The organism is Sulfurospirillum sp. SCADC (genome assembly GCF_000743525.1).
Taxonomy (GTDB): Bacteria; Campylobacterota; Campylobacteria; order Campylobacterales; family Sulfurospirillaceae; genus Sulfurospirillum.
Map to the genome: position 1 here is coordinate 57672 of NZ_JQGK01000008.1, position 53955 is coordinate 111626.

60 protein-coding genes (1 of these 60 cut by a window edge) are annotated in these 53955 nt (G+C 43.3%); 20 read left to right on the plus strand and 40 right to left on the minus strand.

The features are described from left to right. Positions 1–474 carry the 5' portion of a flagellin B gene (locus JU57_RS06615; protein ID WP_037958622.1) on the minus strand. It extends 996 nt beyond the left edge of the window, so the window shows 474 of its 1470 coding nt (coding positions 1–474); the start codon lies at positions 472–474; its stop codon lies beyond the left edge, outside the window. Positions 475–634: 160 nt separating this feature from the next. Here JU57_RS06615 and topA point away from each other — a divergent pair, with 160 nt between their 5' ends. From topA to JU57_RS06630, 3 genes are all read left to right on the plus strand, one after another. Next, the gene (gene topA / locus JU57_RS06620) at positions 635–2707 is read left to right on the plus strand and encodes a type I DNA topoisomerase (RefSeq protein WP_294876366.1); all 2073 of its coding nucleotides are present in this window, start codon (positions 635–637) and stop codon (positions 2705–2707) included. A gap of 99 nt (positions 2708–2806) precedes the next feature. Beyond that, complete coding sequence (locus JU57_RS06625) at positions 2807–3652, plus strand: biotin synthase (RefSeq protein ID WP_037958629.1); 846 nt, start codon at positions 2807–2809, stop codon at positions 3650–3652. A 140-nt stretch (positions 3653–3792) separates the two neighbouring features. Next, on the plus strand, positions 3793–5079 hold the full coding sequence (locus JU57_RS06630; RefSeq protein ID WP_037958631.1) for a citrate synthase: 1287 nt from the start codon (positions 3793–3795) through the stop codon (positions 5077–5079). 47 nt (positions 5080–5126) lie between these two features. Here the strand turns inward: JU57_RS06630 and JU57_RS13720 are convergent, their stop codons facing one another. The 4 genes from JU57_RS13720 to recA are packed head-to-tail and all read right to left on the minus strand — an operon-like array spanning position 5127 to position 8422. After that, positions 5127–5834 carry an AMIN domain-containing protein gene (locus JU57_RS13720; protein ID WP_051906678.1) on the minus strand — a complete coding sequence of 236 codons (708 nt, stop codon included), beginning with the start codon at positions 5832–5834 and terminating at the stop codon, positions 5127–5129. Between the two features lie 13 nt (positions 5835–5847). Next, the gene (locus JU57_RS06640) at positions 5848–6120 is read right to left on the minus strand and encodes a septum formation initiator (RefSeq protein WP_025346251.1); all 273 of its coding nucleotides are present in this window, start codon (positions 6118–6120) and stop codon (positions 5848–5850) included. Then, a complete protein-coding gene (gene eno / locus JU57_RS06645) occupies positions 6117–7388 on the minus strand; it encodes a phosphopyruvate hydratase (RefSeq protein WP_037958634.1) in 1272 nt (423 codons plus the stop codon). The genes JU57_RS06640 and eno overlap by 4 nt, the downstream gene beginning before the upstream one ends. Next, positions 7385–8422 carry a recombinase RecA gene (gene recA / locus JU57_RS06650; RefSeq protein ID WP_294876440.1) on the minus strand — a complete coding sequence of 346 codons (1038 nt, stop codon included), beginning with the start codon at positions 8420–8422 and terminating at the stop codon, positions 7385–7387. Before recA ends, eno begins: the two co-directional genes overlap by 4 nt. A 150-nt stretch (positions 8423–8572) precedes the next feature. Here recA and JU57_RS06655 point away from each other — a divergent pair, with 150 nt between their 5' ends. From JU57_RS06655 to JU57_RS06665, 3 genes are read left to right on the plus strand one after another with little or no spacing between them, the layout of a single operon-like run. Further along, complete coding sequence (locus JU57_RS06655; protein WP_037958639.1) at positions 8573–9442, plus strand: menaquinone biosynthesis family protein; 870 nt, start codon at positions 8573–8575, stop codon at positions 9440–9442. 1 nt (position 9443) lies between these two features. Then, positions 9444–9710, plus strand: a complete 267-nt coding sequence (gene fliQ / locus JU57_RS06660; RefSeq protein ID WP_037958642.1) for a flagellar biosynthesis protein FliQ — start codon at positions 9444–9446, stop codon at positions 9708–9710. Beyond that, positions 9711–10484, plus strand: coding sequence for a UDP-N-acetylmuramate dehydrogenase (locus tag JU57_RS06665; protein ID WP_037958644.1), 774 nt, complete (start codon positions 9711–9713; stop codon positions 10482–10484). A gap of 19 nt (positions 10485–10503) precedes the next feature. Here the strand turns inward: JU57_RS06665 and tsaD are convergent, their stop codons facing one another. Genes tsaD through JU57_RS06685 form a run of 4 tightly spaced genes read right to left on the minus strand, consistent with a single transcriptional unit; the run spans position 10504 to position 15786 of the window. Continuing rightward, positions 10504–11505: a tRNA (adenosine(37)-N6)-threonylcarbamoyltransferase complex transferase subunit TsaD gene (tsaD, locus tag JU57_RS06670; protein ID WP_037958646.1), complete on the minus strand. Its 1002-nt coding sequence runs from the start codon at positions 11503–11505 to the stop codon at positions 10504–10506. Next, the gene (locus tag JU57_RS06675; protein WP_037958649.1) at positions 11506–12252 is read right to left on the minus strand and encodes a M15 family metallopeptidase; all 747 of its coding nucleotides are present in this window, start codon (positions 12250–12252) and stop codon (positions 11506–11508) included. Between the two features lie 31 nt (positions 12253–12283). Beyond that, entirely contained in the window at positions 12284–15169 is a 2886-nt protein-coding gene (locus JU57_RS06680) for a cache domain-containing protein (protein ID WP_037958651.1), read from the minus strand. A 23-nt stretch (positions 15170–15192) separates the two neighbouring features. Beyond that, positions 15193–15786 (minus strand): hypothetical protein, encoded by a 594-nt coding sequence (locus tag JU57_RS06685; protein WP_037958654.1) that lies wholly within the window; start codon positions 15784–15786, stop codon positions 15193–15195. Between the two features lie 224 nt (positions 15787–16010). On the opposite strand from JU57_RS06685, the gene JU57_RS06690 reads away from it, so the two are divergent. Then, the gene (locus JU57_RS06690; RefSeq protein ID WP_037958658.1) at positions 16011–16634 is read left to right on the plus strand and encodes a class I SAM-dependent methyltransferase; all 624 of its coding nucleotides are present in this window, start codon (positions 16011–16013) and stop codon (positions 16632–16634) included. Here JU57_RS06690 and JU57_RS06695 read toward each other — a convergent pair. From JU57_RS06695 to JU57_RS06760, 14 genes are read right to left on the minus strand one after another with little or no spacing between them, the layout of a single operon-like run. Beyond that, on the minus strand, positions 16613–17155 hold the full coding sequence (locus JU57_RS06695; protein WP_037958662.1) for a hypothetical protein: 543 nt from the start codon (positions 17153–17155) through the stop codon (positions 16613–16615). The genes JU57_RS06690 and JU57_RS06695 overlap by 22 nt on opposite strands. Beyond that, the gene (locus tag JU57_RS06700; RefSeq protein ID WP_037958665.1) at positions 17152–18276 is read right to left on the minus strand and encodes a metallophosphoesterase; all 1125 of its coding nucleotides are present in this window, start codon (positions 18274–18276) and stop codon (positions 17152–17154) included. Before JU57_RS06700 ends, JU57_RS06695 begins: the two co-directional genes overlap by 4 nt. Before the next feature lie 15 nt (positions 18277–18291). Continuing rightward, positions 18292–19623 carry a sodium:alanine symporter family protein gene (locus tag JU57_RS06705; RefSeq protein WP_037958668.1) on the minus strand — a complete coding sequence of 444 codons (1332 nt, stop codon included), beginning with the start codon at positions 19621–19623 and terminating at the stop codon, positions 18292–18294. A 12-nt stretch (positions 19624–19635) separates the two neighbouring features. Next, positions 19636–20886 carry a uracil-xanthine permease family protein gene (locus tag JU57_RS06710; RefSeq protein WP_037958671.1) on the minus strand — a complete coding sequence of 417 codons (1251 nt, stop codon included), beginning with the start codon at positions 20884–20886 and terminating at the stop codon, positions 19636–19638. 52 nt (positions 20887–20938) lie between these two features. Further along, positions 20939–22009 carry a 1-deoxy-D-xylulose-5-phosphate reductoisomerase gene (dxr, locus tag JU57_RS06715; RefSeq protein ID WP_037958674.1) on the minus strand — a complete coding sequence of 357 codons (1071 nt, stop codon included), beginning with the start codon at positions 22007–22009 and terminating at the stop codon, positions 20939–20941. Then, entirely contained in the window at positions 22010–22774 is a 765-nt protein-coding gene (locus tag JU57_RS06720; RefSeq protein WP_037958677.1) for a phosphatidate cytidylyltransferase, read from the minus strand. A 57-nt stretch (positions 22775–22831) separates the two neighbouring features. Then, positions 22832–23167 (minus strand): hypothetical protein, encoded by a 336-nt coding sequence (locus tag JU57_RS06725; RefSeq protein WP_037958679.1) that lies wholly within the window; start codon positions 23165–23167, stop codon positions 22832–22834. A gap of 51 nt (positions 23168–23218) precedes the next feature. Then, the gene (locus JU57_RS06730) at positions 23219–24553 is read right to left on the minus strand and encodes an NFACT RNA binding domain-containing protein (RefSeq protein ID WP_037958682.1); all 1335 of its coding nucleotides are present in this window, start codon (positions 24551–24553) and stop codon (positions 23219–23221) included. A 43-nt stretch (positions 24554–24596) separates the two neighbouring features. Continuing rightward, positions 24597–25205 (minus strand): HNH endonuclease, encoded by a 609-nt coding sequence (locus JU57_RS14075; RefSeq protein ID WP_294876391.1) that lies wholly within the window; start codon positions 25203–25205, stop codon positions 24597–24599. 37 nt (positions 25206–25242) lie between these two features. After that, the gene (locus JU57_RS06740; RefSeq protein WP_051906681.1) at positions 25243–25554 is read right to left on the minus strand and encodes a DUF2442 domain-containing protein; all 312 of its coding nucleotides are present in this window, start codon (positions 25552–25554) and stop codon (positions 25243–25245) included. Between the two features lie 7 nt (positions 25555–25561). Further along, on the minus strand, positions 25562–25819 hold the full coding sequence (locus JU57_RS06745) for a DUF4160 domain-containing protein (RefSeq protein WP_037958684.1): 258 nt from the start codon (positions 25817–25819) through the stop codon (positions 25562–25564). A gap of 12 nt (positions 25820–25831) precedes the next feature. Further along, positions 25832–27016: a glycerate kinase gene (locus tag JU57_RS06750; protein WP_294876397.1), complete on the minus strand. Its 1185-nt coding sequence runs from the start codon at positions 27014–27016 to the stop codon at positions 25832–25834. After that, entirely contained in the window at positions 26971–27426 is a 456-nt protein-coding gene (locus tag JU57_RS06755; RefSeq protein WP_037958691.1) for a methylated-DNA--[protein]-cysteine S-methyltransferase, read from the minus strand. Before JU57_RS06755 ends, JU57_RS06750 begins: the two co-directional genes overlap by 46 nt. A 1-nt stretch (position 27427) precedes the next feature. Then, entirely contained in the window at positions 27428–27970 is a 543-nt protein-coding gene (locus tag JU57_RS06760; RefSeq protein ID WP_294876401.1) for a GNAT family N-acetyltransferase, read from the minus strand. Between the two features lie 14 nt (positions 27971–27984). On the opposite strand from JU57_RS06760, the gene JU57_RS06765 reads away from it, so the two are divergent. After that, positions 27985–28386: a gamma-glutamylcyclotransferase family protein gene (locus JU57_RS06765; protein ID WP_037958694.1), complete on the plus strand. Its 402-nt coding sequence runs from the start codon at positions 27985–27987 to the stop codon at positions 28384–28386. 16 nt (positions 28387–28402) lie between these two features. Here the strand turns inward: JU57_RS06765 and JU57_RS06770 are convergent, their stop codons facing one another. The 3 genes from JU57_RS06770 to JU57_RS06780 form a co-directional block, all read right to left on the minus strand. Further along, a complete protein-coding gene (locus JU57_RS06770; protein WP_037958697.1) occupies positions 28403–28936 on the minus strand; it encodes an ankyrin repeat domain-containing protein in 534 nt (177 codons plus the stop codon). A gap of 1 nt (position 28937) precedes the next feature. Continuing rightward, complete coding sequence (locus JU57_RS06775) at positions 28938–30353, minus strand: catalase (RefSeq protein WP_037958701.1); 1416 nt, start codon at positions 30351–30353, stop codon at positions 28938–28940. Between the two features lie 245 nt (positions 30354–30598). Further along, the gene (locus JU57_RS06780) at positions 30599–31213 is read right to left on the minus strand and encodes a peroxiredoxin (RefSeq protein WP_294876407.1); all 615 of its coding nucleotides are present in this window, start codon (positions 31211–31213) and stop codon (positions 30599–30601) included. 245 nt (positions 31214–31458) lie between these two features. On the opposite strand from JU57_RS06780, the gene JU57_RS06785 reads away from it, so the two are divergent. The 5 genes from JU57_RS06785 (at position 31459) to JU57_RS06805 (ending at position 35492) form a co-directional block, all read left to right on the plus strand. Then, complete coding sequence (locus tag JU57_RS06785; RefSeq protein ID WP_037958707.1) at positions 31459–32073, plus strand: Crp/Fnr family transcriptional regulator; 615 nt, start codon at positions 31459–31461, stop codon at positions 32071–32073. Positions 32074–32150: 77 nt separating this feature from the next. Then, complete coding sequence (locus tag JU57_RS06790) at positions 32151–32378, plus strand: DUF2892 domain-containing protein (protein WP_037958710.1); 228 nt, start codon at positions 32151–32153, stop codon at positions 32376–32378. A gap of 107 nt (positions 32379–32485) precedes the next feature. Next, positions 32486–33751, plus strand: coding sequence for a 3-isopropylmalate dehydratase large subunit (gene leuC / locus JU57_RS06795; RefSeq protein ID WP_037958713.1), 1266 nt, complete (start codon positions 32486–32488; stop codon positions 33749–33751). Beyond that, entirely contained in the window at positions 33751–34326 is a 576-nt protein-coding gene (locus JU57_RS06800) for a molybdenum cofactor guanylyltransferase (protein WP_037958715.1), read from the plus strand. Before leuC ends, JU57_RS06800 begins: the two co-directional genes overlap by 1 nt. Continuing rightward, on the plus strand, positions 34323–35492 hold the full coding sequence (locus JU57_RS06805) for a GGDEF domain-containing protein (RefSeq protein ID WP_037958718.1): 1170 nt from the start codon (positions 34323–34325) through the stop codon (positions 35490–35492). The genes JU57_RS06800 and JU57_RS06805 overlap by 4 nt, the downstream gene beginning before the upstream one ends. A gap of 1 nt (position 35493) precedes the next feature. Here JU57_RS06805 and JU57_RS06810 read toward each other — a convergent pair whose 3' ends face one another. Then, a complete protein-coding gene (locus JU57_RS06810; protein WP_037958721.1) occupies positions 35494–36624 on the minus strand; it encodes a nitrous oxide reductase accessory protein NosL in 1131 nt (376 codons plus the stop codon). 133 nt (positions 36625–36757) lie between these two features. Here JU57_RS06810 and JU57_RS06815 point away from each other — a divergent pair, with 133 nt between their 5' ends. Next, positions 36758–37045 (plus strand): Dabb family protein, encoded by a 288-nt coding sequence (locus JU57_RS06815; RefSeq protein WP_037958724.1) that lies wholly within the window; start codon positions 36758–36760, stop codon positions 37043–37045. A 150-nt stretch (positions 37046–37195) separates the two neighbouring features. After that, positions 37196–38242 (plus strand): phospholipase A, encoded by a 1047-nt coding sequence (locus JU57_RS06820; protein ID WP_294876418.1) that lies wholly within the window; start codon positions 37196–37198, stop codon positions 38240–38242. A 62-nt stretch (positions 38243–38304) separates the two neighbouring features. Here JU57_RS06820 and JU57_RS06825 read toward each other — a convergent pair whose 3' ends face one another. Further along, complete coding sequence (locus JU57_RS06825) at positions 38305–38583, minus strand: RNA-binding protein (protein WP_025346286.1); 279 nt, start codon at positions 38581–38583, stop codon at positions 38305–38307. 291 nt (positions 38584–38874) lie between these two features. Between JU57_RS06825 and moaC the strand changes: the two genes are divergently transcribed. Genes moaC through JU57_RS06840 form a run of 3 tightly spaced genes read left to right on the plus strand, consistent with a single transcriptional unit; the run spans position 38875 to position 40850 of the window. After that, entirely contained in the window at positions 38875–39354 is a 480-nt protein-coding gene (gene moaC / locus JU57_RS06830) for a cyclic pyranopterin monophosphate synthase MoaC (RefSeq protein ID WP_037958727.1), read from the plus strand. Next, positions 39326–39583, plus strand: coding sequence for a DUF493 domain-containing protein (locus tag JU57_RS06835; protein ID WP_051906683.1), 258 nt, complete (start codon positions 39326–39328; stop codon positions 39581–39583). The genes moaC and JU57_RS06835 overlap by 29 nt, the downstream gene beginning before the upstream one ends. 13 nt (positions 39584–39596) lie before the next feature. After that, positions 39597–40850 carry a DUF6781 family protein gene (locus tag JU57_RS06840; RefSeq protein WP_037958734.1) on the plus strand — a complete coding sequence of 418 codons (1254 nt, stop codon included), beginning with the start codon at positions 39597–39599 and terminating at the stop codon, positions 40848–40850. A 52-nt stretch (positions 40851–40902) separates the two neighbouring features. Here the strand turns inward: JU57_RS06840 and JU57_RS06845 are convergent, their stop codons facing one another. The 9 genes from JU57_RS06845 to JU57_RS06885 form a co-directional block, all read right to left on the minus strand. After that, the gene (locus JU57_RS06845) at positions 40903–41412 is read right to left on the minus strand and encodes a DUF4405 domain-containing protein (protein WP_037958737.1); all 510 of its coding nucleotides are present in this window, start codon (positions 41410–41412) and stop codon (positions 40903–40905) included. 53 nt (positions 41413–41465) lie between these two features. Next, entirely contained in the window at positions 41466–41714 is a 249-nt protein-coding gene (bamE, locus tag JU57_RS06850) for an outer membrane protein assembly factor BamE (protein ID WP_037958740.1), read from the minus strand. Between the two features lie 48 nt (positions 41715–41762). Next, on the minus strand, positions 41763–42782 hold the full coding sequence (locus JU57_RS06855) for a 4Fe-4S binding protein (protein ID WP_037958743.1): 1020 nt from the start codon (positions 42780–42782) through the stop codon (positions 41763–41765). After that, positions 42776–43327 (minus strand): molecular chaperone TorD family protein, encoded by a 552-nt coding sequence (locus JU57_RS06860; RefSeq protein ID WP_037958746.1) that lies wholly within the window; start codon positions 43325–43327, stop codon positions 42776–42778. The genes JU57_RS06855 and JU57_RS06860 overlap by 7 nt, the downstream gene beginning before the upstream one ends. Then, positions 43327–43716: a hypothetical protein gene (locus JU57_RS06865; protein ID WP_037958748.1), complete on the minus strand. Its 390-nt coding sequence runs from the start codon at positions 43714–43716 to the stop codon at positions 43327–43329. Before JU57_RS06865 ends, JU57_RS06860 begins: the two co-directional genes overlap by 1 nt. Then, on the minus strand, positions 43713–44885 hold the full coding sequence (locus tag JU57_RS06870; protein ID WP_037958751.1) for an ethylbenzene dehydrogenase-related protein: 1173 nt from the start codon (positions 44883–44885) through the stop codon (positions 43713–43715). Before JU57_RS06870 ends, JU57_RS06865 begins: the two co-directional genes overlap by 4 nt. After that, a complete protein-coding gene (locus tag JU57_RS06875; RefSeq protein ID WP_037958754.1) occupies positions 44882–45985 on the minus strand; it encodes a DMSO reductase family iron-sulfur subunit in 1104 nt (367 codons plus the stop codon). The genes JU57_RS06870 and JU57_RS06875 overlap by 4 nt, the downstream gene beginning before the upstream one ends. An 89-nt stretch (positions 45986–46074) precedes the next feature. Continuing rightward, positions 46075–48939: a molybdopterin-dependent oxidoreductase gene (locus JU57_RS06880; RefSeq protein WP_037958757.1), complete on the minus strand. Its 2865-nt coding sequence runs from the start codon at positions 48937–48939 to the stop codon at positions 46075–46077. Between the two features lie 11 nt (positions 48940–48950). Further along, a complete protein-coding gene (locus JU57_RS06885; RefSeq protein ID WP_037958759.1) occupies positions 48951–49979 on the minus strand; it encodes a rhodanese-like domain-containing protein in 1029 nt (342 codons plus the stop codon). A gap of 225 nt (positions 49980–50204) precedes the next feature. Between JU57_RS06885 and JU57_RS06890 the strand changes: the two genes are divergently transcribed. Next, the gene (locus tag JU57_RS06890; RefSeq protein ID WP_037958761.1) at positions 50205–50570 is read left to right on the plus strand and encodes a hypothetical protein; all 366 of its coding nucleotides are present in this window, start codon (positions 50205–50207) and stop codon (positions 50568–50570) included. Further along, positions 50563–51369 (plus strand): Mrp/NBP35 family ATP-binding protein, encoded by an 807-nt coding sequence (locus JU57_RS06895; protein ID WP_051906685.1) that lies wholly within the window; start codon positions 50563–50565, stop codon positions 51367–51369. Before JU57_RS06890 ends, JU57_RS06895 begins: the two co-directional genes overlap by 8 nt. A 21-nt stretch (positions 51370–51390) precedes the next feature. Here JU57_RS06895 and JU57_RS06900 read toward each other — a convergent pair whose 3' ends face one another. The 3 genes from JU57_RS06900 to JU57_RS06910 form a co-directional block, all read right to left on the minus strand. Continuing rightward, positions 51391–52836, minus strand: a complete 1446-nt coding sequence (locus JU57_RS06900) for a DUF3373 family protein (RefSeq protein ID WP_037958763.1) — start codon at positions 52834–52836, stop codon at positions 51391–51393. 40 nt (positions 52837–52876) lie between these two features. Continuing rightward, on the minus strand, positions 52877–53215 hold the full coding sequence (locus JU57_RS06905; RefSeq protein ID WP_051906687.1) for a hypothetical protein: 339 nt from the start codon (positions 53213–53215) through the stop codon (positions 52877–52879). Positions 53216–53460: 245 nt separating this feature from the next. Next, on the minus strand, positions 53461–53799 hold the full coding sequence (locus JU57_RS06910; protein WP_037958767.1) for a hypothetical protein: 339 nt from the start codon (positions 53797–53799) through the stop codon (positions 53461–53463). Positions 53800–53955 lie beyond the last annotated feature (156 nt).

Here is a 53955-nt window from a genome sequence, read left to right on the forward strand (position 1 = left end):
ACTGATGGTTTGGTTCGCATACGCACCGATTTGGAACTCCGCGTTCGTAAAGTTACCTGAAAGCAAGCTTTTACCGTTGTACGAAGTGGTAGAAGCGATGTTGTCAAGTTCTTCCATCAAAGAAGCGATGTCTGATTGAAGGGCTTTACGAGAACTTGTACTTTGACCATCTTGCGCCGCTTGGGTTGCTTTGGTTTTGATGGTATCAAGAATGCTAATTTGCTCATCCATCGCACCATCCGCAATTTGAGCGATAGATACACCATCGTTCGCATTAGAGATTGCTTGGCTAAGAGAATTAGCTTGTGAACGAAGAGAGTCAGCAATGGACATACCTGATGCATCATCAGCTGCAGAGTTGATTCTCAAACCTGAAGACAATTTAGCGAGTGAATCGCTCAAACTGTTACTTGTTTTGTTAAGGCTGGTTTGCGCAGCAAGCGCTGCAACGTTTGTGTTAATACGGAAACTCATGATAAATCCTTTTATCTTTAGGTATTTCGCGGGCGTCCTTGCCTTTGATGAAAACAAGATCGGAGTCTGACAAAAAAACTTTAACATCACCTGCTATTTTTAAAAAGATTTTTTTTAGATAGAATACACAAAAATGTTTACATGTAAAGATGGAAAAGAATTGAAAAATCTCATTATTGTCGAATCCCCGACTAAAGCAAAAACGATTAAGAATTTTTTAGGTAAAGAGTATACTGTTGTTGCTTCCAAAGGACATATCCGCGATCTTCCCAAAAGCAGTTTTGGCATCAAGATCGACAACCAAACCTTTACCCCAGAGTACCGCATCCCCAAAGATCATGCGGTGGTGGTTAAAGAGATCAAAGATCTTGCCAAAGTTGCGGATCAAGTCTATATCGCGACCGATGAGGACCGCGAGGGTGAGGCGATTGGTTTTCATATCGCTACTGCCATTGGTAAAGACCCTCAGTCGCTTCCACGCATCGTTTTTCATGAGATTACCAAAACGGCGATCACGCATGCACTTGAAAATCCTAGGGTTTTAGATGTAAGCAGTATCAATGCCCAACAAGCAAGGCGCTTGCTAGATCGCATCGTGGGCTACAAGCTCTCTCCACTCCTCTCTTCCAAAATCCAAAAAGGACTTAGTGCAGGGCGCGTTCAATCGTCCAGCCTTAAAATCATCGTCGATCGTGAAAAAGAGATAAGAGCGTTTGTTGCCGAAGAGTTTTGGAGTATCGATGCGCTGTTTAACACAACCATTGAATCCTCTTTGGTCGAGTTTGAAGGTGAAAAAATCGATAAAATGACGATCAGCAATGGTGAGCGTGCCCACGCGATCAAAGAAAAACTGCTTAAAGAAGCGTTTAAAGTAGCCCTCTTAGAGAAAAAAGAGCGTGAAAGTTCCCCAAGTCCTGCTTTTATGACATCCACGCTTCAACAAAGTGCCTCCAGTAGTTTAGGATTTTCGCCTAAAAAAAGTATGATGATCGCGCAAACCTTGTACGAAGGTGTCAAGACGCATCAAGGGGTTATGGGTGTCATTACGTATATGCGAACCGACTCTTTGAACATCTCCAAAGAGGCAATCGAAGCGGCGCGTGATCAGATCAAACAAAACTATGGCGATGCGTATCTGCCTGAAAAACCACGTTTTTATGCCAACAAATCTAAAAGTGCCCAAGAGGCGCACGAAGCGATTCGTCCGACCATTTTAGAGTTTACCCCTAAAATTGCACAAGAGTATCTCAAACCCGATGAGCTCAAACTCTATACACTGATCTACAACCGCTTTTTAGCGTCTCAAATGAACAATGCACGTTTTGAATCCCAAACGCTGATGTTTGAAAGCAACAGTGGAAAGTTCAAAGCCAGCGGTCGCAAGCTCCTTTTTGATGGTTTCTATAAAGTGTATGGCGATAATGACAAAGATAAGCTTTTGCCAGATCTCGCCCTTGGACAAGAGGTTAAACTCTCTAAAATTGATGCGAATCAGCACTTTACCGAGCCCCCATCACGCTACTCAGAAGCGAGTCTCATTAAAAAACTAGAAGGTCTTGGCATTGGTCGTCCCTCAACCTATGCACCCACCATCTCGGTTTTAACGGCGCGTGATTACATTACGATTGAGAAAAAGCAGATCATTCCCACCGAAATTGCCTTTCAAGTGACCGAGCTTTTAGAAAAGCATTTCCCCCAAATCGTTGACTCCTCGTTTACCTCTAACATGGAAGAGAGACTCGACCTCATTGCGGAAGACAAAGAGGATTGGCAGGCGATTTTATGGGAATTTTATGAGCCTTTTGAAGCACAAGTCGCCAAAGGCAAAACGGACATCGAAAGCCAAAAAGTGGTCGTTTTTACGGGTGAAATGTGTCCAGAGTGTGGTAAAGAACTCGTCAGACGCAAAGGGCGTTTTGGAGAGTTTATCGCATGCAGTACCTATCCTACATGTAAATACACCCAAAACCTTAAAAAAGTGAGTGAAAGTGCTCCTAAGGAGAAAATAACCCTTGCCGTTCCTTGTCCAGAATGCGGAGGACCGATCTTAGAGCGCAGTTCTCGCAGAGGTAAATTCTTTGGTTGCGGTAACTATCCAAAATGTAAATTTATCTCTAACCACGAACCAACAGAGAAAAAATGCCCTGAATGCGGCTACATTATGGCAAAACGAGAGTTGCGTAAAAAAGAGATTTTTGAATGTATCAAATGCAAACACAAAGTTGACGCGTAAGCCGTTTTCAAAGATAAACCCCCACGCACCCTTGGTGCTTGACTGCGTGCAACCTCATTGGTACGCAGTCTAAACTTTACATGTAAGGAATCTTCACCTATGAAAAAATCAATTTTTTTATGTTCTATTTGCAATATCTCCAGTGGAAGCTGCGCCGAGGATTGTGGATTTTGCACGCAAAGTGCGCACCATCATGCCGATATTGAACGTTACAAATATAAACCCGTAGAGCAAATTGTCTTTGAAGCACAAAGTGCTGCAAGCAATGGCGCTTTAGGATTTTGCCTCGTCACCTCAGGTCTGGGATTGGATGAGAAAAAACTCTCCTTTGTCTGCGAAGCGGCACGCGCTGTACGCTCAGTTCTACCTGAGATTCACCTCATTGCCTGTAATGGTATGGCAAATGTTGAGCAACTTCGCGCCCTTAAAGAAGCTGGCGTCAACTCGTACAACCACAACCTTGAGAGCTCTCAAGCGTTTTATAAGGCGATCTGCACGACGCATACATGGGAAAGTCGGTATGAAACCTGTTTACATGTAAAAGAATCAGGGCTCTTCTTGTGCAGTGGTGGCATCTTTGGTTTAGGTGAAAGCAAAGAAGATCGCGCTTCGTTTATACAAAGTGTCAAATCACTGAACCCTGAGACGATGCCACTGAATTTTTACATCCAAAACCCCGCACTTCCCCTCAAAGCCAACCCACTGAGTGAAGCAGAAGCGTTAGACATTATTACCCAAGTAAGAGCAGCGCTGCCAAACACCAGACTGATGGTTGCAGGAGGGCGAGAGACTACGTTTGTAAGCCCTGATTGCGATATATTTGCAGCAGGTGCTGATGCTATTGTGATTGGTGACTATCTGACCACCAAAGGTGAGCTTCCTAAAAAAGATCGCGAGATGATCACACGATTAGGATACGACATTGCGATAAGCTGTCACGCGTAGCAGATGTACTGCTACGCTCTACCTAAAACTTTCAAACTAACTTCTATACTATTCTTCTCTCTAATATAATAACGCTTACAATTTATGAAGCATGCAAAACAAAATTTGATATACTATTTTATTACGAATAAAGGATGCCTATGAGTAAAGAGACCGTTACCCTTATCGACAATCGTACGGGCACAGAGTATGAATTTCCGATCCTTAAGTCAACACTAGGACCTGATGTTGTAGATATTTCTACATTCTATGGTAACACAGGGATGTTTACGCTTGATCGCGGCTTTACCTCTACGGCAAGCTGTAGGTCACGGATTACCTACATTGATGGGGACCTTGGTAAGTTGATGTACCGCGGTTACGACATCGCCTATTTGGCAACTAAAAAGTCGTTTTTAGATACCGCTTTTTTACTGCTGCATAAAGAGCTTCCCAATAAAGATGAGTATAAAAACTTTTTACTAGAGCTTAAAAAGCGCTCTTTTATTCATGAAAGTATGCGTAAACTCTTTGATGCGTTTCCTGATAATGCCCATCCAATGGCGATTCTCTCCGCGGCAGTTTCAGCGCTTTCAACCTTCTATTTTGATCACCTCGATATGGACTCACCCGATCAAGCCAAAGAGATGGCACACCGCATCATTGCAAAAATACCAACGATAGCGGCTTTTTCATACCGCTATTCTCAAGGTTTGCCGATTATCTATCCTGACTTAGACAAAGGCTTTACGGAGAACTTTTTATACATGATCCGAGGCTATCCTCATCACCATATTGACCTCAAACCAATTGAAGTCAAAGCACTGGATACGATCTTTACCCTGCATGCAGACCATGAGCAAAATGCTTCGACCACCGCTGTTCGTGTCGTCGCATCGACGCATGCACATCCGTATGCGGCCATTTCAGCGGGTATTGGTGCTCTTTGGGGAAGAGCGCATGGAGGCGCTAACGAGTCGGTGATTCGTCAACTTGAGCTCATTGGCAGTGTTGAAAATGTGGATAAATATATCGCAAAAGCGAAAGATCCTAATGATCCATTTAGATTGATGGGCTTTGGTCATAGAGTCTATAAAAACTTTGACCCACGTGCAACGATTTTGAAAAATCTTCAAAAACAGTTGGTCAATGATCTCTCTATCAACAGCGAATTGATGGAAGTGGCACACCGAATTGAAGAGATTGCGCTCAATGATGAGTACTTCATCAAACGTAAACTCTACCCCAATATCGACTTTTATTCAGGGCTTATTTTGCAAGCGCTTAAAATCCCTAAAGAGATGTTTGCCGTGATCTTTGTGATTGGGCGAACACCTGGGTGGATCGCACAATGGCTTGAACTGAAAGAACAACCCGATATGAAGATTGCACGTCCTCGCCAACACTATCTTGGACCGCTTGAGCGTACGCCTAAATACGATCTCTAACACCCGTTTACATGTAAGGATTTGTCCTTACATGTAAGACCTTTTTCCTACTTCAATTTAACGATATATCCACCATTAAATGCTTGCAAATCATAACGATAATGCCCATCGAGTAAGAGTGCAATGCGGTAAAATCCATCGTGACTTCCCAGTGTTGCAGAGACAAAAGGCGCTTGGTTAAACACTAAATTTTTCGTTCCATACGCATTGACTTTTTTAAAATCAATCACGACTTTATAAGGATCCGCAATGAGAAAATCTCGGATTTTACTCTCTTTGGTAAAAATAGTGATCTCGTTTTGATGGATAAAAAAGGAGAGATCTTCATTTAACTTAAAGGTGTTACCAGTGTTTGCACTAACCTTTGTTGTGGGTTTTTCTTCTTTAAGAAGCGGTGCAGGGGGAAGATCTTTTTTCTCAATTGACGGGGGTGTCACAACTGGTACACTCGGTTTAGACGCATTGGTTTCGGTTTTTTGACTTAATAGAAGCGGTAAATGCCAATCAACATTCTGCTCAACCGCAACAATCTCTTCACTGATAGATCCATCTAAATTTTGAAAGGTCACCGAAGCACTTTTTAAAATACGTGCACTACTAGGAAGGGTGAGTGTGGTACTTTTGAAGTCTGTTAATTCGTCTTTAATTTGCGTGGTTTTCCCTACCGTTTGAGGAGACATGCTTGTCTCAAAAGGATTTTCTCTCGCCTCTAATATCATTGCAAGAGATAGAAAAAGCCAAAGAATCTTCTGCATCTGCTCTCCTTAATTATCGATCAGGGTCCAATTGTCGCAATTCAAAGTACTCTTTTTGTAACACAGCGTTCTCATCTTTGAGACTTTTGATTTTTGAAGTTAACGTGTCTTTGTCGGCTTGGAGATTTAAAAGCACATCGAGTGAGCTTTTTCCAAACAGAACATCTCCGATATACAATCCAAAGCCAACAACCAAAACCACTAACGATAAAATTTTGAGATAAAAGAGAGCAGATCTTCCGCTCTCTTCGGCTTCATCGTCAAATTCGTCTAAAACATCACTCATTGAGCAAAGAGTTGTTTTCCTATGTACTCACCCAATTCAAGCTCTTTATCGATCTCTAATAAGCGGTTGTATTTAGCGGTTCGTTCACCTCTGGCTGTTGCACCTGTTTTGATTTCACCGGTGTTAAGCGCTACCGCAAAATCAGCGATAAACGCATCTTCGCTCTCACCACTTCTATGACTCATCACACATTTGTAGTTGTTACGTTGTGCAAGACGGACGGTTCGCATGGTTTCACTTACCGTTCCAATTTGATTGGGTTTAATCAAAATGGCATTACCAATGCCTTTCGCAATACCTTCGCCTAAGATTTTCTCATTCGTTACAAAGAGATCGTCACCAACCAATTGAATTTTTGAACCCAATTTTTCGGTTAGAAGTTTCCAGCCATCCCAGTCATCTTCACTCAATCCATCTTCGATCGAAACAATCGGGTATTTTACGCAAAGGTTCTCATAGTAAGCAACCAGCTCAGCACTGCTCAGCGTTCTTTTTTCAGAATCAAGCTTATAACCACCCTCGCACACAAGCTCACTACTGGCAACATCCAGTGCAATGGCAATATCAATGCCCGGTTTATACCCCGCTTTTTCAATCGCTTGCATAATCACTTTAATCGGTTCTTCATTGTCTTTGAGGTTTGGTGCAAAACCACCCTCATCACCAAGCGCTGTGCTCTCACCCATGCCTGCAATGATTTTTTTCAACTGATGATAGACTTCAACACACGATCTAAGTGCTTCAGAAAAATTCTCAAAATTAAGCGGCATAATCATGTACTCTTGAAAATCAACGCTGTTATTCGCGTGGCTTCCACCATTGATGATGTTAAACATAGGTGTTGGAAGTGTCATCGCATTGCTTCCACCAAGGTAACGGTAGAGCGGAATGCCAAGGCTCATAGCAGATGCGCGTGCAACCGCCATAGAGACACCAAGGACGGCATTGGCACCTAAGCGTCCATAATTTTCCGTTCCATCAAGATTTTTCATCGTCTCATCGATCAACGCTTGATTAAAGGGACTAAGGCCAATGAGTTCATCTGAAATTTCTGTATTCACATTTTCACACGCTTTAAGGACACCTTTGCCCATATAGCGACTGTCACTATCTCTTAATTCTAACGCTTCTCGTTTGCCCGTACTTGCACCACTGGGTACGATTGCAGTGGCAACGGTTCCATCGCTTAGGGTTACTTTGGCGCGTACCGTTGGATTGCCACGACTATCGAGTACTTCGTCTGCTGCAATATCTTCGATATAGATCATTCATCTTCCTTTATCTCATCGGCACCACACGTCATAACCATCGCATTACCACCGATTGCTTGTTTGATTTTCTCTTCAATTTCTAACGCTAGCTCTTTATTCTCTTTTAAAAATGCTTTTACATTCTCGCGACCTTGCCCCAATTTTGTCTCATTGTAACTAAACCAAGCGCCGCTTTTATCGATGATGTCCAACTTGACACCGTAATCGACCATTTCGCCCTCTTTTGAAATACCTTCGCCGAACATAATATCAAACTCTGCTTGACGAAACGGAGGGGCTACTTTATTTTTAATAACTTTGGCTTTGACTCTGTTACCAATCTGCTCTTCACCTTGCTTCAACGTCGCGATTTTACGGACATCAATACGCACCGAAGCGTAAAATTTAAGCGCATTTCCACCGGTGGTTGTTTCAGGTGAGCCATAGCCCATCGTGCCGATTTTCATACGAATTTGGTTGATAAAAATAACCGTCGTATTCATTTTATGCACGACTGCGGTGAGTTTGCGAAGGGCTTGACTCATGAGTCTTGCTTGAACGCCCATGTGCGAATCGCCCATATCGCCTTCAATCTCACTCTTCGGGGTCAATGCCGCTACGGAGTCGATAACGATCACATCTACCGCGCCACTGCGTGCGAGTGTCTCCACAATATCAAGGGCTTGTTCACCAAAATCGGGTTGCGAAACCAAAAGGTTCTCGATGTCTACGCCCAAATTGCCTGCATATTTCACATCCAGCGCATGTTCAGCATCCACAAACGCACAAATACTTCCTTTTGATTGCGCTTCTGCAATGATTTGAAGCGATAATGTCGTTTTTCCTGAACTCTCTGGTCCATAAATCTCAATAATACGACCTTGTGGAATACCACCAATGCCAAGGGCAAGATCCAGTCCAATCGAACCCGTGCTAATAGAGGCAATGGGTTCAACCACTTTATCGCCTAATCTTACCAGTGCCCCTTTTCCAAACGCTTTGTCGATCTGTTTGATCGCAAGATCAAGTGCTTTTCTCTTATTTTCATCGATTTGCATTGTACTACCTCTTTTATAGTGTTATTATTTTATCATTTTGAGCTTGAAAAAGCCCTTTGAAGCAATTCTATACGATTTTTGCAAAAGCGGTTCAAAATATTTCAATATGGAATATGTTAGAATAATCCTAACTCTTTTGCAAGGATGCTTTTGAAAACCTTAACTGTAGCACATTCGCCCGATGCTGATGATATTTTTATGTATTATGCCATTAAATTTGGCTGGGTGAGCACTCCTGATGTGACCTTTGAAAACCTCGCTTTAGACATTGAAACACTCAATGTGGAAGCGCTGAAAAACAGTTATGACATCACCGCGATTAGCTTTGCGCTTTACCCTAAAATTCGCAGTGAATACGCACTGTTACGCACGGCGGTTAGCTTTGGAGAAGGCTATGGTCCCAAACTGGTGAAGCAAAAAGAGACTAAACTCAAACGCAATTTTAAAGTCGCTCTGAGTGGAACCCATACGACCAATGCGCTTTTATTTAAAATCGCCTATCCTGAAGCGCGCATCGTCTATAAAAACTTTTTAGAGATCGAGCAAGCGGTACTGGAAGGCGAAGTGGACGCGGGGGTTTTGATTCATGAGAGTATCCTCAATTTTAGCGATGAACTGGTCGTAGAGCGAGAACTCTGGGACATCTGGAAAGAGCTGTGTAAAGAGGAGCTTCCGTTGCCACTTGGCGGTATGGCGCTTCGTCGTTCGATGCCCATTTCGCGAGCGATTGTCTGTGAATACGCACTCATTCAAGCCGTAGATGTGGCACACACGCACCAAGGGCTTCTCTCTAAAATGTTGCTTGAGCGAAACCTCGTTCGAGTCGACCAAGCAACATTGAAAAAATACCTTGGACTTTATGCCAACGAACACTCCATCGAGATGAACGATCTTCAGTACCAAGCGATTGACACGCTCTTTGAGATCGGCTTTAAACATGGCTTTTACGACCAATCCATCAAGGCACGTGACTATCTTATTCCCAAAGAATACACCGCGTTGAGGAATAGCTGATATGGAAGCAAAACTCATTGGTCTTGGCGTTGAAACGTTTAAAATAGCCCTGCTTCTTTCTATGCCGATGCTAATGGCAGGACTTGTTGCAGGTCTGGCGATTAGTATTTTTCAAGCCGTAACGCAAATCAATGAATCCACGCTGAGCTTTGTACCCAAAATTCTTATCACCATTGTCGTTGCCATTTTGACCATGCCGTGGATGATGAACATGATGATCGAGTTTACCACTCGCATGATTGATATGATCCCTTCGTTTATCTTTTAAATGACAAAATCTGTTAATTTTTCGACCTATTCAAGCATCAAAATTGGTCCAACCCTCGATGTTTTACTGCTAGATTCTCTGATGCCTCTGCCTTTGGGCTACCGCCTGATTGGAGGTGCAAACAACCTTCTGATAAGCCCTACACCGCCACCCCTTGCGATGCTAGACAAATGTTTTGACTTCATTCGTTTAGAAGAAAACAGTTTACATGTAGGCGGTGCGACGCCCAGTGGAAAGATGCTCTCGTTTGCTAAAAAACACGATCTCTCGGGCTTCGAGCTGATGCAAAAACTCCCCGGCACGCTAGGAGGCATGGTCGCGATGAACGCAGGACTCAAAGAGTGGGAAATTTTCAACCACCTCATCGCGATTCGAACCGAACAAGGCTGGATTCCAAAATCACAGATAGAGCACGGCTACCGCTTCGCTAAACTAGAGGGCATTGTCTATGAAGCCACCTTTACATGTAAAAAGGGTTTTGATGAAAATCTGCTAGCAATGTTCAAACAAATGCGCGACAATCAACCCAAAGAGCCCAGTGCCGGAAGCTGTTTCAAAAACCCTGTGGGACACTATGCTGGCAAACTCATCGAAGAGGCAGGATTTAAAGGCAAAAAAGTTGGTGCGATGATGTTTAGCCCTGTGCACGCCAACTTCTTGGTCAATCTTGGAGGCGGAACGTATGAGCAAGCGAGCGAGCTGATTGCATCGGTAAAAGAAGCAGTTTTAAAGCGCTTTGAAGTCGTACTAGAAGAAGAGATTATGATTCTCTAGCGTTACATGTAAAGCTTGTTTAATAAAAAATATCTTTCGATGAACTACGCACTTTCAAATCGGCGACGGTAACAAAAGCGCCTTTATGATAGGCTTCCACAGCACAGCGTCCTATCATCGCGGCATTATCGGAGCAAAATTCCATCTTCGCGGTGTGCAGTTTGGCTTTTTTGGAGGCGCAAAAAGCTTCAAGTTCACGGCGTAAGTAGAGATTGGCACTCGCCCCTCCAACGACACCAAAATGTTCTACGTTGCGCTCTTTATACGCTTTTTTGATCTTTTGCATCAGATGTGCCACCGCGACGCGTTGAAACGAAGCACAGATGTCGCAAAGAGTTTGCTCATCCAAATTTCCGTGTGCTTCAATGCAGAGTCTCACTTGGTTTTTAAGCCCTGAATAGCTAAAGGCAAGCAACGACGAAGAGGTGCCTTGCAGTGGAATCGTAAAATCAAACCGTTTGGCATCGCCTCTTTTGGCATAGCTTTCGATGATAGCGCCTGCAGGATACGGTAGTCCCAGCATTTTGCCGACTTTGTCAAAACTCTCGCCAAAGCTGTCATCCATCGTTGTGGCAAGCAGTGTTATCTCTTCCAAACTCTTTACATGTAAAAGCTGTGTGTGTCCGCCAGAGACCAGTAAAACATCCATTGGGAACAGTGTTTCAGCCTCGATAAACAAAGAGCAGATATGCCCTTTAAGATGGTTAATGCCCAACAGTGGCAGATCCAGTGCAACACTGAGCGCTTTTGCCATACTGACACCCTCAACGAGTGTCACGGAGAGTCCCGGCTCGTTCGTGACCGCAATGGCTTTGAGCTCGTTAAAATAAGGCTTTGCCTCTTCCAGTATCTTGGGCAGTGTTACCGCATGCAGACGGGCAGCCAGTTCAGGAACCACGCCACCGTACTGGGCATGTTCTGCATCTTGGGAGATTTTTTTATGAAACAGAAGCTGTTTATCACTAAGTCTTGTAATGGCAATTGAGCTATCATCGCAGCTGCTTTCAATGCTTAAAATCATCTAGACAATCTTCACGTGCCACGGCTCAAATCTGACACCATCGCCATTGCCGATGGTGTAGCGTGTTGAGACATAGGAGAGTTTTTGCAAATTCCAAAACTCCTCCGTACGGGCAAAATTCGCCGTAAAATTTTGATGTCCCCACCCCTTTTTCCCCACGTCAAAATCGCCCACAGAGTGGTAAGAGAAGCCTGGTGGAACAAGTGAGCGCGATGCCATGGTGATGTTGCCATTTTCTCGTTTGATTTTGTCCAAATGAAGACTCATCTGTTTGATCACACTGCGCACACCTGAGGTTAAAACAAGGGTCGGTCCAATATCTTTCATCAAACGAAGCAAAAGCTCTTGAGAGATGTCACGGTAAACATAATGCCCCGTACCTTCTATCTTGATCACATCTTTCTCTTCAATCGTATCGCTTAAATGCGCAACCGTACGCTTACCGTAAAAGCCATAGATCACAGGATCAGTGTAAAAAACTTCCTCCATATACGCAATTTCAGCAGGCGTGAAGGCACCAATTTTAGAGAAATTTTTAGCGATTTTAAGGGTTTCATCAAAAGAGATTAGGTTGAAGTTGGCATACCCAACGGTGTGTTCCACCTTATCCAGTTTTTGGATGATGGATTCAAAGGTAGCTTTGTGTTCATTTTGAATCCAAATATCAGGATGCTTGAGCTCATCTGCTTGCGCAAGACTGCCTACAAGCGTGGCGCCCATCACTCCTAAAAAATCTCTTCGTATCATCGTTGCCCTATCTATTCATTATTCTATGTGATTATAACATGTGCGCTTGATTTTGCAATAAGAGCTCGACATCGTGCGCAGGGATCGGTTTGCTAAAGAGGTACCCTTGCATCAATTCGCACCCACTGCTGTAAATAAACTCTTTTTGCCCTTTTGTCTCCACCCCTTCTGCAAGCACCTTAAGACCAAGCCCACGACCCAGTTCAATAATGGTGCGTGCAATCGCGCGATCTGCCCCGCTCTCTTCCAAATTTTGCACAAAACTTTGATCGATTTTAAGCTTGGTAATCGGAAGCTGTTTCAGGTACGCCAACGAAGAGTGTCCTGTTCCAAAATCATCGATGGAGATGTCTACTCCCAGTTCTCGAAAACGCTTTAAAAGGGCGATGGATTTGCTGGTATCTTTCATAATAAACCGCTCCACAATCTCCATCTCAATCCACTCAGGCTTGCACCCATTCTCACGCAAACTTTGAATCATAAACGCAACCAAACCTGTAGATTCAAGCTGTTTTCCTGCAATATTAATGGCAATTTTGCCAGGATTGAGTCCTCTGTCGTACCATACTTTGAGCTGACGCATCACCTCAGTGATCACCCAATTTCCAATCTCAACGATCAATTCGCTCTCTTCAGCCACATGAATAAAATACCCAGGAGCCGTTAAACCGCGGGTAGGGTGATTCCACCGTATCAATGCTTCAAAGCCAACAATTTGCTCCGTTTGAAGGTTGACTTGGGGCTGGTAAAACACCACAAATTCATTGTTTGCCAACGCTTTTTGTAAACTTTTCTCCACTTCAAGATGCTCATTGGTCTCTTGGTTCATCTCTTGGTCAAAAAAGACGTAGCGATTACGCCCTTTGGATTTGGCTTTGTACATCGCAATATCTGCATTTTTAAGAAGCTTACTCGCTGTTTCACCATCATTGGGATAGACACTCACCCCTATACTCATCGTGATTTTAAAGCTCTCATCCCCCAGAAAAAAGGGCTCTTGGAAGGCAGCAACCAGTTTTTTAATCGCAATAAAAATATCGCTCACATCTTTACAGCCATCGAGCAAGACGATAAATTCATCTCCGCTCAGACGTGCTACCGTATCGGTCTCGCGCACACTGCTTTGCATCCGTCCTGCAATCGTTTTTAAAAGCATATCGCCGGCATCATGCCCCAACGAATCATTGACACTTTTAAATTTATCGACATCCACAAACATCACGCCAAGTACTTTGTGATCACGACTCGCTTTTTTGATCGACTGGGTGAGTCTGTCTTGCAAAAGATTGCGGTTGGGAAGCCCCGTGAGCGTATCGTGTTCGACTTGATGGATTAAGAGTTTTTTCTGCTTTTTATTCTCTTCCTCAAGCTCTTTACGCATCGTAATATCGCGCACAGAGCAGTGCTGAATCATGCCTTTGTCCATGCGAATCGTTGTCATCATCACACTGATCCAAAAGAGTGCTCCATCACACGCTCTGGCTTGCCACTCAAATTTATGCACCCCTTGTTGCGACGCTAACGCATTCATCCAGAGCGCTTTTTCATAGGAGCTTTGATCGTCGGGTTGAAATTTAGGAGAGAGGTTGGAGAGGGTGACATTGATAAGCTCTTTTTTATCGCTGGCTTTAAACATGCGCACAATGGCTTCGTTACAATCGACAAAAATACCCTCTTTGAGCAACCAAATCCCATCGGCAGACTTTTGGTACAGTGTCTCAAACACCAATTTTTGCTCGCGAATCTGTTTGTTGCTCAGCAACAGATGATTTTCATAGCGTGAAAGTACGGATCGAAGCTTCGTTGAGATGAAAAACATAACGCCCATCACGAGCAGCATAATGATCAGGGAAACGGCTAGCATATTGATAATAGTAGATTGCATTTTTGTACGTAGCAGCTGCTCCTGCTCTAAAAGCGCACTGTTCTCTTCGGAAAGATACACACCGGTTCCAATAACCCACTGAAAATTCGGTATAGGACGAATAAAAGAGATCTTGCTTCGATCCTCTGCGGTGGGATGATAAGAGGCGACATAGGTCATGAAAAACCCCTCAAGATTTCGCTTGCCGCCTTCGACAATATCTTTGATCACGGAATGCCCATTAATCACGACATTGAGTCTGTTTTTTCCCACCAGCGAGTGATCACCATGCGAGATGGTGTACCCATCGTAGTCGTACGCAAAGATATACCCGTATTCACCGTATTTGGTATTTAACAGCAGTTTTTGGGTCTCTTTTTTGATGCGCTCTCGCACTTCATCTTCATACCGACCACTGGCGACATAGATATTTAAAGGAGAAAACTGTCGTACATAGCCTATTTTAGTGCGTACATTTTCATCTCGAGGGTTTTTCCAAGGGTAAACTAAAGAGAAAGCCTCTTCTGCTTTAAGCCGCTCAATCCCCTCTTTGATAAAAAATCGACCGTTCTCATCTTGCTCATCAAGAAAATTCTTACCCTCTAACTCTTTATTGGCACCGTGCATGACACACGTTCCATCCAGCCCAAACACCACATAATACCCACTCAAATCGCTAAAAAAGCGTGTGTCTCGAAGTTTTGTTTTAATTTTTTGCAAGATCTGTTCACGGGGAAGATTAGGATTTTCGGTGTAAATATCGTTGATAATTTGATAGGCAAGATTGACAATATTTTTGATCTCGTCTTTGGCTTCACGCATCAAAAATTTTTCATTTTCATTGATATATTCTACGAGCTTATCAATGCGCTCTTGCGCTTGCGCTTTGGAACGTTTCACATACGCAATGCGTTCATTTTCAAGGGATTTTTTATACTCCGCACGCTCTGCGGTGATCACAATGATCAACGTAATTGAAAAGGTCAGCAAAATGGCAAACGCTGGCAAAAAAACAATCCATTTGGTAATATTTTGTTTCTTTAAGCTCAGCAATGCGCACTCCAGCCTGATAAGGATTATTTTATGGTTATAACTTTATCAAAATTTTCTAAAATTTTGCCTACCCTCTCCTGCCATAGCTCCCTAAAAAGCACTTTTTCCGTCTCATTTAAGGTTTTTGCGAGTAACTTTTGCATCAAAGGCGCTAAACGTGGGTCTTGTTCAATGTTTTGAGGCTCATACGCCACATCCACAAAAGCTTCGGTATCCACGCGAATGATTCTTACATGTAAAGGAATATCGGCATTAAAAACCATCAAATCGTTACGTCGATACGCACCGCCTAGCCCTTTAAATCCCCATGAATCCGTTGCCCCCGTGATCAGGGAAAACGCATTGGCGATCACACCGGTTGTGCCTTCATTTTGGCGCTCTTTAAACAATACTTTCACCGCACCTCGCTCTGGCAGGGCGTGAGGATAAAGTGCTTTTAGCCCTTCTCGCACCATCAGATACGCTCCTGCCATTGTCGGGCAGCTGTGCCCTGCACTTTTGACCACATCGCCATAGCTAAACGTGATTTTGCCCTCTTCGAAAGCACCTAAAACGTCAGAAAGTGGGTCATAGAGCGTTATAGAGTCTGTTGTATCAAAAAAAGTGGGGTATTTCATGGCTTGCTCCTTGTTATTTAGCGACGATTTTAATACAATTTAAGAACAAAATCATTGATCTAAATTGTGTAGCACGAATGTTCGTGCACAATTGATTGTGCACGAAGGAAAAGCACCAAAGGTGCGTGGGCATTCTGCCGAGCAAAACCCAGTGTTAACGTAGTCTTTAGAGCTTTGCTTTAAAGACGTATTAAGAATTGTATATAAAATGACAAAGGTGCAGGATGCAAGCATTTTGGAATGCTAAGTTTCAAACAAAAAATTTCATCTACGGGGAAGCGCCTAATAATTTTATCAAAGAAAATGCCGACCTCTTTTTAAATCTCAAAACCGTGATGTGTCTGGGCGAAGGGGAAGGGCGCAATGCCATTTTTCTTGCCGACAAAGGGCTTGAAGTCGAAGCCCTTGATATTTCCGATGTCGCCCTGCTCAAACTGCGCAGACGGGCGAAAGAAAGCTATGTGTTTGTTAAAACGCGCCACACGCTCTTGGAGTATTGGGAGCCCGATCAACGCTACGATGCCGTGGTGTGCACCTACCTTCATCTGCCCAAAGAGAGTCAAAAAATGCTGTTTGAAAAATCACTCGAAGCGCTGGCACCACATGGCTATTTTGTGGCAGAACTCTTCAGCGAGAGCCAGATTCATTTTGAAAGTGGTGGACCTAAAAATATCGCGTTGCTGTATGATCTTAACGATATTTTGGACATTGCAAAAGCACTTCCATGCAAAATTCTCAAACTCGCCCAAGAGGTCATCGTCTTAAACGAAGGCGACAAACATGTCGGACGTGCGAGTGTCATTCGCATTATTTTACAAAAGCTTGATCAGTCTCCAATCGTCCCATAGTAACGACTTCGCTCAAGATTTTCAACCCATTTGTACTCAGGATCATCGTCTAGCTTTGCCCAGTAAAGCACGCCTGAATGACGCCAAGGATCGATCAAGATGCCTGTTCGAAACGGCGCTCCTTTGGCAACCACGACGACGGAGTTGTGTTCGTTAAACTCGCCCTTATTCGCCACACCCCAACGCAGATCAAAACTGTGGTATTTGAGATTTTTCAGATGGGTGATCATATCTTCGCTCCACTCGTAGCAAAGTCCTCGCTCTTTGAGCCCCGTGTTGATCAAAAAATTATGAAAGGTTGGCGGATAAACCAACCCATAACGTTCCGCCAAGATCTGCGGATACAGCAGTGCTTCGTACGCAAACATGCGCGCCTCTTGATAGTCCACTGTGTCGCTCAACTGCGTCAGCTCATTGGTCAGTGCGGAGACGTTATTGGGCGTTACATGTAAAGCGTCTTGCTTGGCACTGCAGCCTGCAAACAGAAGCGAAACGATAAACAACAAAAGGAGCTGTTTCATGCTTTTTTGACTTTGAGTGTGAGTTTGACGATTTCACTTGGAGCCATAATACGCACCGCTGGTCCCCAATAACCTGCCCCATTGCTGACAAAAATTTGGGTCTGTTTGGAGTGCTGATACAGACCACTGAGATAGGGCTGATCCAAAAGCACCAAAAGTCCAAAAGGGAAAATCTGCCCGCCATGCGTGTGACCGCTTAGGATCAGATCGATCTTTTCGCCGTTCATCTCATGAACAAATTTTGGCTGATGAGAAAGCAAAATCGTTGGCAATTCTGGCTTTACATGTAAAAGCGCTTTGCCAAGATCAGGCGGCTCAAAATCGAAACGTTTGCCCATCATATCCATCACGCCGGCAAGGTTGATCGTATGGTTGATAACGATGGAGCGATTATCAAGCACGTGCACACCCAAAGAGCGAACATGCTCCATAATCGCGTTGACCCCGTAAAAATACTCATGATTTCCCGGCACATAGTACACGCCTAAACGGCTCTCGATGGCGCGAAGGGAGTCTAGTTTATCGCCAATTTGATTGACGGGCATATCGACTAAATCGCCGGTGATCACGACGATGTCGGCATCCAGCGCATTGATCTGCTGCACCACCGCGTCCATAAACGCTTTCCCAAGGGTTTTACCGATGTGCAAATCGGTGATCTGAACCAGACTCAATTCCGATGCTAATCCGTCAATAAAAACATCCACCTCTTTGATACGAGGTGCTTTCATGCCATTGAGAAACCCTTTAGCGATGTACGAAAATGCCAAAATAAGCATCGTGACGTCAAACACCATTTTGATAAACAGGCGTCTGGAGTAGTCGTGCGGAATTTTGGCGTAAGGAATATGAAAAAGATCGTAGACAATCGCAACACAAAAGAGCATAAACGAAACACCGATCATCGCAGAAAAAAGCAGGTATAAAATCGGATCAAGATTGTCCAAACGAAGGACGGCAAAGTAAAAGATTTCGCACAGTGTCATGGCAATCATCGCCCATTTAATCACGCCTTGAAGCTTGCCAAAAAGGTCCAAGCGCTTTAAAAAGCGCTTGTAACTGTAAAAATTAATGAGGGAAAGCACCGCAATGGCGGCAAACGCGAAAGAGAGGCGAAACATGCTTTGTCGTTTTCCTTACTTGAGGCTCTCAAAATAGCGCTTACTCTCAGCCGAAATAACTTTGGAGAGCAGCAGAAGTGCTATGAGGTTAGGGATCGCCATCAAACCATTGGTAAGGTCTGAGAAATTCCATACAAATTCAAGTTTCATCATGGAGCCGACCATAACGCCCGCGATAAATAAAACTCTGTATAAGCGAATGAAACGCTCACCAAAGATGTATTCAAACGCTTTTTCACCGTAATAACTCCACCCCAAAATCGTTGAATAGGCAAACAACACGGTTGAAATAATAACAACAAACCCACCAAAAGAGCCAAGATAGAGCTGGAAACTCTGCATCGTTAGCGCACTTGCACTCACCCCTTGTTGCCAAAAAGGAGAGATCAAAATAATCAGCGCCGTCATCGTACACACTACCAACGTATCGATAAATGTTTGAGTCATACTGACTAAGGCTTGACGCACAGGATCGTTCGTTTTAGCAGCCGCTGCTGCAATGGGAGCAGAACCAAGTCCAGATTCATTGGAGAAAACACCACGCGCCACACCGTAACGAATCGCTGCTGCCATCGTAGCACCGACAAATCCACCCCCTGCGGCGATGGGATTGAACGCATGATAGAAAATCAACTCAAAAGCACCACCCAATTTATCGAGGTTCATTGCTAAAATGACCAAAGAAACAGAGACATACACCAAAATCATAAACGGTACCAGAAATGAGGTAAATTTACCAATCGACTTAATACCACCCAAGATCACGACTGCCGTCAACGTCAAAAGTACCACGCCTGTGACCCATGTAGGAATCGCCATTTCACTGCTTAAAATCTGCGCAACCGCATTGGCTTGAGTCATATTGCCAATACCAAACGCTGCAATCGCGGTAAAAACAGCAAATGCCATACCCAATTTTGGCATGTTAAGACCGTAGGTGAGGTAGTACATCGGGCCACCTTTGAAACCATGGTGGTGACTATGTTGACGGTATTTCACGGCGAGTACGGCTTCGGAGTATTTGGTTGCCATTCCTACAAGCCCTGTCATCCACATCCAAAAAACAGCGCCCGGACCGCCTAGGGTAATCGCCGTAGCAACGCCTACAATGTTACCAATGCCCACCGTTGCGGCAAGTGCCGTCATCAAGGCTGCAAAGTGACTAATCTCACCTTTTCCATCAGGTTCTTTGTGAAAAATCAGTTTCAGCGCATGGGGCAATGCCCAAAACTGCATCCCTTTTAAAATAATCGTCAAATAGAGTCCCGTTCCGACCAATAAAATAAGCATGGGAGGGCCCCAAACAATACCTGAAAGTGTTGAGACAAGATTTTCTAAAAACTCCATACAATCTCCTTATTAATAGCCATCAAAATGGCGTGTTTTGGGTAAAACAAAATTCAAAAAGATACCGACGATTGCACCGAGTCCAATACCACTAAATTTAGTGCCACCAAAATCAAAACTCATTCCCCCAATCGCAAACACCAAAATAATCGAGACAATAATCATATTACGAGGATCAGCCATATCGACATTTCCTTTTATCAACGTCTCCATACCGATGGAAGCAATAATGCCAAACAGAAGCAATAAAATACCACCCATAACAGGAACTGGAATCGTTGATAAAAGACCACCAAGTTTTCCAACAAATGCTAAAATGATCGCAAAAATAGCCGCCCATGTCATAATGGCAGGATTAAACGCTTTCGTAATCGTCACCGCACCGGTTACTTCCGAATACGTCGTATTCGGAGGCCCTCCTAACAAGGAAGCGGCACTTGTCGCAATACCATCGCCGAGGAGTGTAAATTTGAGCCCTGGATTTTTAAGATAATCTTTTTTGGTCACATTGCTAATTGCTAAAATATCGCCTACATGCTCTACTGCTGGGGCAATGGCAATCGGTAAGATGTAAAAAATCGCTTCCCAATTCAGTTCAGGTGTCACAAAAGAGGGCATGGCAAACCAAGCCGCTTTCGTCACCGCATCAAAAGAGACAACGCCTAACAAAAGGGCAACCGTATACCCTCCTACAATACCACACATAATCGGAAGTAACCTAAGAACTCCTTTGCCCAAAAGCATCACCAACATCGTAATAACCAGTGAAGTTAACGAGATTGTAATCGCCTGATTGAACGGAATTAACACCAAAGAGCCATCGCCCGTTTTTCCCATCGCCATATTGACCGCTACGGGCGAGAGAATCAAACCAATCGTCATAATAACAGGGCCTGTCACAACAGGTGGAAGCAACGTGTGAATAAAATTACTGCCCCGAAGATGGATTAACAAACTCAACAGCACATAAAAAAGACCCGCAGCAACCAGTCCACTCATCGTCCCAGCAATGCCCCATGTCTTCACACCGTAAAGAATCGGTGCGATAAAAGCAAACGACGATGCAAGAAAAACAGGCGGAACTGATTTTCGTGTAATCAGCTGAAACAGAAGCGTTCCAAGCCCTGCCGTAAAGAGTGCCACATTAGGATCAAGCCCTGTCAAAATGGGTACTAAAACCAACGCCCCAAAAGCAACAAATAAGAACTGCAACCCAATAATGCTGTCCCTCAGTCTAAAATTGTAGTCTGTTTTGTGTAACATTGACACCTCACTATGGAAATTTTTTGTGTTCGGAAACGCTTTACATGTAAACCTAAAACGATACGCAGTAACGCCTTACTTCACGATCAATCTCAAAGACCTCATCCAGTGTTTGAGGAATGGCATCTTCAAAGTGTCGATACGCTTTAATCGTTCGCTCCGCCAGTTCTAAAATCGTAATTTCTTGATTATAAAACTTGGTAATGCCCACTTCATTGGCAGCATTAATGACAACACCGCGTGTTGGATGAGAAAGGACATCCTCTTTGATCTCCCAAATCGGATAGCGTGCTGGCTCAATTTTTTGAAACGAAAACGAACCAATCGCAGCTAAATCAAGCGAAGGTAAGATCGGCTCTTTGATTTCACCTAAAAGGGCAAACGCGATGGGAAGTTTCATATCAGCACTCGCTAAATGTGCGGTAGTACTGCCATCTTGAAAATCAACAAAGGCGTGAATCAACGACTTGGGCTCAATGATGGCATCCAGCTTGTCAACGCCAAACAGCCATTTGGCTTCTAAGAGTTCAAATAGTTTATTGGTCATCGTTGCACTATCGATGGTAATTTTGGCACCCATGCTCCAGTTGGGATGTTTAAGCGCATCGTGAAAGGATTTTTGAGCAAGCTCATTGAGTGGTATGTCACGAAAGGCTCCACCACTAGCGGTAATCGTCATGCCACGAACGGGACGTTTGCCTAAAAGATACCACAATCCAAAATGTTCACTGTCAATCGGCGTAATGCGCGCGGTATCGAGCAGATGTCCTGCAACAACCAGAGATTCTTTATTGGCAAGGGCGAGGCGTTTACCAAGGCGAAGCGCTTCGATGCTAGGGGAAAGTCCTACAAAACCGACCAAAGCATTGACGACTAAAAAACTCTCTGTTTTTTGCAAGAGTTCTAAAATGCCCTCTTTGCCCACAAAAACATTAGGATGATTGACTAAAGCGCGGTCATTTGCATCATGGATCGCGACGTATTTGGGGTGGTGCTCTTTGATCTGTTCGTTAAGAAGTGGGATGTTTTTTCCTGCAACCAACGCTTCCACCACGATGCCAAAACGCTTGGCAATCAAAAGCGCATTTACGCCAATGGAACCTGTTGAGCCTAGAAGTACCACTTACGCAAGCCCTCGAAGCAAGATGACCATCACAACGCCTCCAAAAAGGTAGCCATCGAGTCTGTCTAACATGCCGCCGTGACCGGGGAAAAGGTTGCCGCTGTCTTTGAGTCCTGCTTCTCGTTTGAGATAACTCTCAAACAGATCGCCAAAAACGGATGAAACCGATGTAAGAAGCGCGATAATGAAAGAGAGCCACAAAGGAATCAAAAACGTACCATACAGTGCCCCAACCACCGTAGCGATGAGCACACCACCGATGACACCTTCGAGCGTTTTATTGGGAGAAGTCGGTGAAAAAGGCGTTTTACCGATGCTTTTGCCCACAAAATAAGCTCCTGTATCGGTGAGTGCGACAACGATAACCAGCCACACCAAAACGGACATACCAAAATCATGGTAGAGCGCGTAAAGAAATAACATCGAAATAGAAGGGTATAAAAAAGGAGCAAGCAGCCTATAATCAACCTTTTTTGTGTACGCCATCACTGCTAAAAAGCCAATCAGTGCGAGGTAAATAAGATCATCAGGATTGGGGTAGATAAACGCTGCGAGCCATAGAAGCACCGCATACACATAGAGTTTGTTGTCTTTGACGTCAAAAAGGTTCATCGCTTCGTAAAAAGCGAACAGATACATTGCGCCTAAAATCAGCCATGTTAAAAGGGCATTGTTTAAAAATGCGGCCACGAGTGCAAATGCCGTCATCACTAGGCCCGTGAAAACGCGCTGTTTGTTGGATTCGTAGAGTGTTTTGAAGTTCATAGAGACTCTTTTAATAGGGTTGTGTTAAGAAGCAATCATAGCAAAGTCAAGGTGAGGCTAAGCTTTAATGTCCAAATGACCGTTCTGTACCGCGGGAACTTCCTCTTCTTTGGTCTCTTGATGCTCTGCAAGCTCCTCTTTTTGCTTCATTTGCTCTTCACTCGCACCATTTTCTTCATTGCGTCTTTGATGCTCATGCTCATGTTCAGGGTCGATTTTATAGGTCTCTTCCGCAGGTCTGACATCTTCAACGATCTCTTCTTTTTCGTTTTGCATGGCAGCGGCTATGGCACTTTGCATTTGAACACTGTTTTGGTAGTCCATCTGTTTTCCCGCTTGCACGGTTACCATTTGGTTGGCATAAATCACATTTCCAATTGGTCCTACAGGCATTTTTACCTCCTTTTTGAACTATTGGGACGGCTGCAAAAAGCAGCAAACTCTCTACTCCTTGTAAATTTTAAGCGTTTGATACTCTTCATAAGCAACATTCGCTCCATCAAAGGGCTTAACGTTCTTGCGTTTGGTATAATCGACCAAATAGCCACCTTTTTGAGAGAGGCTAAACTCCACACAGAGCTTTGCGGCAAAGATAAGCACGGACTCTGGAACATTCTGCTTTTCGGTGCAAATAATCACATGCGAGGAAGGCATATCTTTTACATGTAACCATATATCGTTCTTTTTCGCCTCTTGCAAGAGGGCGATATTCCCTTTTTCGTTTTTACCCAGCAAAATGCGGTAACCCTCTAACAAAAAGGTCTCATAAAGATTGCTTTCATCGCCTTTTTGCTTTGATTTGCGCTGTTTTGGCACTAAAATCTGTATCTCTTCAGGATCACTCGCCGCGTTAATGACACCCACCATGCGCTCTAAAAAGAGTCGTTTTTCGTCTAAATTCTCTTTTTGACGATGCACCGAGAGCGCTTTTTGGCGCAGTTTTTTTGACTTTTTAAACAGCATATTCGCCGCCATCTGAGGCGTTTGCGCTTGAGGTAACACAATCGTAACAGCGTTGCCTTCAAAATCGTGTAATGTCACACTCTCTTGATACCCCTTGATCGCATTGGTGTGCAAATGTGCCAAAACCAACGTCGCCTCTTTTTGTGCTTCATCACTTTTGAGCATCAACTCCGCTTCATTTTCGAGCGCATCAATTGCTTGGGTAAGCTTCGTGATCTTTTTTTCCACCTGCGCGATTTTCTGTTTTTTGATCTCTTCGATCTTTACATGTAAACGTTTTTCATACGAGGCTTTCAGGTACGCTTCAATGCTTTCACCGACGTCAAACGGCTTCTCTTTGAGCTCTTTGGGTGGTAATTTTTCCAAGACTTCATTCACCTTAACACTGCGAAACGAAACACTCGCATCAATATGCCGCATCGCTTCTAACACCACTTCGTTTTCATCTAAAATGATCGCGTTGGTATTGCGCCCCGTAAATTCTAGCTGCAAGGTCGTGCGCATCGCCTTGTAACTCGAACTCGCCAGCACCCCAATGCGCCAAATACGATTGCCCTCTTCCACGTCCATCGACTCAATCTTCGCATTCGAAAATCGCTTGGCAAGCAACACATCAAAAGGTGCGGTGTAACGCTTGGCTTGTTTAAAATCTTCTTTAAAAAACATAAAAGAGTCCCCACGCCCAAGGTCAACAAACAACGGCTCGCCCGCTTCAAATATAATGCGCAAAACAGAGTCATCCACACGGTAAATCGAGGAAATTTTTTTATACTGTTGTAAAAATTGATTGATTAAAATCAGCTCTTGGTATTTCATTGGTCTCTTTCATTTTTTATGGCTAAACAGTTTTGTGTATCAATTATTTTTTTATCTCTTCGATACTATAGGAAGGTTTTCTTTTATGCAGCATTGCATGGCAATTGGGGCAAACTGGTCTCAAATCTTCAATTGGATTTATTTTATACCCTTCTCCTATTTCAGATAGTGGCTTCACATGATGAACATGAATGAAAAACTTTCCAATTGCGCCATAAATTTTTTCAAAGTCAAATTTACAAATCACGCATTGATAACCATAGTTTTTTATACATTCATCCCTAGCTTCTATACTTCTCTCATAAGCATTAACAACAACTTGTTTTTTCGCACCTTCAAATAAATCACTCGCTTCAAGATCATCTGGATAAATAATTATGTTGTATCGATACAATAATTTTTGTGCTTTTTCTTTTATACCTTTATTGATTTTTTTTGAATCTATAACATTTTGTAACGCTTGAATTTCTAAATTTTTTATGAAAATTTGCCTACCACCACTTGCTTTTGTATTGCAAGAATCAAGTGATAAATTCTCTTTTTGCAATGCATTGATTAATGATTCTCTAGGGATACTAAAATCTTGGAATAGTTCATAATATTTTATAAAAAACTCTTTCCCAATTGACCTTAGATAATCATCAACGCTCATATAGCATCCTTATAAACTCATCATCATTTTAGCTCTTCTAACTCGCCACTTCATAAAGCTTTTTCACATACGCATAACACGCCTGCTCCTTTGCACTCAATGGCTTAGAACTCTCTTTGGGCTTTGAAATCAAGAAAAGGTATTCAGGGGCAAAATCTGCTCCGTTATCCCATTCTAGCGTATTTGTATTAATGTGAAAATTCTGAAAATAGTCTTGATTTTTTAACGGTTCAAAAATCTCACCTTCTAATTCGTTTGATAAATCAACCAAACGCACCATCGCTTCATTAAAGGTTACTTCAAGTGAAAATTCACCTAAATAGTTTGCTTTTTCAACACGTACTATCATGCTCTCCTCACTTTAAAGGTTCAATTTTATGAGGCAGTTGTTTTGCCATCGCTAAATTCCAGTCTACCATAAGCTCTTCTTTGTGAAGCTCTGCCCATTCCAGTAAAATTTCCAAGGCTCGCTTGGGAAATTTACCCTCAACAATCCAACCATCAAGATAAACAAGCACCGTGTATTCGCCATAGTCTGCATGAAAATGCGGTGGATTATGTTCTTTAAAATTGATATAAACACGAATCCCATAAAAATAACTAATTTCAGGCATCTTTTCCCTTTGTTATTTGGTTTTTTTCGCTAATTTTATCAATCGAAATATCTCTTTTACACTCTGTTTGACCAGTTTTTCAGCTCTTGGTTTTTCCATCGCCTCTTCTAAACTCATCGGATAGCGCATAATCGAAAAAAGTGCGTCCACACCTTCATGGACTTCGAGTTCATCGGCAATGCCACCGCCTAAGGCGATGAGAGGAACGCCTGCTTTTTGGGCGCGTTTGGAGACGCCGCTGAGCACTTTGCCCATTAACGACTGCTGATCGATGCGCCCTTCGCCTGTGATGACGAGCGTTGCGTTTTTAAGGTGCATATCAAACCCGATCTGATCTAAAATAATCTCAATGCCTGAACGAAGTGTTGCATCTAAAAAAGCTTGCATCCCGCCACCCATGCCACCTGCGGCACCCGAGCCTGCGTTCATCGCGACATCTTTGTTGAGCGTGTTTTTAAGTACGTGTGTAAAATGCTGCATGCCCACATCAAGACGTTCGATCATGGCAGCATCTGCACCTTTTTGCCCTGCATAAATGTGCGCCGAACCAAGAGGACCATACATCACGTTATCCACATCGCACGCGACAATAAATTCGCATGTTTTAAGCGCTGGTAACACATGACTTTCATCCACGTGATGCACGCTCTCCAAAATCGCTCCACCAAGACCTAGCTCATTGCCAGCAACATCTAAAAAGCGGTACCCAAGTGCTTGAAGCATCCCAAGGGCGGCGTCATTGGTCGCACTGCCACCGATGCCGACGATAAACTTACGACACCCTTTTGAGATCGCATCTTTCACCATCTCTCCCACGCCAAACGTTGTGGTCAAAAGCGGATTGCGTTTTGCTTTGGGAACGAGCGGAAGCCCCCCTGCTTGTGCCATTTCGATGATCGCAGTTACCCCATCGTCCAAGATGCCATACTGCGCAGTGATGGGATTCATTAAGGGGTCATGGACTTTACATGTAAAGATTTTTCCTTGAACATTTTGCATAATCGCACTGAGCATTCCCTCGCCACCATCGGCGATATAACACGCAGTGACACTTGCATCTTCGTAAACTTCTTTAATGCCCTCTTCTATCCACGCGGAGAGTTCTTGTGAACTCGCACACCCTTTAAAAGAATCAATTGCTAAAACCACATTCATCGATATTTCTGCTCCAATGCTAATAAATATTCTTTGCGCCACAATCCTCCGCTGTACCCGCCAATGCCACCACTTTTAGCGATCACACGGTGGCAAGGAATCACAATGGCGATCTTGTTTTTGCCATTGGCATTGGCAACGGCGCGCGTGGCTTTGGGCTGTTTGAGCAGTTCCGCCTCACGGCTGTACGAAATGGTCTCACCGTAGGGAATGCTTTGAAGCACATCCCATACACCCTGTTGAAAAAAGGTGCCTTTGGGGTGCAATGGCACGCTAAAGTTTTTGAGTTTGCCTGCGAAATAGGCTTCTAACTCTTTTTTGAGTAGCTCAATATGGTGGTTTGAATCTTTGAGGATTTCGCCATTATCGTCAAAATCCAGAGCGCAAATACCACGCTCATCCGCTGAGATCAGCAATAATCCAACAGGCGATGAAAATGAACAGTAAACCATGCTAGCTCCTTAGTGCTTTGTGCATACAGACGCTGTTTTCCATCCCCACATAAGATCCATAATTGAGAATGACCGCATACCCCATTTTGGCATAAAGCGCAATCGCTTCAGGTTGCCCTTTACCTGTCTCCAAACGCGCTTCGCTAAAGCCAAGCTCCACTGCCCACGCTTCTAATTCACGTAAAAGTTGTGACGAAAACCCACGCCTGCGACAGTTTGGGCTCACAAACATACGTTTGATCTCCACCGTTTTGGCATCGATCTTTTTAAAACACCCGCACGCCACAGGCAGTCCATCTTCATACCCCACCAACGTTGTTTCGATAGGATCGATCACATTGTGTTGATCGTACACGGCTTGCGCTTTGCCATAGCGCACACTCAGTTCTGCGTCCAACGCATGGGTGAGGGCACAAAAATCTGCATGCGTGTTGGATAGTTTACATGTAAGCATTGAAAACCTCGGATGATTTTTGAGTATTATACCTTCATTTGCACAGTTTTTGATCACCCAAATGGGCGCAAAGCGTGGTAAGATTTTCATCAAGGAGCAGGCACATGACACACCTCTTTACGTATGGATCATTGATGTTTGAAGACGTCTGGAACAGACTGGTTAAAGGCAATTATCTCTCGCAAAAAGCGACCTTAAACGGTTATGCCAGACGTTCAGTCAAAGAAGATGAGTACCCTGTCATTTTCCAAGCCGATGAGCTTGTCGAAGGGGTCGTTTATTACGATATAAACGAGGAAGATATGGTCATTCTTGATACTTTTGAAGGCGAGTATTACGAACGCAAAGAGGTGGAGCTTCTGGTTAAAGATGAGCTAATTCGTGCATGCGTGTATGTTCTAAAAGAGAAACACTTTGATATTATCGACCCAAAGCCTTGGAGTGAAGCCCTCTTCGCAACTGAGGGCATCAAGCGTTTTCTAGCCAACTACAAAGGATTTGCTTAGGCTTTAGGTCGCGCATTTAGAGGGTACGTGCACTGAGAATTTTTTTAGGTTTTCCCGTAAAAAGCATCTTGAGATACAACACGACACTGGTAAAACGACGCAGTGAAATCCCTAAAATCATCTCATCGCGCCCTTTTTCCCCAACACTTTGCAGATACTCCACAACCGCAACACGCCCAAAGAGAGCTGCAAACATGATAGGTGTTCGTCCGCCACCATTATCAGCATCAACCTTGGCACCTGCTTCAACCAAGGCTTTGCAAATCTCCAGATGGCCCTTAAATGCGGCTCCACCTAGAGGCGTTTGGTACCTGTCATTGCGCTGATCGACGGAAGCGCCATAGGCAATAAGCGTTCGAACCGTATCGAGCTCACCGTTATAGGCTGCGAGCATCAAGAGCGTATTGCCTTTGGTGTCCGATACGTTTACATGTAAACCACTTTTGAGCATAGATTCTAAAATATCACTCTGTCCATGACGTGCGAAATCAAGCGCCATTGCCTGAAGCTCGACGTAGCGAGCCTCTTCTTGTTGACTAGTCGTTTCCATACTAGATTCCTAACGCGTTGCGCACACCTGCGCCATAAGCGGGATCAACCTGATCAAATAAACCAATCTGTCGCTCAATAATCTCTTTGGGTACACCTGCCATGGCAGAGGCGATATTGCTAAAAAGTTGTGCTTTTTGATCCAAACTCATCAGCTTAAACAGCGCTCTGAGTTGTGAAAAGTCATCATTTCCAATACGGTGATCGTACCGATCGCCCTCCCCATTGACAAGAAAGGCAGGCTCGCTATACGCCTTATCTTCTTTGGGTCCCCCAAAGCTGTTTGGCTCGTAGTAAGCATCGCCAAAATCAGGCACATCTAAACGCATCGATCCATCGGCATGGTAGGTGTTTACCTCTACTTTTGGGCGGTTAATCGGAAGCATCTCATAGTGCGTTCCTACACGGTAACGGTGTGCATCTGCATACGAAAAGACTCTGGCTTGGAGCATTTTATTGGGTGAGAAACTAATGCCTGAAACGACATTGGAAGGGCTAAAAGAGGCTTGTTCCACCTCAGCAAAGTAATTTTGCGGATTGCGATTCAGCTCCATCACTCCCACATCAATCAATGGATAATCTCCATGTGGCCATACTTTGGTTAGATCAAAGGGATTAAAAGAGCAGACTTCTGCTTGCGCCTTGGTCATGATCTGAATTTTCAATTTCCATCTTGGAAACGCTTTGCGCTCAATCGCAGCAAACAGATCTTCTTGCGAACTCTCACGCGATTTTGCCACAACCGCTTCAGCCTCGGCATTGATATAGTTTTCGATGCCTTGTTCTGATTTGAAGTGAAATTTCACCCAAAAACGCTCGTTTTTCGCATTGATGAGACTGTACGTGTGCGAACCAAACCCGTGAATATGGCGAAACCCTTTAGGAAGCCCACGATCGGACATTAAAATCGTCACTTGGTGTAAACTCTCAGGCAAAAGCGACCAAAAATCCCACATAGCCGCATTGCTTCTCAGATTGGTTCGTGGGTGGCGTTTTTGGGTGTGAATAAAATCGGGAAATTTTTGAGGATCGCGGATGAAAAAAACGGGCGTGTTATTGCCCACCAAATCCCAATTGCCCTCATCGGTGTAAAACTTAATCGCAAACCCTCGCACATCGCGTTCGGCATCTGCTGCACCTCGCTCACCTGCAACGGTTGAAAAACGCAAAAAGAGCTCTGTCACCGTCCCTTTTTGAAACACTTTGGCTTTGGTGTAATATGAAATATCGTCTGTGATGGTAAGCGTTCCAAACGCAGCCGAACCCTTTGCATGAACCACACGCTCAGAAATGCGCTCACGATTTTGATGGGCAAGTTTTTCAAGAAGTTGATAATCTTGCATTAAGAGCGGTCCACGTGAACCTGCACTTAAAGAATTTTGGTTATCCGCTATGGGATTTCCTGCGGTTGTTGTCATTGTTTTGAGTTCGTTGTCATGGGTTTTCCTTCTTTTAAGATAAAGTTACTCTCAATTTAAATCTAACGAAACAATAATATTTTGATAAATATTTGTTAATAGTAATTTTTATTATTTAGTAAATTAATTGTATATTTATTTCGTCAAATACTACTTGGTTTTATCGTGAGAATGAGATAGAAAGAAGAAAGAAGAAAATTCAAAGACCCCTTGAAGGGGTCTTTTGTGTTTACATGTAAACGATATTAAGAGAGAATCTCTTCGATGGTAATATAATCACCCACGCGACCTGTCATCTTCTCAACATCGGTAGCTACGGGCAAGGTTTTCTTGCCAGGTCTCCAACCTGCTGGGCAGACTTCACCTGTCTTGCTCGCATGTTGCCATGCTCTGACTTGGCGTAAAAATTCATTCACGTTTCTACCAACCATTGGGGCTTGAACTTCTTGTGCGACACAAACGCCCTCTGGATTGATGAGGAATCGTCCACGAAGAGCGATGCCTTCATCTTCGATCATGACACCAAATGCACGACTGACGGCACCGGTTGGATCAGCACCGATCGTCAATTTTAGACCTGCTAAAATTGGCTCTGTCTCCACAAAACGTTTGTGTGAAAATTTGGTATCGGTTGAAACGGCTAAAATCTCAACACCAAGTTCTTGGAACTCATCATATTTTGCATTCATTGCCGCGATTTCAGTGGGGCACACAAAGGTAAAATCGGCTGGATAAAAGCAGACCACATGCCATTTTCCTGCGTAGTCTTCACTGTTAACGGTGGTGTAGTGACCTGTTTTGGCGTCGTACGCATCCATTTTAAATGCTGGGGCTTTTTGTAAAACTAAAGATGAACTCATTGTTTTTTTCTCCTGTATTTTCATTTCTGAATTGTGATTTTCGTGAGTAACCTCAGAAGCTTTTGCTTCAACTTTATTGGTATCGCATGCCATTTGTTTTCCTTATGATTTAGATTTTGTTTCGTGATGAAATTCTAGCATATCAATAATTATTTGTCAATAGTAATTTTTATTATTTATATACGTTATTCTTATTTCTTTCTCTTTTTTTTGTACAATGGTTTATTTACATGTAAAGGTTTGAGATGCTTGATTTACACGATTTTGAATTTGCAAAAGTGCTCAACAGTGAGGAGTTTGACTATCTGTTACGCCATGCCAAACACGTATCGATTCCTAAACATACGATCCTTTTTTATCAAGAGACCATTTGCAACGATATTTTGCTGTTAGGAAAAGGGGAGATTGAACTTTACATGTACGGTGAAAATGATCGAAAAATTCCTCTCTACGCGCTCAAAGAAGGCGAACAGTGCGTCATCAACACCTCTAGCACCATCTCGCAAACGCCTGCGATTGGAACGGCGCAAAGCCTGAGTGATGTGGAGGGTTGGATGGTGAGCGAAATGGTAGTAAAAGAGCTTATGCACCGTTCCCCTTCTTACCTCAATTATGTTTTTTCCCTTTTTACGATCAAACTGGATGCACTTGCCACACTCATCCAAGACATCAAATTTAAAAAACTCGACAGTCGCATTTTAGAGTGGCTTCGCGCGCACCCTTCCAAGATCGTTCAAGCCACACATGAAGAGATCGCTGAAGCGCTTGGAACATCACGCGTTGTGATCAGTCGGGTGTTAAAAGACCTTGAAAAGCAGAACTTCTTAAAATTGCACCGTAAGGCAATTGAGATTATGTAACACTTTTGTAACGTATGTTACTGACAACGTAAGGTGAATTATTTTATAATAACCAAGATCAAAATAAGGAGTTTACGATGAAATGCAATGTAGGAAAAACAGACCGAATGCTTCGTGCCATCGTCGGTGTTGCGGTGATTATTTTAGGGGTTATTTTTAACAGCTGGTTTGGGCTGATTGGTATCGTGTTGTTGGCAACCGCACTGTTTCGTTTCTGCCCAGCGTACCTTCCTTTTTCCCTCGACACCTCTAAAAATGACGACTCAAGCTCATGCGGTGGTGGCGGTTGCGGCTGCGGTAGATAATCTTTCTTAAGAGTCTCCTTTTGAGGGGACTCCTCTGCTCTTTTTTTTTCTTAAACCTTTTTTCGCTAAAATACCCCTAATTCTTACATGTAAACAAAAGGCATACCATGGGACAAACCATCACTGAAAAGATTTTTAGCGACCACGTGGGTCACGCTGTCAAAGCGGGCGAGATTATCAAAAGTAAAATCGACATGGTCATCGGAAACGATATTACCACGCCTATCTCGATTCGTGCGTTTGAGCAGAGTGGCGCGACCCAGCTTGCCAATCCCGATGGCTTTAGCATCGTCATGGACCACTACATTCCTGCCAAAGACATTGCCAGTGCCAATCAAGCCAAAATCAGCCGCGAATTTGCGTACAAACACGACCTTAAACACTATTTTGATGAAAAAGATATGGGCATTGAACATGCACTTTTACCCGAAAAAGGGCTCGTTGTTCCAGGCGATGTCATCATTGGTGCGGATTCACACACCTGTACCCACGGTGCTCTTGGTGCGTTTGCCACGGGCATGGGCTCTACGGACCTTGCGTTTGCAATGATTACGGGTGAAAACTGGTTTAAAGTGCCTGAATCCATCAAAGTCATCTTCAGTGGAAAGCCTAAACAACATGTGTATGGAAAAGATCTCATCCTTGAAGTGATTCGCATTTTAGGGGTAGATGGCGCGTTGTACCGCACCCTTGAGTTTACAGGCGACACCATTGCGCATCTCAGCATGGATGATCGTTTCTCTTTGTGCAACATGGCGATTGAAGCGGGTGCCAAAAGCGGTATCGTCGCGGTCGATGAAATCACCAAAGCCTTTTTGAGTGACAAAAATCTTGCACGTGAGCCAAAATTCTTCTACTCCGATGCAGATGCTTCGTATGTGCACGTCCTTCACATCGATGTCGCGAACCTTGATCCTGTCATTGCGTATCCGTTCTTACCGTCGAATGGCAAATCGATCAACGAAGCCGTCAAAGATGATTTAAGCATCGATCAAGTCTTTATCGGCAGTTGCACCAACGGACGTTTAGAAGATTTACGCATTGCGGCTAGCATCTTAAAAGGTCGCAAAGTCGCGCGCAAAACACGCCTTATCATTACGCCAGCCACGCAGAAAATTTCATTGCAAGCCCAAAAAGAGGGTTTGGTGGACATTTTTATTGAAGCAGGAGCGGTCTTTAGTAATCCAACCTGTGGTGCGTGTTTAGGCGGTTATATGGGCATTTTAGGCGAAGGGGAACGTTGTGTCTCCACGACCAATCGTAACTTTGTCGGACGCATGGGTGCACGCACAAGCGAGATCTACCTTGCCAACTCCGCCGTAGCCGCCGCAAGTGCCGTTATGGGCAAAATCAGCGATCCAAGATCATTGTAATGCCTTTGATCCCACTGCCTTTAGTCATCATCGCAGGGGGGAAAAGTTCGCGCATGGGAAGTGATAAAGCCTTGCTTCCCTTTGGCGAATTTAAAACACTCACTGAGTTCCAACTTCACAGGCTCAAACCTTACTTTTCTCGTTTACATGTAAGCGCTAAAAACAGTGAAAAATTTGCGTTTGAAGCCTCGTTTATTGACGATAATGAAAGCTTTAGTGACCATTCACCACTCGTTGCACTGCTCTCCATTTTGGAACAGTTACAAACGCCTGTATGCGTGCTCAGCGTCGATACCCCGTTTGTCACGCCTGAAATTTTTGAAATACTGTATCAAAATTTTGAAGAGGGCGATGAGGCGATTGTTGCCACTTCCCCGTGCGCTTCGCATCAACTCTGCGCGATTTATGCTCCCTCTATTGCGAAAACTATTCGCGCGCAACTTGCTAAAAATGAGCACAAAATCCGCTCCGTTCTTGGTCAAAGTCGTACCAAATTTATTTCCTTTGAATCGGATGAACCTTTTTTCAACCTCAACCATCCGGATGAATACACAAAAGCACAGGAGCTTTTATGATCGACTCACTGACCAACGTCTCTTCCCTCAATGCGTTTGAAGCCAAACTGCTTACATGTAAAAGCCCCAAGCTCTTTTTAGTCGACATCAAACAGTTTAAAAACATCAATCTTGAGTTTGGTGATGAAGGGGGAAATTTCGTATTGTGCGCATTTTCTATGACCCTTCAAAGCTTCGCCAAAGCCAAAGAGATGGATCTTTTTCGCATTCAGGATGATAAATTTGCCCTTTTACTCGACGCCCCTTTTGAACTCTCCAAAATGGAAAACCTCATCTTTGCGTTATGCGACGAGATGGAGCGTCTAAGCTTTGCGTATCAAAACCGCCATATTGAGGTCGAAGTTCATATCGGCATCAGTTTTGATCACTTTGAACCTTTAGAAAAAGCGCAAAAAGCGCTCTTAGTCGCCAAAGCGGAAAATCAACCCTTTGTCACCTACTCTGAATTTGCCAATGTTTTGATGAGTGAAAACGAAGAAGCGATGGAAGCGCTGATGAAAAGTGCGATTGAAAACGGGCAAATTGTACTTCATTTTCAAGCGATTGTCGATCGGGAACAAGAGCCTTTTTACTACGAAGCGCTTCTGCGCTTAGCCTATCATCAAACCCTGCAATCGCCCAAACTCTTTTTGAAAATCGCCAAAGAGCGCCATCTCTACGATGCACTATTTGAAAGTATCGCCTCTAAAGTAGCCCAACTCTGCGATCAAACAGGGCTTCGTCTTGCACTCAATCTCTCTTCAGAAGATCTGATCAACGAAAAACGAATGGCGTGCTTAAAAACATGCCTAGGCGGTAAAAACATCGTTTTAGAGATTCAATACGAGAAAGCTTCACCTATGAATGCGCTGAAAAGTGCTATGTGTGAGCTTAAAGAAGCAGGGTTTATCATTGCGTTGGATAATGTTGATCACATAAAGCTTCTCAACGTTTTTGAACAAGGGGCTATTGATATAGTCAAAGTCCATGGCGACCTCATTCGAAATCTTGCACTAGACACCTCTGCGCAGCTTACATGTAAAAGCCTCGTTGTTCTAGCGCAGAGTAAAAACATCCAAAGTGTGGCAACACACCTTAACGCTAAAGCTGTTGTTGAGGCTGCTCGTGCACTTGAATTTGATCTGTTTCAAGGCTATATCTTCGAGCAACCTCACTCATTGGTCTAACCTACTTATCTTGCGCGTAAACCAGCGCTTCATCGATCTTAGAGAACTCGACCACTTGGAGTCCTTTATGATCTTTCATAAAGGTTTGCGCACTACTGAGCGTTTTAAAGGGGATAAACTCTTTGCCCATTGGACCTACAACATCGCTTCCCACGACATAAAACGCTTTCATCCCATCAATCGCATCTCCTGTGTAGTAATCCGTGACCAAAAGGGTAAGCTCTGAGTCTTTGTGCTTGGTATAATTGCCCCATTTGGAAGGAGCATGGTAGAATTTCAACAGATCTTTCACGCCATCAAACGCATGCGTAACGGGTTTACCATTTTCAACATAATTCATACGTGCTGCCCATTTAGGGTATTTGTAAACAAACATTCCGCATACGGGGCATTTTTCATCTTTTTCAACGTGAATCGTTGTTTTATGCTCATGCGCTTCTAAACGTACAATTTCCCAAAGATACAGCGAAACCGCTTGAAGCTCTTGCTCATTGACCTCTCCACACACTTGTGTTTTTTTCACACTCACTTTGAGCTCCGAAATGGTGTTAAAATCATGCAAATGAATCTTCTCTTTTTCACATTTGGCATTATAAATTTTTTCACCCATCGGGTACATGCCCTTTTGCTTTTTCTTGATAAACTCGTCGACATCATTGGCTAAGGAGGCTTTGGCTTTCGCAAAAGCGGCATCAAAATTCATCACTTCGCCCCCATTTTCAGCAACAAAAGCTTTCGCATCGGCTTCCGTGCCAAACGCGAGTTTGCTCACCGTACTCATCGTTCCAGGTACTTTAGACCCGACCACATAAAAAGCACTCTTCGCATCAATGAGTTTTTCACTCTTCACATCGGTAACCAAAATTTTAGAGATTCGCGATTCAATGGCTGGATAATCTGCTGCAAGACAACGAATCGAACAGTACTGTTTTGCGGTGCCGTCTTTTAAGATAACCCCGTGCGATGTTTTATAAAACATTTTCAAACTCATGCCGCAAATGGGACAATACGCTTTTTCATCCCCTTTTTGAATCAATTCTGGCTCACCCGTCGCCATTTTATTGAACTCATCTGCGTGTAATCCCAATGCTAAAAAGATTGCGAAAAACAGCGCCCATAGGCTTTTGTGCATACCTCACTCCTTTTTGGAAAATATCGTTGAGTCTATCGCCAAAGTGTTAAATTAGTGTTAAATATCACACGAAATCGTATCATCTTTTTACCATAGAGATGCGCTATAATGTACCAAAAATTAAGGAGAAATGATGGTTAAGCATATTGTATTTTTTAAACTATCGGATAATTCAGAGGCAAACAAACGCGCTGTGAAAGAGCGTATTATGAGTATGCAAGGCAAGCTTGATTGTGTCAAACATCTTGAAGTTGGCATCAATTTTTGCACCGAAGAAAGAGCGTTTGATGTCGCCCTCATTAGTGATTTTGAGACCAAAGAGGACTTACAAACCTATGCAACCCACCCCATTCATGTCGAAGTGGTCAACTTCATCAAATCACTGGGTGCCGTCTCTAAAGTGGTTGACTACGAGTACTAAGCTTTGGCTTATGTCTTAAAACACCGAGCAAAGGTAAACGCCTTTGCTCTCTTTAATGGGCAATAAGACCTGCGATGTTTCCTTTTTGTAGACGATTCATTTTATCTGCACTAAGATTGCGTTATAATTGTGTCTTTTGAAAGGTAACGTGTGAAAAAATTATTGATATGTGCTATTCTAGTACACATTCCCTGGGTGCTCTTGGCAGGAGAGCTCACCGTTCTTGAGGATCAAGCCAAACGTGGCGATGCGAAGGCTGCGTATGAGTTAGCCAAACAATACGAGGCACAGCACAATAATGAACGTTCATTATACTGGTATAAACAAGCGGCGATTTTAAGTTTTGAAGTCAAGGCTTCTCAAAATGAAGCATTAGAAAACAGCATTGCACAACAGCATCAAAGAGCAGAGCGCACAGAAGCCATCTACAGCTCTTTCTTAACACCGTATGACGATGATGAAGAGACACAAAGTTCAGTACGCCAAATGGTGACCAAAACATTTGACATCGCTCCTTATAAGATGAACTATCTTCTGCCGATCACGTATGACACCGTCGATCACGCCAACAGAGATAATCAAGAAACCAAGTTTCAGGTCAGTTTTCAAAAAGGCTTGAGCGATAATCTTTTAGGCCTCAACGAGAGCTTTGTGGTGGCATATACCCAAACATCGTGGTGGCAAACAGCATCCGATTCATCTCCGTTTAGAGAAACCAACTATGAGCCAGAACTCTTTATGATTATGCCGCATTGGGGTACGGATAGCTTCATCAAAGCCTATCAATTGGGTATCGTCCATCAATCCAACGGACAAGGTGGCGATAAGTCGCGCTCATGGAATAGAGTCTATGCTAAAGCCTTTTTCCAAGCAGGTGGACTTGTTATTTCACCTCGTGTCTGGTACCGTTTACCAGAAGATGAAGCAACCGATGATAACCCCGACATTGATGACTATCTAGGATATGGTGATTTGGAGCTGATCTATCCGTGGAAGAAACATACTTTTAAAGTATTGGTACGCAATAACATGCACTTTGAAGAGAACAGGGGTGCTGTCCAATTTGACTGGACATTCCCTATGTGGGCAGAGAATTTATTTGGATACATTCAACTCTATAGCGGCTATTCAGAAAGTTTGATTGATTATAATAAGCGAACCGATCGTATCGGCATAGGTTTTGCGCTTTCACGCTAAGCAGGGATAAAAAGGGTAAAGAGTCCCATGCCAAGAGCGTGGGGCTTCTTTACATGTAACGCCTAGTTAAAATCTCTTGGAGATCTTCTTGGGCGCTCTTCACGAGGTCTGGCTTCATTCACTTTTAAGGTTCTTCCACCGATCTCTTTTTCATTGGTTGCTTCGATAGCAGCTAATGCTTCTGAATCATTTGGCATTTCAACAAAACCGAAACCCTTAGATCTTCCAGTTTCTCTATCACTGATGATTCTTGCACTTGATACTTCACCATACGCTGAGAACATCTCTTTAAGCTGATCTCCCGTCATCTCATACTTTACATTGCCCACGTAAATATTCATCTTGACCATACTCCTCATTTTTGAACCACCCGCGTTACCTTTTGCCCGTAACTACGTTAATTTCAGGTAACTTGAATGACTTTTCAAAATCATTGTAGCATAAAATCAAGATTTCTAGTCTGCAAGTGGATGGTTTTTCTGAATAATGAGAAAAAATGACACACTCTTATCACACGTATGACTTAAGAGAAATGGTGTTATAATAGATTTGACTTCTTTTCCACGCAGTAGAGCAGATTCAATCGCCTAACCGCTCAAGAGAAGAAATCCAGTAAAACCAAAGAGGGGCATATGAAACTCACCCATTTAGATGAAAAAGATAGACCAAAAATGGTCGATGTTAGCGATAAAATTGAGAGTTTTAGAGTTGCGATTGCTAGCGGCACGATCACGATGAGTCAGGTCGCATACGACATGATCATTTCACAGCAAACTAAAAAAGGTCCTGTACTTCAGACCGCAGTGATTGCAGCGATTTTGGGAACCAAACGCACCAGCGATCTCATCCCAATGTGTCATCCATTGATGCTCACTTCCGTGAATTGTGACGTGGAAGAGCTTCCAGACCTTCCAGGATTTAAGCTCACGGTTACTGCAAAACTCAAAGGGCAAACGGGTGTGGAGATGGAAGCGCTTACAGGGGTGAGCATTGGGCTTTTAACCATTTACGACATGTCCAAAGCCATTGATAAATCGATGGTCATCAGCGATATTCAACTCGAATCTAAAAGTGGAGGAAAAAGTGGAAACTACACCCGAACTTCAGCTTGATTACCCCTGTCATTGGGAGTACAAGCTCGTCCTTAGCGCAGAGCATAACGTCACTACAGTAGTGCAAGAGATCTTAGAGGAGCGTATTCATGAGGTGCGCAAATCTCAAAACAGCACGAAAGGCAACTACGCAAGCTATACGCTAAGCGTTCTTGTCCACAATGCGGACGATCGTAAAATGCTTTTTCATCTGCTGAAAAGTCACCAACACATCAAATTTGTACTGTAAAAGAGGTCACACCATGGAATCGACATATACCATTTTTCTAGCCACACTCAAAGAGAACAAAGGCAATGAGGATCTGTTAAAACTGATCAGCGAACTTAGCTTTGAACTCTCACGTAAAAAAGTGCAACGTCTCAAAGATGAAGCCAACATTCACAACCGCATCGGCGAGCTTTTCGAGCTTTACTGTAAAGCATTGCACGATGAAGGGCTTAAATCGCCTCGTGCCATTAGCGCCGTGATCGATGGTCTTTTAAAAGCGATCAGCCATGAAAAAGAGGCGTTTTTGTACAAATCCATCTACGAAAAAGAGCAGTTAGAGAAGAGTATTTTTTCTCAAAAACAGCACATTAGACAGACGGTTTCGGAAGCGTTTAGTGCTCTTGAAGCGCATATTTCGCATATGCAGCCCGAAACCAAAGAGAGTGCGATGAGCGCCTTGCACGATGCAAAATTGCGCGGTGTTGAGATGTTAGGCATTCTCAAAGAGACCACGCAAGAAGCGCTTCTAACAACCCTTGAAAATGGTACCGACATTGCCGATACGATTCATGAGATCACCAAAAATCTCAGCTTTCAAACCATCGCTGAGGGCGATCTGACCAAACAGCGCATTATTGATATTTCCAACACGATTATCACCGCCAGTGTCGACATCGCCGATGAAGATCAAGGGCATGCCAAAGATATTTTAGATGGTGCCATCAACGGTGTGCGCGAAGGCATTACCAAAGCGATTGATAAATTTAAAAACGACCTTAAATACGCGCCAACCGAGTCTATGGAAGGGCTTTTAGAGACCGATCTTACAGAACTTCGCAAAGAGCTTTTACGTATGGATGAGCAGTTTATCACCCTTTTGGAAGTCACCGCTTCGCACAGTGAGGGCATTTCTGCAAGCCTCATCAAAGAGATGATCAAAGAGATGAACAGCTCAACCGCCAAAATCAAACGCGCCGCTAATGATGCCAAAGAGGTGATCAGCGAGCGCATTGAACAGCTTAAAATAGAGGCGTCTGTTTTTGAAAAAACCTTCAAAAACAGAGCTGAGAAAAAACTCGAATCGCTGAAAAAAGATGTGAATAATTTTGAGAAAAAGGCATCGGAAAAAGTCGAATCGTTCAAACAATTTGAGTTTGAAAATGAGACCGCCAAACAGATGGCACAAGAGGCGAAAAAGCTAGGATTTCGTGCGTGGGAAGTGGCGAAAAACATGATGGATGGCGCAGTCAAAGGAGCCAAAGAGGCGCTTCGCAAAGACGAAAAATAACACTCCAAACCTTTTACATGTAAGGATTTTTCCTTACATGTAAAGCTTCACACTACGGCGCTTTTGGCGCTGAAAAGACAATATTTAAAACCTCATCATTACTTTTTTCATTCGCTTTGGCAATCTCTGAAACAGACTGTTTATGGGATGCTAAGATCTGATGATCGGCTAATTTTTTAGCCATCATCTCTTCATCCAACGCCACAAACGCGGCAACTTTTGAAAGCGGCGCATTGAGCATCGCACTAAAGAGTTGATTTTTAGGGAAGATGTTTTTGGCTTGCGGATTGATCAAAGGGAGGATGATAAAGGTCGCGGTGACACAAAGAGCAAACGCAATCGACACCATGGTAGAGCGTTTCTTAAAGTAAGAGAGAAAACCACTCCAATTTTTAAACAGATGCAAACAGCCAGCTATAGCAAAAGCAAACCCTAGCCAAATATGCAACGACTGAACTGAAAACATACGGATTTTAAAGTACATCAAAACACCGGTAATGGAAACAACCACAAATACGACGGTTAATACTGCACTCAACACATTTCGAGGGATGACTTTCATCTGTAACTCCTTGGGTTTGGAATTATAGATGATTTATATTAATCCTTTGTTAATTATTCAATCCCAACGGAGTGCATAAACATCACTTTATCGGCGACTAATTTGACTTTGATGTAGTGTTTTGCATCGCCCCACGTACAATCACTCACACCCACCATCGCATCGCAATGGGTCGCTTTGCCTAAAATATCGGTGACTTGCGTGTAGCTCATGCCCACTTGAATCTTGTCATAATTCTCTTTGCTTACCTTCGTGCATCCTGTAAAGATAAGCACTGCTAAGGCTATCATGATATATCGCATGCGCACTCCTTGATTCGATCTTGCGTTAGACTAGCATATTTTTTCTTTTTAGTGGCTTTGCGAAGCAAGCATAAACATTTGCACATGTTCTTTTTCAAACGTAGAGCACCGCTCGCACACCTTTTCACCGCCTTTGTAGGAAAATGCGCATTTACATGTAAGGCAGACTTGCAGATCATGACGCATTAAAATTTCGGCTCGATCATACGCGAAATCCACCAAATCCACCTCTTTTGTGATGCTTTTTATCGCCTCTTTTTTACATATCGCTTCGCAAATACCACACCCAATGCACTTGCCCATCTGAAACAGCAGCTGGGTCTGATCGGTGTTGTAACTGAGTGCTCCCGTCGGGCAAAACTGCACGCACTCTTTGCAGTTATCACACGTTTGCGAAATTTCTTTGCTATGCAAAAATGTAAAGCTATTTGCTTCGTGATGGGAGGGAAGTGTGTGTTTAAGGGCTTTTTTTAAGTGTAACAGGGGTGCTTCTGGTAAACATGCCACACATTTAGTCGGTGCAATGAAACGCTCAAAAAAGGCTCTGCGTGAGCGCTTTTCGGATACCTCTGTGGCAAAGCGGATGCGCTCATGTTTGTGCAATGTTGCCACAAAATCATTGGCTTCATCGATGCACGCACGAATCCTTTGCTCAACCACACCCCCACGATTATGCTCGCACGTTGCGCACTCCAAAAGACTACATGTAACGTTTTTCCCCTCCAATAAAAGCGCACACCACTCATCAACGCTAAATGCTCCCAAACAGGGCATTTCGCCTTTACATGTAAAGAGTGGTGAGCTCTCTTTTTTCACAAAGTCTAACGCTTTTTGCATCGAAAAACCATACAAGGAAAGTGCTTTACTAGGACACGCTCCCATGCACGCGCCACACTGTGTGCACACAGGACTCAGGTGCAATTTGCCTTGTCTAAAAACAAACGCTTCGTGCGCACACGCCTTTTGGCAGAGCGTGCACGCATTGTTGGCGTATTCATTGCGCAAACAGCTCAAGCGATCCAGTGAAAATGCCCCAACACGGTCGATGTACAGCGTTCGATCTAACATAATCCCTCATAATCCGCGATGATAAACTCCGCGCCCAACGTGCAAAGTCCCTTGTAAAAAGGAGTTTGTGCCATCTCCATCATGCTTAAAAGATACATCGGTGCCCAGTTAAGCAAATGCTTCTGCATAAATGCCCTTTGTGCCTCCACCTCTTTTTTCAAGATCAAATTTTGCATAAAGGCACACTCAAAACTCAGATGATCGGGGGCTAAAAGTTCCGATTTGGCGAGGTTCAGCTCATACCCATGCTCAAAGTAAAACTGCATCACAGGGTTTTGAAGCCCCACCAAAACCTCCTCTTTGTCTTCCAAAATGGACGATTCGATGGGCAGCGAGTGCATCACAAAGAGTGAATTAAAATCGACATTGAGCGCTTCTTCCAGCTCAGGAAAAGGCGTGGTTTCAAACCACACTTTGTGCTCTTCCATCACAAGTTCTAAAATCGCTTGATCGTTTTGAATCTCTTGAATGAGCTTCTCATCCAAAGCGCTCGCAAACATTTTGGATAAAAAAGCGTACATCTGCGCTCTGTTTTTGGCATTCACTACAAACATCCCTTAAAGAAGCTTTTTTGAGGTGGCGGAGGCGCTTTAAAGCCACTCGCGACAATCGTATCGCCCTTAAGTTCCCCCGTAATCGTCACCTCGTTCATGTTCATCGGCTCATCGAGCTTATAGCGGGGAATGGCGCCATAATCAATCGCATAGCTTTTTTGCTCATTGTGAACAAACAACACGAGTTCATCGGTTACCTTATCGCCAAACTCCCAATTTTTGAAACACTCGCCACTGCCACAGACCATGCTTTCCAAACGACAGTCTGCAAAATAGCCATTCTGTGCGCACCATTTACTCGTTAAAAACCCTTTTTTCTCGATACTTTCAGCCGATAGACCAACCGCCAAAAGTGCCATTAATAGTGCCATCTTTTTCATTTTTCCACCTCCACTTTGAGGGTTTTCATAAAGGCAACCAGATCATTCACACTTTTTTCATCCAGATGCGCAAACGGTGGCATCGTTGATGTACGCACGCCCTTTTCATCGCTTGTGTACCATAAAAAGTTTTTGTGCGCATTGAGATTATAGCCTGGCACCACGACCGCACTTGGCTCAACAATAGATTCTTTGAGGTAACTTGCATTGGCGTATCCGCCAATATTAGAGAGATTTGGCGCCATGTAATTCGGCGCATTTTTGACCGCTTTGTACTGATGGCATGCCGAACAGTTCTCCATCATGAGCGTCTCACCATTGCTCGCATCGCCTTTGACCTCATCCAAAAGGGTTAACGCTTTGACGTTAGCATCCAAACTCACCCCTACCCAAGCACTGAGTAATTTTGAGCCATCACGGTTTTTCTTCTCCCCATCCCAAAGCGCAAAAGCGACAGGAAAACTGCCCTGAAGGCTTAGGTGTTCACTTTTAAGCGGTCGCACCAAAAGCGCACTCCAGACACCTTTGTCGTATTTCATCTCCATTACAGCAGGTTCAGCATTATCACGTATCTGCGTCATCGAGCGAAAACCCTCAGAGATAAAACTGCGTTGATAATCACCACTTCCCTGCTTTGCCACCTCATTTTTGTACGAAGTAAGCTCTTTGGCAAAGGTATTTTGGTTGGAGATGTTCACTTGATGGTAAACATCGCCACCGTTATTGGGCTCATAAATTGTGCCCGTTGCTTTTTGCAGATGCACGATAACGGCGCGGTTCTCACTTCCCATTCCGATGTAGGGGAGTGTGTCATTTACGGTTGAAAACTGCACCGCAAAACCATCGCCGTACGCTGTCGTACTATCCAATGTTTGAAGACTCTTCGTCGCATCTTTCCATTGCAGTAAAAATGCGACCGATTTTCCATCGCTCAAAGTCTTTACATGTAAAACTTTGGCAAGGTTCGCTTCATTAGCTCGCATCAGTTCCGCATCGTTCATCTCGATGATCGTTTGAGGGAATACCTCAACGCTCTGAGCTTTTGCTTTTTGCCAAAGAGGAGACGTTAGGCTTACTTTGGTGAGATCCTCTTTTACATGTAAAGCATTCAAACTCTGCGCCATTAAACTAGTTAGCCCTAAGAGGCTTAAGAGAAGGAGTGTTTTCATGCGTTTGCCCCCTTTGTGAAAAACTTCATTTTAGAGGTATATTTACCACTAAGATAGCGCTCATCCACAGGCTTGATGACAGGCATTCCTTTGGACTTGGCATACTCTGCATAATAGTTATTATCGAGTCTAAACATCTCTTCATGTTTGTACGCGATGAGCAAGTCCATCAGCTCACTCTCACCTGTCTCTTTACGCTTTTTCATCTCAGCCCGAAGTATTTTTGCTGCTTCATGCACTTCTTTGCCAAAGAGTTTTTCCAACACTTCAGGAGGAATGCGCTCACTTCCTTCAATGATTTTCCCGTTAGCATCAAACTTAGGTGGTGCTTCGGTCGGCGGCACGTAGTAAACGTTTGATTCGGTTCCATAATCAGGACGCAAAGGCAGTGCCACTTTAAACTTTTTCACGAGTTTATAGACTTGCCCCTCTTCATCATCCAAAAAGCCGACAAAACGAATGCGCCCAACACACTGTTGCGCACACGCAGGTGGCAAACCTTTCTCAATACGGGGAAAACAGAGAATACACTTCTCACTTTTCGAGATGCGTGGATTGAAATAGATTTTTTTGTACGGACACCCTGCAATACAGTAGCGATACCCTTGACAACGATCCAAATCCACCAAAACAACCCCGTCTTGATCGCGTTTAAAGATGGCATCTCTTGGACAAGCACTCAAACATCCAGGATTAGAGCAGTGGTTACAAATACGCGGAATGTAAAAGAAGTAGTTATCGTTCGGGAAATCTCCAGCGCCTTCATCTTCATCCCAGTTTGGTCCCCATTTTGGATCCACATGCGGTTTAAGTTGTGCCCCACTCGCAAGCTCATCATGGTTATAATCCCAAGGCACACCATATTCACCTTGCAAGCTTGGCACAACGCCCGCTTTAAGGTCTCCCGCTTCATCAAACCCGCCACCGAGTTCTTGCCATTTTTTAGGATAGCCCTCGCCTGGGTAGGTTTCTACATTGTTCCAGTACATGTATTCACGCCCGTTGCGGTTTGTCCACTGAGTTTTGCAAGAGACAGTACAGGTCTGACAGCCGATACATTTATTAAGATCCATTACCATGGCTAATTGACGTTGTGACATACATAATTCCTTTTTCTCATCATTTATGATGTAGCTTTAGTGCCATAGCGGCTAGCGTAGGTTTTTGGTGCTTTGCCCAAAAGCCGTGTTCAAATACTTTTTTCAAAATTGACCGCGCCATCATAGGCGTATTGATTACCATCCCAAAGTCCTCCAAACTTCAAGTGCCCCCAGCCATCCGCCATCTCCAAAAGATTGAGTGAGGTTGGCACTACTTCATTATGCCCTCGTTTATTTTTGTACATGTAAGGCTCCCATCCATCTTCTAAAACAATACCATCGGGTGGACACGAAGAGCTGAGTTTTGCCATCGCATAAAACTCTCCAATGGCGTTAAAGATGCGAATCGAATCACCGTCTTTAATTCCCTTCATTTTAGCCACCTCACGATTCACTTGAATCGCAGGAACACCTCTTTGTAAACGAAGTAAGGTACGGCTTGTTTTATAGTTGGAGTGAATGCTCCATCTTGCATGCGGTGTTAACATGGCAAACGGATGGGCTTTAGTATCGGGACGAATGCCTTGCATACCTGTGTTGGTTTGTGCTCCCATCTTGATGTACATGTCATGATCCACATAAAACGTTTGGCGACCGCTGAGTGTCTCTAAACGTTGAAATTTAAAGAGATGATCTTCGTTGGAGTTAAACGGACGATCTGCATACAATGGCGAGCTTTTCGCCGCTTTTTCATTCAGCTGTAAAAAGCCTCCTGTTTTGTACATCTTCTCAATCGTCCACGGCTCATACTGCACACAATTCGCAAGAGCCGCTTCCACCGCTTGCTTGTCCGTGCCTAAAAGTGGCTCCATCTCAGAGCGACTCTCTTCATCGCTGTTCGTAAACTCTTGATGCACGATGCTAAGATCATGGAAGCCCTCTTTGGCATAGCGTTTGTCATCTTTGACTTTGGCTTTTTCTTTATTCTCTGGCTTATTGGCGATCTCTTCAAGCTTTTTGGTAATGAGGGAGAACATACTCCACTCATCCATCGATTCACCCACAGGCTTAAGATTTTTTGCTGGTTGCGCTAGATTGGTAAAGCGGTGATACCCGGGGCTACTTCGTATATCCCACACCTCATAGTGGCTTTTTGCAGGAAGTAAGATGTCAGCATACACTGCTGCTTCACTCATACGGGTATCGACATACGCAAAGTATTTGGTTTTTTTCAAAAAGGCTTCTTTATAATCATTGCCTTTGTTGCGTCTAAACTTTGAATCGGCAACGATGAGTGCAATTTCAGGCGTCCAGTGTGGTTTCACCCCTTTTTCTTTGCCATCTTTGCCTTTTTCAAGCAGCAATGAAACAACCTTCATATACTCCTCTTTACTCATCCCATTTTGCGCTCTACGAACGTCTGCATCGCTAAAATACTTCTCAAACGTTTTCATCCCATCACCCAAGATAAACTCACCCACAAAGCCTGAGCCAAAACGTGCGGTGTATTTGCCACTAAAGCCGCTTAACGCCTCTAGACCGCTCAGTTGGAACTCATTTTCGGTATTGAGCCCTCCATACGGTCCCATGCGACCTGTTAAACCACAGATAGAGGCGATATTCCAGATAGACATCATGCCATTAAAGTATTTGTTCAAACTAAAGCCTGTGGTGATCTCCACGACTTTTGGCAAAGCTATGTCACGGGCTAGTTGACGTACCGTGTCTGGATGCACACCCGTTTGTGCTTGCGTGATTTCTGGGCTGAAGCGTGCAGTGCTTCGCTTTAACATCTCAAACACCGTGGTCACTTTCACTTTTTCACCACTTAAAAGCGTTACTTCAAATTCACCCTCTAACAGTGGTTCAATGCCAAAGTCGCTTAGGCGCAGTGTTTTATGTTCACTGCCTTCGCTTCCAGGCATAATGGCAGGCGCATTGGTTTTGGCATTCCATGCGAAAAATTGCTCATCAAAACTATGATGCTCTTTTTCGTCTTTTGCTTTTTCCATCTCTGAGCGTCGCAATAGTTTCTTGTTGTCAACTCTTACTAAAAACGGAAGATCGGTATAAGTTTTCGCAAAAGCTGGTTTGTACATTTTTGCATTTAAAATCTCATAGATAACGCTCATCGCAAGGATATTGTCGCTTCCCGCTTTGATTGGTATCCATAGATCAGCCGCACGTGCGCTGGCATTAAACTCAGGGGTAATAACGATGATTTTCGCACCATTGTATTTGCCTTCCCACACAAAGTGCGCATCAGGGATACGTGAGACCGAAGGATTACCACCCCAAAAGACGGCGGTATTGACCGTGTACATAAAGTCATACGTACAGCCGAGATTTCCCTCTCCATAGGCAATTGCCGCACCGCTAAACATATCTCCAAGATAAGACGCTGGGTAAATTCTCACCGCACCAAGTTGCGTTGAAAGTCTTAAGGGACCTCCTCGCCTGCCCTCGGTTAAAAGACCCGTTCCTGCATGTACCATTAACTTCTCAGGACCTTTTTTAGGGTCAACCATCACATCCCAAATTTTTTGTGCGACTTCAGTGGATGCTTCATCCCAACTGATGCGTTTCCATTTTCCCTCGCCTCTTTTACCCATACGCTTCATCGGATAAAGCAATCGGTCTTTCTCATACATGATCTGAGAATGTTGAACACCTTTGTTACATCCTCTTGGGTTAAAATCGGGCACTTTAGCGTTGATGGATGGGTAGCGTGAAGATTGGTTTTCACGGGTGACCACTCCGTTATTGGACCAAATTTCCCATGAACAGTTACCTTGGCAGTTCACGCAGTGGTACGCAAAACCATGCTCCTCTTTTTTGCCATATGTAAAACCAAACTCATTGCGGTACATATTTTCAGTATAACTTGCGTTGGGGTAGTTCTCTTTTGCATTTTCGATTTTAGTAACGCCTGTTTTTGCAAACGCATACCCCTCTCCTGCGATCATCGCTGCGGTTGCGCTGGAGATTTTTAAAAAGTCTCTTCTCTTTAGCATACGTTTCTCCTCTATCTTCGTATCGGTAAGTTCATATCATTTGCCCACTCATCCCAACTTCCTGTATATACTTTTACATTGGGGTAACCTAGAAGTTCAAGCGCTGTGATAATATGTGAGCTTCGACCCGCTCCCACATGGCAATACGCATAAATGGTTTTATCTTTGGTAATGCCATTTTGCTCAAAAACAGCTTGCATTTTTTCCAACTCTTTAAACGAGAGCTTTTTATCCATATCGGTGACGTTTTTCCACTCAATGAACGTCGCTCCAGGTATATGCCCACCACGGGCGACATTATCCATCTTGCGCTCACCCATAATCTCTTCAAAGCCACGTGCATCGATGATCGCAAAAGAAGATTTTTGCCCTTTTTGTATCAAATCTTCTACCGCTTTGAGCAACTCATCTTTCCCAGCAATGTACTGATAGTTTACTTTTTTAAGGTCAATCGTATAGTGCTTTGAAGCACCCTTAACCTCCGCTCCTTTTTGCACAATAAGTTTTTTCTCTTGCGCTTTGAGCTCAGATGTAAGCTTTTCAACTAAAGCTTTATCATCTTTTGCCTCTTTGATTTGCGCTTTAATGCCATCGTAAATCTTCTGCTCAGGATCCGCCGCCATCATTGCCGCACGCCCACCATTGAGAATTTTCACCTTTTCATGCCCAAAGCTCTTAAAAAAGGCATAAACACCCGTAGCATTGGGTCCTTTAAAGTCATCATAGGCAATGACCAAAGTATCATTATCGATTCCCTTGCTTCCAATGTAATGCTCAGCCTCCTCTTTACACATAAAAAGCGGCGCACACTCCATCTTGCCTGTAATGTTTGAATGATGTAAATGATGCGCATACATCTCAACAGAGCCTTTAATATGCCCTGTCGCGTAAATGTCTTCATCATCACCCGTGACAAACATCACTTTCTCTTTCCCGATCAACTTCATCGCATCTTCCGCTGAAATCAAGATGTCACTTGATGTAGCATACAGCGTTGATGTAACGAGTAAGCCCAAGAGAATACCTCGTAACCGTCCCATACAAACTCCTTCTTGTAGCATTTTTACACATCAATAGAGGCACAAATAGCTAGTTAAGAGACAATTTTTCACCACCAAATGCTTTAAAAAGCCCATCAATAGCTGAAGTGTTACTTTATATCCTAGTTATTTACTCGATTTTAGTCTGCCTTTACTTAACGCGATGTAAAATAAAAGAAGTATGATTAATTTGTTACATAATTGTAACTTAACTAAAGGAAAGCGATGCAATACCCTCAAGAACCCTTCTACACGTCAAAACATCTCCTTTCACTCTGGCAGTGTGGATGTTACATTCATACGCAAAATCTCATTACACTGGGTTCGGAACTGGGTATGGAACTTCCCTTTAAAAAACGCTCTTCCCTCTTGCAAACACTGCTTTTACATGTAAAAGAGACCCACCAAGAACCAGCGTTTTTCTCTTTGATGAACAACCTTTTAGACCACAAAGCACAAACCTTGCATGAAAATATCATGCACTATCCCAAAACAGCCCGTTTTATGCAGCCATGGCTTCAAAAAATAGAAAAAACCAAGCATCTTTTAACCAGAGAATTTGCTTTACATGTAAAGGAAAGACATGAATAAGATCAAACGCCCCTATGGCTCTACCCAAACGCCCAATAACCGAGCACCGTATGCCAAAAAAGTGATCGCCATCAGCAGTGGCAAAGGGGGTGTGGGCAAAAGCACCCTTGCCGCCAATCTCGCCGTTGGGCTCGCGCAAAGTGGTTTACATGTAGGAGTGTTGGATGCTGATATTTACGGACCTAGCATTCCACGGCTTTTAGGCGTTGAAACTGAAAAACTGCGATGGAATGATGACAATAAAATGATTCCCAGTGAAAATTTTGGCATTAAAGTGATGAGTGTGGGTCTTACAACACCCAAAAGCGATACCCCACTCGTGTGGCGAAGCTCCGTGGCAGTAAGCGCTTTAATGCAGTTTTTAGAAGATGTCGCATGGGGAGAGCTGGATGTTTTGGTGATCGATATGCCTCCAGGAACGGGCGATGTGCAACTTACCATGGCACAAGAACTTCCACTCAGCGGCGTGATACTTGTCACAACGCCTCAAATGATCGCAACCGATGATGTCAGCCGCGCCATCGTGATGTTTCAAGACATTCACGTCCCAATTCTTGGAGTTGTGGAAAATATGAGCTATTTCATCGCCCCAGATACGGGGAAACGTTACGATATTTTTGGAAGTGGCGGAGCAGTAAAACTGTGCAATACCTATCAAATCCCACTTTTAGGACAAATCCCGCTTAAAAGCGATATTTTAAACCTAAGCGACCAAGGTAAAATTCCCATGGCTTTGGGTGAAGCAACAACAAAAGAGATCTATGGAAGTATTGTAAAAAAAGTAAGAGAGGCCATGTGACCTCTCTTCTAAAGCGTTAAATTAGTATCTGTATCGTAAAGAAGCACGAACATTTTGAGCTGTTTTAACCGCACCTGTTACAGTATCAACATCTTGTGGCGTACCCGTCCATCCAAAGAATGTATCGCTACCTGTATAGTCATAATCAATGTAGATATAACTCAACTGTGCTGTCAAGTTTTTACCAACAATGGGTAAGATATAGTAAAGTTCATACGCATCACCACGTGCTGCAAGTTTGGAACCGACTAAAGTATCTTCGCCATACGTAAAGCTTCTCCAGTATTTGCTACCATGGTTATACTCAACGCCAAGTCTTTGACCTTTCATAATACCTGGAACTTGCACACCTGTGAAAATTGATGAACCTGTTTCGCTGTCATTACTTCCTAACATGCCGTTATAGCCTGTTGGCCATACTTTTGACACATCATTCGGATCTGTTTTACTAAAGGCATAAGAGAGAAAGAAAACACTGTCATCCAAAAAGTCACTAATACCATCACCGATACCATTGACTTGCAACCCTAATGAACCACCTGTCAAATCTCCAACATCACTAAATACAATATTACCAGTTCCACCGTATGTGATTGGATTAATATCCATCACATTCCAAGCTTGGAAGTAATTTGCCATGACTTTATATTGACCATTATCATAAATTTGCCAAATAAGTCCTACTAAATCCATATCTGGAGTCTCGCCATCATCACTATAACTTGGGCTAAAGCCGCCGCTACTATTCATAGAATACGAACCTGTTGTTTCAGAAAAACCTCTACCTAAGCAGAGTTTTAAGTACATTCCTGAAATACCGGTAACTTTATCTATATCAAATTTAAAGCTTGCACCATCAAACTCCATATTGATATTATGGCTAGTAGGTGAAGCTGGGCTTTCATTATCATTTCTTAGGTTTGCCAAAAAGCCATCAACAGACGGACGACGACCAAAAGAAGCTGCATAAGGAACATCACCCATATTACCTGTATAAATGAAATATGCCTCTCTTAATTTAATTGTGCTGTCACTTGGCTTCTGAGTGCCAAACCAATCGAAACTTTGAAACATACTGCTTGATTCCATATTATTTTGACCAAATGCTTTATAAGCTCCTAAAGATCCTCTAAAGACTAAATTATCTGCAGGTTGAGAGGCCATACCGAGAATTAACTTATTAGTCCAAATGCCATTATCTTGGTCTGGCGCATTATTCAGTTTATAATCAACAACATCATAGGCTGTTCTAAAATCAACTGTCCACTTGATGTTATCCCCAGCATCATGCGCTTTGATCTCAGATACTTGAGCTTTTAGGGCATCAATATTGATTTTTGATTGAGCATTTTTGAGCTCGGCCATTTGCACTTTGAGTGCTTCAATCTCCTGCTTTAGTGAATCATCAGCGCCAAACGCTGAAGAGAGTGCTGCTCCGATGAGTAGCGGTGCGATGAGTTTTTTCATCTTTTTTTTACCTTTTCTAAGTAAGAATTATTTAACACAACTAGCAAGACGGAACGTTGCCGCTATCGCTCGCAAACTCAATACAGAAATCTCTAATATCTGGCATAAATTTCTCAAATTTCTCGCCTTTTAGAAACGCATCTAATCCCGGAAACTTTTTGGAGTATTCAGCAATAAATTTCTCGCCTTTTCCATCAAAAAGTGTTTTCCACTCTGCTTGAGTATGTTGTGTTGCAAATTTTGCTCCATTCATACCTGAACCATCTTTCATATATTTAAGATAGTACTTTTGTCCTTTTGCCGCATCTGCAAAAGCAGAAGTGCTCATCATGCCCAATACCAAGAAAGCTGAAACAAGTAAACCGAAGACTTTTTTCATCATTTCTCCTTTTCAAATTTTAGATATGGAGTCATCATAACAAAAGTAAAATAAATTTTAATTTAAAAAGACGATTATGGAGACAAATAAGTAAATATTATGTTTACTTTTTTTACTTTTCTGAACAAGATAGGCTTAAAGCTGAAAGATAAGGCATTTTATAGTAAATTTTATTTAACTTTTATAAATGCTTTTCAGATCATTTGAGTCTGATCTGAAAAGCGCGGAGTCACTTTAGAAGAAAATTAACACGAAGGAACGTTACCACTATCACTTGCAAACTCAATACAAAAATCTCTAATATCTGGCATAAATTTCTCAAATTTATCGCCTTTTAGAAACGCATCAAGCGTAGGAAACTTTGCAGAATACTCTGCAATAAACTTTTCAGCTTTTCCATCAAAGAGAGCTTTCCACTCCGCTTGAGTGTGTTGCGCAGCAAATTTTGCCCCATTCATACCTGAGTCATTCTTCATGTACTTCAGGTAGTACTTTTGCCCTTTAGCGGCATCAGCAAGTGCATTTGTACTCAAAAGCCCTACAATAAAGAAGGCTGAGACGAGTAACCCAATCAATTTTTTCATTTTGGATCCTTTTAGTTAAGTTTAGGAAAATATAGTAACGCAAAGAGACTAAAAGGTAATTGAAGAAATCAAACTTATAATATTAATAATAATTATAATAAGGCTAAATGATATGTTTAACAACAATGAGTATCTAGGACATAAGCGGGGATATAG

Coding starts and splice junctions, on each gene's coding strand:
- JU57_RS06760 (WP_294876401.1), bottom strand. CDS start 27,970: ATGAAAATCTTACCACGCTTTGCGCCCATTTGGGTGATCAAAAACTGT.
- JU57_RS06880 (WP_037958757.1), bottom strand. CDS start 48,939: ATGCTAAAGAGAAGAGACTTTTTAAAAATCTCCAGCGCAACCGCAGCG.
- JU57_RS06640 (WP_025346251.1), bottom strand. CDS start 6,120: ATGAGTGATGTTTTAGACGAATTTGACGATGAAGCCGAAGAGAGCGGA.
- JU57_RS06815 (WP_037958724.1), top strand. CDS start 36,758: ATGGTTAAGCATATTGTATTTTTTAAACTATCGGATAATTCAGAGGCA.
- JU57_RS06775 (WP_037958701.1), bottom strand. CDS start 30,353: ATGACAACAACCGCAGGAAATCCCATAGCGGATAACCAAAATTCTTTA.
- JU57_RS06675 (WP_037958649.1), bottom strand. CDS start 12,252: ATGATACGAAGAGATTTTTTAGGAGTGATGGGCGCCACGCTTGTAGGC.
- JU57_RS06785 (WP_037958707.1), top strand. CDS start 31,459: ATGCTTGATTTACACGATTTTGAATTTGCAAAAGTGCTCAACAGTGAG.
- JU57_RS06745 (WP_037958684.1), bottom strand. CDS start 25,819: ATGCCTGAAATTAGTTATTTTTATGGGATTCGTGTTTATATCAATTTT.
- bamE (WP_037958740.1), bottom strand. CDS start 41,714: ATGCGATATATCATGATAGCCTTAGCAGTGCTTATCTTTACAGGATGC.
- JU57_RS06665 (WP_037958644.1), top strand. CDS start 9,711: ATGACAAAATCTGTTAATTTTTCGACCTATTCAAGCATCAAAATTGGT.
- eno (WP_037958634.1), bottom strand. CDS start 7,388: ATGATCTATATCGAAGATATTGCAGCAGACGAAGTACTCGATAGTCGT.
- JU57_RS06700 (WP_037958665.1), bottom strand. CDS start 18,276: ATGTTTCGCCTCTCTTTCGCGTTTGCCGCCATTGCGGTGCTTTCCCTC.
- JU57_RS06800 (WP_037958715.1), top strand. CDS start 33,751: ATGCCTTTGATCCCACTGCCTTTAGTCATCATCGCAGGGGGGAAAAGT.
- JU57_RS06780 (WP_294876407.1), bottom strand. CDS start 31,213: ATGAGTTCATCTTTAGTTTTACAAAAAGCCCCAGCATTTAAAATGGAT.
- JU57_RS06655 (WP_037958639.1), top strand. CDS start 8,573: ATGCTTTTGAAAACCTTAACTGTAGCACATTCGCCCGATGCTGATGAT.
- tsaD (WP_037958646.1), bottom strand. CDS start 11,505: ATGATTTTAAGCATTGAAAGCAGCTGCGATGATAGCTCAATTGCCATT.
- JU57_RS06770 (WP_037958697.1), bottom strand. CDS start 28,936: ATGGAAACGACTAGTCAACAAGAAGAGGCTCGCTACGTCGAGCTTCAG.
- JU57_RS06705 (WP_037958668.1), bottom strand. CDS start 19,623: ATGGAGTTTTTAGAAAATCTTGTCTCAACACTTTCAGGTATTGTTTGG.
- JU57_RS06765 (WP_037958694.1), top strand. CDS start 27,985: ATGACACACCTCTTTACGTATGGATCATTGATGTTTGAAGACGTCTGG.
- JU57_RS06690 (WP_037958658.1), top strand. CDS start 16,011: ATGCAAGCATTTTGGAATGCTAAGTTTCAAACAAAAAATTTCATCTAC.
- JU57_RS06630 (WP_037958631.1), top strand. CDS start 3,793: ATGAGTAAAGAGACCGTTACCCTTATCGACAATCGTACGGGCACAGAG.
- JU57_RS06900 (WP_037958763.1), bottom strand. CDS start 52,836: ATGAAAAAACTCATCGCACCGCTACTCATCGGAGCAGCACTCTCTTCA.
- JU57_RS06865 (WP_037958748.1), bottom strand. CDS start 43,716: ATGAAAAAGATGGCACTATTAATGGCACTTTTGGCGGTTGGTCTATCG.
- JU57_RS06870 (WP_037958751.1), bottom strand. CDS start 44,885: ATGAAAACACTCCTTCTCTTAAGCCTCTTAGGGCTAACTAGTTTAATG.
- JU57_RS06790 (WP_037958710.1), top strand. CDS start 32,151: ATGAAATGCAATGTAGGAAAAACAGACCGAATGCTTCGTGCCATCGTC.
- JU57_RS06825 (WP_025346286.1), bottom strand. CDS start 38,583: ATGAATATTTACGTGGGCAATGTAAAGTATGAGATGACGGGAGATCAG.
- JU57_RS06910 (WP_037958767.1), bottom strand. CDS start 53,799: ATGAAAAAATTGATTGGGTTACTCGTCTCAGCCTTCTTTATTGTAGGG.
- JU57_RS06730 (WP_037958682.1), bottom strand. CDS start 24,553: ATGAAATACCAAGAGCTGATTTTAATCAATCAATTTTTACAACAGTAT.
- JU57_RS06890 (WP_037958761.1), top strand. CDS start 50,205: ATGCAATACCCTCAAGAACCCTTCTACACGTCAAAACATCTCCTTTCA.
- JU57_RS06725 (WP_037958679.1), bottom strand. CDS start 23,167: ATGCCTGTAGGACCAATTGGAAATGTGATTTATGCCAACCAAATGGTA.
- JU57_RS06840 (WP_037958734.1), top strand. CDS start 39,597: ATGGAATCGACATATACCATTTTTCTAGCCACACTCAAAGAGAACAAA.
- moaC (WP_037958727.1), top strand. CDS start 38,875: ATGAAACTCACCCATTTAGATGAAAAAGATAGACCAAAAATGGTCGAT.
- JU57_RS06810 (WP_037958721.1), bottom strand. CDS start 36,624: ATGCACAAAAGCCTATGGGCGCTGTTTTTCGCAATCTTTTTAGCATTG.
- fliQ (WP_037958642.1), top strand. CDS start 9,444: ATGGAAGCAAAACTCATTGGTCTTGGCGTTGAAACGTTTAAAATAGCC.
- JU57_RS06685 (WP_037958654.1), bottom strand. CDS start 15,786: ATGAAATACCCCACTTTTTTTGATACAACAGACTCTATAACGCTCTAT.
- JU57_RS06895 (WP_051906685.1), top strand. CDS start 50,563: ATGAATAAGATCAAACGCCCCTATGGCTCTACCCAAACGCCCAATAAC.
- JU57_RS06720 (WP_037958677.1), bottom strand. CDS start 22,774: ATGAACTTCAAAACACTCTACGAATCCAACAAACAGCGCGTTTTCACG.
- JU57_RS06905 (WP_051906687.1), bottom strand. CDS start 53,215: ATGAAAAAAGTCTTCGGTTTACTTGTTTCAGCTTTCTTGGTATTGGGC.
- JU57_RS06885 (WP_037958759.1), bottom strand. CDS start 49,979: ATGGGACGGTTACGAGGTATTCTCTTGGGCTTACTCGTTACATCAACG.
- JU57_RS06875 (WP_037958754.1), bottom strand. CDS start 45,985: ATGTCACAACGTCAATTAGCCATGGTAATGGATCTTAATAAATGTATC.
- JU57_RS06625 (WP_037958629.1), top strand. CDS start 2,807: ATGAAAAAATCAATTTTTTTATGTTCTATTTGCAATATCTCCAGTGGA.
- JU57_RS06855 (WP_037958743.1), bottom strand. CDS start 42,782: ATGTTAGATCGAACGCTGTACATCGACCGTGTTGGGGCATTTTCACTG.
- JU57_RS06710 (WP_037958671.1), bottom strand. CDS start 20,886: ATGTTACACAAAACAGACTACAATTTTAGACTGAGGGACAGCATTATT.
- leuC (WP_037958713.1), top strand. CDS start 32,486: ATGGGACAAACCATCACTGAAAAGATTTTTAGCGACCACGTGGGTCAC.
- JU57_RS14075 (WP_294876391.1), bottom strand. CDS start 25,205: ATGAGCGTTGATGATTATCTAAGGTCAATTGGGAAAGAGTTTTTTATA.
- JU57_RS06845 (WP_037958737.1), bottom strand. CDS start 41,412: ATGAAAGTCATCCCTCGAAATGTGTTGAGTGCAGTATTAACCGTCGTA.
- JU57_RS06755 (WP_037958691.1), bottom strand. CDS start 27,426: ATGGTTTACTGTTCATTTTCATCGCCTGTTGGATTATTGCTGATCTCA.
- JU57_RS06805 (WP_037958718.1), top strand. CDS start 34,323: ATGATCGACTCACTGACCAACGTCTCTTCCCTCAATGCGTTTGAAGCC.
- JU57_RS13720 (WP_051906678.1), bottom strand. CDS start 5,834: ATGCAGAAGATTCTTTGGCTTTTTCTATCTCTTGCAATGATATTAGAG.
- JU57_RS06740 (WP_051906681.1), bottom strand. CDS start 25,554: ATGATAGTACGTGTTGAAAAAGCAAACTATTTAGGTGAATTTTCACTT.
- JU57_RS06695 (WP_037958662.1), bottom strand. CDS start 17,155: ATGAAACAGCTCCTTTTGTTGTTTATCGTTTCGCTTCTGTTTGCAGGC.